We start from the raw sequence: 56938 nt of genomic DNA on the forward strand, positions 1-56938 counted from the left end.
GGCGGCGCGTGCGGGTCTGCGCGAGGGCGATGTCATCCTCTCGGTGGACAACAACGATGTCAGCAGCGTCAAGCAGGTTCAGGCGATATTGACCAAGCTCGAAAAGGCCAAGGTCATCAATTTGTTGGTGCGCCGCGGTGACTTGACCAGTTTCGTCTTGCTGCGCCCGGCGCGTTGAAGCCCGGCTGCTGAAGCCAAGAGTGACCCGGTATGCCATAGCTGGCGGCCGGGTCTTTTCACATCATGGAAGGTTGCTGATCGCGGCGGGACAGGGCGGCCGTCGCCTGAAAATCGATTCCTTGCCCTGTCGGCTAGAATGGCGACCGCTCAAGGGCAGTTTGTATTGGGCGATGAGCTCAATGTCAGGCCGCTGCAGACAGTTGGCCGGCTTGTTCTGGTTTTTCAAACCTCCGAATAAGCCTGTTGATAAGTTGTGGATAAAATCCATGTTGGCGAGCCGCAACGACGGGCAGTCCGGTCGCGCCGCGGTTTCCAGTGAAGGCCTTTTGGCTACAATGGAAGCCCAACAAGCAGTTGCCATACCTTTTGTTGGAAGGCGCGTCACCGTTTCGACGTGCCTTTTTTTTAGCTTCAGCACGGCGCTTCGCGCCCCGATATCGCTACGCGATTGAGAGCTTGCGCTGCAACGGCCTCGCCGTTGTGTCCTAGGGCACGGCGCATTTAAGAACAGCATGAATCACATCCGCAATTTCTCCATCATCGCCCACATCGACCACGGCAAAAGCACCTTGGCAGACCGCATCATCCAGCGCTGTGGTGGTCTGTCGGATCGCGAAATGGAAGCGCAGGTGCTGGACTCGATGGACATCGAGCGCGAGCGCGGCATCACCATCAAGGCGCAGACGGCCTCCCTGCAATACACGGCCAAGGACGGCAAGACCTACAACCTCAACCTGATCGACACGCCCGGGCATGTGGACTTCTCTTATGAAGTCAGCCGCTCGTTGTCGGCCTGTGAGGGCGCGCTGCTGGTGGTGGACGCCAGCCAGGGCGTGGAAGCACAGACCGTGGCCAACTGCTACACCGCGCTGGACCTGGGCGTGGAAGTGGTGCCGGTACTGAACAAGATGGACCTGCCGAGCGCCGACCCGGACAACGCCAAGGCCGAGATCGAAGACGTGATCGGCATCGACGCCACCGACGCGATTCCTTGCAGTGCCAAGACCGGCATGGGCATCGACGAAATCATCGAGGCCGTGATCGCCCGCATGCCGCCGCCCAAGGGCGTGGTCGAGGCGCCGCTGCGCGCCATGATCATCGACAGCTGGTACGACGCTTATGTGGGCGTGGTCATGTTGGTGCGCGTGGTCGACGGCACCTTGAAACGCGGCGAACGCATCCGCATGATGGCCTCCAATGCCATTTACCCAGCCGAGCATCTGGGCGTGTTTGCGCCCAAGTCCGAGAAGCGTGAGCAGCTCAATGCCGGCGAAGTGGGTTTCGTCATCGCCGGCATCAAGGAGCTGCAGGCGGCCAAGGTCGGCGACACCATCACCCTGGAAAAGAAGCTGCCCAACAATCTGGGCCCGGCCGAAGAAGCGCTTCCCGGTTTCAAGGAAATTCAACCCCAGGTGTTTGCGGGCCTGTACCCGACCGAGGCCAGCGAATACGACCAGCTGCGCGATGCGCTCGAGAAGCTCAAGCTCAACGACTCCTCGCTGCGTTATGAGCCCGAAGTCTCGCAGGCGCTGGGCTTCGGCTTCCGCTGCGGCTTCCTGGGCCTGCTGCATATGGAGATCGTGCAGGAGCGCCTGGAGCGTGAGTTCGATCAGGACCTGATCACCACAGCGCCCAGCGTGGTCTACGAGGTGCTGCTCAACGACGGCAAGGTGATCGAGGTCGAGAACCCGTCCAAGATGCCGGAGCTGGGCCTGCTGCAAGAAATTCGCGAGCCCATCGTCACGGTCCACCTCTACATGCCGCAGGACTATGTCGGCCCGGTGATGACGCTGGCCAACCAGAAGCGCGGCAACCAGATCAATATGGCCTACCACGGCCGTCAGGTCATGCTGACCTATGAGATGCCGCTGGCCGAGATCGTGCTGGACTTCTTCGACAAGCTGAAATCCGTCTCGCGCGGCTACGCGTCCATGGACTACGAGTTCAAGGAGTACCGCGCCTCCGATGTGGTCAAGGTCGACATCCTGATCAACGGCGACAAGGTCGATGCGCTGTCCATCATCGTCCACCGCGTGCAGAGCCAGTTCCGCGGCCGCGGTGTGGCGGCCAAGATGCGTGAGCACATCCCGCGTCAGATGTATGACGTGGTGATTCAGGCCGCCATCGGGTCCAACATCATTGCCCGCGAGAACATCAAGGCGATGCGCAAAAACGTGCTGGCAAAATGCTATGGCGGTGACATTTCCCGCAAGCGCAAGCTGCTGGAAAAGCAGAAGGCCGGCAAGAAGCGCATGAAGCAGATCGGCTCGGTTGAAGTGCCTCAGGAAGCCTTCCTGGCGATTCTGCAAGTTGACGACTAACCCCTCTCCAAACCCAAGTGATCGATTGATGAGTGCACTGACCGGAATTCTCTATGCGGCTCTCGTCGCTTACCTGGGTGGCTGGTACACCGGCTATTGGACTGGCAATTTTTCGCTGCTGCTGTTCGTCCTGACCTTGTTCACGCTGGCCTACTGGCTGGCTGAGCGCTTTCATTTCCAGCCGGCCCGTGCCCGCGCGGCGCAGGCCTTGCTGGAAGCCGACGCTCAGCGTCGTCAGTCCTTGGCCGCACAGGGCATCAGCCGCGTTGACGGGGATGTCGAGTCGGCGCGTCAGCAGATCCTGCAGCAGCCGTGGTGGCTCGATTGGACCGCCGGCCTGTTCCCGGTCATCCTGGCCGTGTTCGTGCTGCGTTCCTTCCTGTTCGAGCCGTTCAAGATTCCCTCGGGTTCGATGGTGCCGACCCTGCTCGTGGGCGACCTCATCCTGGTGAACAAGTTCCACTACGGCGTGCGCCTGCCGGTCATCAACAAGAAAATCATTTCCAACAACGAGGTCAAGCGTGGTGACGTGATGGTGTTCCGCTGGCCGGTGGACACCAGCATCGACTTCATCAAGCGCGTGGCGGCTGTGCCCGGTGATGAGGTCGCTTATTTGAACCAGAAGCTCTACGTCAACGGCAAGCCGACTGAAGTTCAGCCCCAGGGTGATTTCTACGACGAAAGCTCGATGACCTACCGTCCGCGCTTCCTGGAAAAGCTCGGCGAAAAGCAGCATCAGATGCTGGTCAATCCGCAGGCTCAGCCGGTGTTCCAGCCCAACCGTCCGGACGGCCCGTTCCCGTATCAGGATCAGTGCAAGTACACCATCGAAGGCGTGCGCTGCACCGTGCCGGCGGGCTACTACTACATGATCGGCGACAACCGCGACAACTCGGGCGACTCGCGTTTCTGGGGTTTTGTGCCCGATGAAAACATCGTCGGCCGGGCCTTCTTTGTTTGGATGAATTTCGGTAATCTCAAGCGCATCGGCCCCTTCAATTGAGGCCGATCCGGCCTGCGGGCACCGCCATCTTGGCTCAGCGTTTTGAAAATCAGGGAGAGGGTTTCTCGATGCGTCGTCCTCAGTCAATTCGTGGCCTGGCCCATGGGCGAGATCAGCGCCTCCAGCGCGGCCAACGCGGCCAACGTGGGGTCAGTCTGTTCGGGCTGCTGTTCTGGGCCGTCTTGCTGGCCTTCGGCGGCGTGGTGGTCGCGCGGGTGATTCCTACCGTGCTGGAGTTTTACACCATCCAGCGCGTCGTCGACCGGATCGCAGCGTCCAACCCGAGCACGGTGCCCGCCGTGCGCGCGGCATTCGAAACCGCGCAGCAGGTCGAGTACTCCATGGTCAGCATCCGCAGCCAGGACCTGGTGGTCAGCAAAGAGAACGACAAGCTGCAGATCAGCTTTGCCTACGACAAGCAGGTCGACCTGGCCGGCCCGGTTTACTTGCTGATCAAGTACGAAGGCAAGTCGCGTTGAAGTCGGCTCCGGCCCGGCTGATTCCTGCGACCCAAGCCTTTCCAACACGCACCGGCCACAGCTTCGCATGAACGCGCCACTTCAAGCCCTGCAGCAGCGCCTGGGGCATCGCTTCGCTCGCCCCGAATTGCTGAGCCGCGCCATCACACATCGCAGCTTCAGCAGCGACCATTACGAGCGCCTGGAGTTTCTCGGCGACGCGGTGCTCAGCTTGGCCGTGTCCAGCCTTTTATACGAGCGCTATGCCGGTTCGGATGAGGGCGACCTGACCCGCATCCGCGCCCATCTGGTGCGCGAGGACAGCCTGCATCGCCTGGCCCTGGATTTGGGCTTGCCTGCCGTGCTGCGTCTTTCCGACGGTGAGGCCAAGGGTGGCGGCGCACAGCGCCCGTCGATCTTGGCTGATGCGCTCGAAGCCATCATCGGCGCGACCTTTGTCGACGCAGGGTATCCGGCCGCGCTTGAGGTGGTCCGCAAGATGCTCGGCGATTTGCTGGCTGGCGCAGCCACCGACCGCTGGGCCAAGGACGCCAAGACGGCGCTGCAGGAAATGCTGCAGGCGCGCCGTTTGCCGGTGCCCAATTACCGCATCACCGACACGCGCGGCCAGGCCCATGCCCAAACCTTCGAGGTCGAGTGCGCCGTGCCTGCGCTGAAGCTGGCCACGCGCGGCGAGGGTCGTTCCCGCCGCATCGCCGAACAAGAAGCCGCCCGTCGCCTGCTCGACGAACTGATTGCCCTCGACAAGCCAAGTTCTGGCTTGCGCGAAAAGGAGCGGCCGCGCGCCGACACCCCATGACCCACACTCCCACCACGCCGGACGACGCTTCGCCCGAAGGCTCCGCTGCTGCTTCTGGCTCTGCTTCTGCTCCCGTGCCGGCCCCTGTCGTGACCTATGCGCTGCCGCCCATTCCGGCAGCCGGCTCGGGCGCGACCTCCTTGTCGCCCGAAGCCGCTGCTGCCAGTGCCAACAACGGCAAGATGGCCGATGGCACGCCGCAGCGCTGCGGCCTGATCGCCATCGTCGGCCGGCCCAATGTTGGTAAATCGACCCTGCTCAACGCCCTGGTTGGCCAGAAGGTCAGCATCACCTCGGACAAGGCGCAGACCACGCGCCACCGCATCACCGGCATGCGCACCGTGGATGAAGCGCAGTTCGTGTTCGTGGACACGCCCGGCTTCCAGATGAAGTACAACGCGGCGCTCAACCGCAACCTGAATCGCACCGTGCACGGCGTGCTCGGCGACGTGGATCTGGTGCTCTATGTGCTGGAAGCCGGCCGTTTCGGCCTGGACGATGCCAAGGTGCTGTCACTGCTGCCGCAGGACAAGCCGGTGGTGATGATCGCCAACAAGCTCGATGCTGTGCAGCGCCGCGCCGACCTGGCCCCCTGGCTCAAGAGCATGCAGGAGCGTCGCAACTTCAGCGAGTTCGTGCCCCTCTCGGCCAAGAAGGACGCCGATGTCCAGCGCCTCTTCAAGATCCTCAAGCCCTACCTGCCCGAGCAGGGCTGGTTCTACGACGGCGACGCGCTGACCGACCGCAGCGAGAAGTTCCTGGCCAGCGAAATCATCCGCGAGAAGCTGTTTCGCCTGACCGGTGACGAGTTGCCCTACACCTCGACCGTGATCATCGACAAATGGGAAGACGAGGGCGAACTGCGCCGCATCTCGGCCTCCATCGTCGTCGAGCGCGATGCCCACAAGGGCATGATCATCGGCCAGGGCGGCGAGCGCCTCAAGCGCATCGGCTCCGAGGCACGCCAGGAGCTGGAACATCTGATGGATGGCCGCGTCTTCCTGGAACTCTGGGTCAAGGTGCGTTCGGGCTGGGCCGACAGCGAAGAACACTTGCGCACCTACGGTTACGAGTGAATGCCCGCTGCCGTCGCCTTCGCTGATGGCTCGTAGCACTCGCACGCCTGCGGTTCAACAGGCCTTTGTCCTGCACCAGTACGACTGGAGCGAGTCCAGCCTCATCCTGGACCTGTTCACTCGCGAGCAAGGGCGCCTCGCTGTCGTGGCCAAGGGCGCCAAGCGGCCGTACTCGCAGCTGCGCGCGGTGCTGCTGCCGTTTCAGCGCATCCAGGTGACCCTGTCCAAGCCGGCCAAGTCCACGGATGGCAACCCGGCCGAAGTTGTCACCCTGCGTGCGGCCGAATGGGCCGGAGGCAGCACCTTGCCCGCCGGAGCCGCACTGTTTTCGGGTTATTACCTAAACGAGCTGCTGCTCAAGCTGCTGGCCCGGCAGGATGCGCACCCCCATCTGTTTGATGCTTATGCCCAGACCCTGCCGCAGCTGCATGCCAACGAGGATGCGCAGTCGCAGGCGGCGCTGCGGGCCTTTGAGCTGCGTCTGCTGGTGGAAACGGGCCTGCTGCCCGACCTCAGCGTGGTGACGCTGACGCAAGCGCCGCTCCAGCTGGAGCGCAGCTATGGTCTGACTGCCGAAGCTGGCGTGCAGCCAGCGCTGGCCGAGGCGGGCGGCCTCGACGGCGCCACCCTGATCCATTTGCAGGCCGCGCTGTTGCACGGCAGCATGGCTGCGCTGCAGCAGGCCTGCGCCCCGGTCTTGCCCCAGCTCAAGTCAGCGCTGCGCGGCCTGCTTCACTATCATCTGGGCGGCAAGCCCTTGCGCACGCGCCAGGTGATGCTGGATGTGCAGAAATTGCTGGACTGAACGGCGCACCGCCTGTCTTACCGGACTGTAGAAACGAAGAACGCCATGAACCCTTTGCTTGCTCCCGAAGCCTCTGCTGCCTTTGCGCATGGCCAGCGCTGTGCCCTGTCGGTCAATGTCAACAAGGTGGCCTTGTTGCGCAACACTCGCCATCTGGGCATCCCCAGCGTGCTGCGCGCGGCCGAGGCTTGCCTGCTGGCCGGCGCTCAGGGCATCACCGTGCATCCGCGCCCCGACGAGCGCCACGTCCGCCCGGCCGATGTTCGCGAGCTGGCGACGCTGATGAAGCAATGGCCGCATGCTGAGTACAACATCGAGGGCAACCCGACCCAGAACCTGATGGACTATGTGCGCGAGTTGCGTCCGCATCAGGTGACTTTTGTGCCCGACAGCGAGGACCAGTTCACCTCCGACCACGGCTGGAACCTGCCGGCCGATCGCGAGCGCCTGGCGCCGCTGATTGCGGAATGCCAAAGCCTGGGCGTGCGCGTCAGCCTCTTCATGGACCCGCTGCCTGAGGCCATGGCCCAGGTGGCCGCGCTGGGCGCCGAGCGCATCGAGCTCTACACCGAAACCTTCGCCAGCGCCTTCGGCACCGCCTGCGAGGCCGAGGTGCTGGCTGGCTTCACCCGCACGGCCGAGGCCGCTTTGGCCGTCGGCCTGGGCATCAACGCCGGCCATGACCTCAACCGCGACAACCTGAGCCTGTTCTTGCGCGCCGTGCCCGGCGTGCAGGAGGTGTCCATCGGCCACGCCCTGATCGCCGATGCCTTGGAGCTGGGTTACACCGAAACTGTTCGCGAGTACCAGCGCTGCATCCAGCGCGCTTACTCGCCTTGATTTACTCGCCCTGATTTACGCGCCCTGAACACCGACATGAGCAAGAAGCCCGCTTTTCTCGACCTGCGCACGGCCCAGCCCGACGACGCCTTGCGCATCGCAGCTCTGGCGCGCTGGGTCTGGCTGGACCGTTATGCCGCCGAGGGCGGCGTCAACAGCACGGTGGCCGAGTACTTGAAGCGCGACTTCGACGAACAACTGCTGCGCCAGTCCGTCGATCTGAACCGTCACTGGGTGATCGAGCGCGGCGACACCTTGCTGGCCTGGGCCCACCTCGACGACAGTGCGGTCTGCCCGGTGGCCGTGTCGGGCCCCGCGGTGGAGCTCAAGCGCCTCTACGTGGCGCCACACAGCCAGGGCCAAGGCCTGGGCCTCAAACTGCTGCACCAGGCGCGCCAGTCCTGGCCTGAGCGTTCGCTGTGGCTGAGTGCCTGGGTCGGCAATGAAGGCGCTTTGCGCTTCTACCGCCGCGAGGGCGCCAGCCTCTGGGGCGAGGCCTGGTTCGAACTGGGCGGCCAGCAGCATCGCAACGAGCTGCTGGGCTGGGCGCCGCTGGAGCCCGAGGCATGATTTACGGCATTGGCACCGATGTCTGCGACATCCGCCGCATGCGCGAGACCCTGGCGCGGCGCGGCGAGCGCTTCGCCGAAAAGGTGCTGGGGCCGCAAGAGCTGGAAGTCTTTCGCGCACGCCGTGCCCGCGCCGAGAGCCGGGGCCTGAGCTTTCTGGCCACCCGCTTCTCCGCCAAGGAGGCTTTCTCCAAGGCGATCGGCCTGGGCATGCGCATGCCCATGAACTGGCGCGATTGCGAGATCCTCAACGCACCCAGCGGCAAGCCCGAGATCCGCCTGCATGGCGAGTTGGGCCGCTGGTTTGAAGCCCAGGGCCTGCGCGCCCTGGTCAGCGTCAGCGACGAAACCGATTACGCGACCAGCTTTGTGGTGGTCGAAACCCTGGCCTGAAAGCCCTAGAGAGACGGACAAAGACGATGGAAGACCTGCAACACGCCCCTGTGGTGCTTGATGTCGCCGGCCTGAGCCTGAGCGATGCCGAGCGTGTGCGCCTGCGCCACCCGCTGGTCGGCGGCCTGATCCTGTTTGCTCGTAACTTTGAGAGCCGCGCCCAGTTGCTGGCGCTGACGGCCGAGATCAAGTCGATTCGGCCTGATGTGCTGATCTGCGTGGACCACGAGGGAGGCCGCGTGCAGCGTTTCCAGACCGATGGCTTCACCCACCTGCCAGCCATGCGTAGTCTCGGCGAGCTTTGGATGGTGGATGCGCTGCAGGCCACTTCGGCAGCCACTGCCGCCGGTTTTGTGTTGGCCGCCGAGCTGCGCGCCTGTGGCGTGGATTTCAGCTTCGCTCCAGTGTTGGATCTCGACTATGGCGAGAGTTCTGTGATCGGCACCCGCAGCTTCCACCGCGACCCACGCGTGGTGGCCTTGCTGGCCAAGAGCTTGCAGCATGGCTTGTTGCTGGCCGGCATGGCCAGTTGCGCCAAGCATTTTCCCGGCCATGGCTACGTCAAGGCCGACTCGCACACCGAGGTGCCGGTGGACCGGCGCAGCCTCAAGGCCATCCTGGCCGAGGATGCGAAACCGTTTGAATGGCTGGTCATGAGCACCGGCGCGGTGATGCCGGCCCATGTGATCTACCCCAAGGTCGATGCCCGCCCGGCCGGATTCAGTGCGCGCTGGTTGCAGGAGATTCTGCGCGAGCGCCTGGGCTTTGGCGGCGCCATCTTCAGCGACGACCTGGGCATGGCCGGCGCCCGCGTGCTGGAAGGCCGTGCGATTGGCTACGTGGACGCGGCGCTGGCGGCGCTGCAGGCCGGTTGCGATCTGGTGCTCTTGTGCAATCAGTCGAACGTCGACGGCGGCCGTGCGCTGGACGAGTTCCTCGATGGCCTGCTCGCCGCCCAGGCCCGCGGCGACTGGCAGCCCAGCGCCGAGAGCGAGGCCCGCCGTGCCGGCCTGCTGCCGCAGTCAGCGCCGCTGACCTGGGACGAGCTGATGCACGACCCGGCCTACCACCAGGCTTTGCAAAGCCTGCCGTGAATTTCAGAGGCCTGCCTTGCCATGACTGAGCTTGTCTCGCCCGATCCCAGGCCTGAGCCGCCCCTGGCACCTGATCTGGATGCCTGTTGCGGCAATGGCTGTGATCCCTGCATCTTCGATCTGCATGACCTGGCCATGGACCAGTACCGCCAGGCTTTACGCGCCTGGGAGGCGCGACAGCCCCAGGCACTCTGACCCGCGGCTGCCAGAAGCATCCGTTCGAACTCAGCGCTTGAGGTTCTTGCCGCTGGCTTCCATCTGCATGTCCATGCTCATATTCATGGCGGGCTTGCCGGCAGCCTCGATGCGCATGCTCATGGTCATTTCCATTTGCTGCGTCAGCATCAGGCGGTCGGCCAGGCGCAAGCTCATGCGGCCCTTGCCCTGGCCGGAGGCTTTCATCGAGGGCATGGGCTGGTTCTTGGGATCCGCGGCAGCCGGGGCACTGCTGGCGGTGTCCGCTGCCGAGGCGTCTGGGCTTGATGACGCCGGTGCAGCACTCGATGCGGCATCGGGGGTGCTGCCATCCATGTCCATGCTGATGCTCACGCCGACGTCAAAGTCGGCCACGCCTTGCTCGAGCTTGAGCAGGGTGTAGCGGCCGACCATCTTCAGGTTCATGCCAGGACCCTTGGGGATCGGCAAGGCCATGTCCAGCGGCATCTCGGCCGACTCGCCGACCTTGAGGCGACGGCCTTCCAGGCCACGCATGCTCATCAACAGCTGTTTCAGCAGCCCTTCGGACATGCCGCTGGCTGCGGCGTCCAGGCCCGCCACTTTCATGGACTCGAAACTGCCGGTCTTCTGATTCAGCTTGGCATCGATCTTGATGTCCATCGTGGCCTTGGGCGGGCCGACGCGCTCACCGGCGGCATTCGTCATCTCCATGGGCAGGCTCTTGCCGCGCAGTTGCAGCTGGAAGTTGCCTTGCTTGTCGGCGGCCGTGGTCGTCATCTGCTGATCGAACTCGCTACGCATGGTCATGGGCATCTTGGCGGCCTGCATGGCCTGCTCCATCTTGGCGCGCTCGTCTTCGCTCATGCCCTCAAGCGGCTCCATGCGCATGTCCATCTTCATGGCCATCACGGAACGGATCTGGTGGCGTTGCTGGGGCAGGGGGAAGAAGCGCAGCTCGACTTCATTCGTGGCCGCCGCCGCGGCGGCGACCTTGGCCTTGGGCGTTGCCGCCTGGCTGGCTGGCAGCAGGCCGGCGCTGAGCAGAAGCAGGGCGGCCAGGCCGCGGGTCAGGCCTGTGGATTTGAGGTGCTGGGACATGATGAACAAGGACTCCCTCGAGTGCGTGTGATGTGCGTGTGATTGGGACGGTGGCTCGCCGGCCGCTAACGCACTGAACAAGCAGCGAGTTGAGCGTGCGGACGAAAAAATGCCGCCTGGCTGGAGTGCAGCGAGGCGGCATTGTCGGTGGGGCTGGGGCATCTGCCCAGCCCTCCAAAGGGCGAGAGCACGCGACCGGGGCTAGCGGCCCCGGCTTGGCTTCTTACTGCTCGAAAGGCAGCTTGAACTGCGAGAGGTCCTTGCGGGTCTCGACCAGCACCAGCGGGCCTTCGTCGATGCTGACCACGGGCGCGCGTTCACGCGGCACATGGACCGGCTTCGGCTCGGCGGCGATGGCTTCCTGGACGGCACGGATCTTGTCGGCATCCGAGTTCACCCATTGCAGACCGCTGGAGGCGGCAAGCGCCTGCAGGTCGTCCATGGGCAGCTCGAAGGCGGGCAAGGCGGCAACCGGTGCCGGTGCGGCCACTGCAACAGCAGGCGCTGCGGCGGGTGCTGCCGCCGGAACCGGCGCGCTGGCCACGGCCTCGGCGGCCAGATCCAGTTGCACAGGCGCTGCCGGAGCCTCCGACGCCACAGCGGCGGGCGCTGCAGTGGCTTCGGTCACGCCTTCAGTTGCGGCGCCTTCGGCATTGGCTTCGTTGGCACTGCTGCTTCCTGCCTCGCCAGCGTCATCACGGCGTTCACGGCGGACGCGGTCACGGCCACCACGGCGACGGCGGCTTTCGCCACCTTCGCTGGGCTCGGCGCCCTCGGCCGGTGCGGCGCCTGCTGCTTCGGCTGCGTTGTCGCCGGCTGCTGCTTGCTCGCTCGCGCTGTCCTTGGCTTCGCTGCTGCCTTCGGCCGCGCCGGCGTTGTCACCGGCTTCGACGCTGCGACCGTCTTCACGGTCACGGCCACCGCGGCGGCGGCGGCGGCCGCGACCTTGGCGCTCTTCGCTGCCTTGACCTTGTTCGCCATCGGCCGAAGCTTCGCCTTGCACCTGGCCGCTCGCTGCCACGCCTTCCGGCTGGGTGTCGACGAAGTCTTGTTGCTGCTGCTCGTTCAGGCTGGCTGGCAGAGCGGCTGCGGCTTGTTCGCCGTTGCGCTCGCTGCGTTCGTTGCGCTCGCCACGATCGGCACGCGGCTCACCACGTTCACCGCGCGGGCGACGGCCACCTTCAGGGCGCTCGGCACTGCGCTCGGGGCGATCGGCGCGTTCCGGACGCTCGCTGCGCTCTGCGCGGACTTCGCCACCTTCGGCGCGTTCCGGGCGACGGGCGCGTTCCGGGCGCTCGGCACGCTCTGGGCGACCTTCGGTGCGGGCTTCGTTACGGCCCTCGCCACGTGCTTCTCCACGTGCTTCCCCGCGGCCGGCGCCTTCGCGCTTGCTGCCATTGCGTTCAGAGCCGCGTTCGGCGCGTTCGCCACCACGCTCTCCACCACGCTCGGCACGGCCACCACGGCCACCGCGAGCGCCGTCACGGCCACCTTCACGGCCGCCTTCGCGTCCACCTTCACGCTTGCGTTCACCGCCGGCCGCGGCCGGTTTGACGGCTGCCGGTGCGGGTGCCGGGGCTTCCACAGGGCCACCGAACAGGCTCTTGATCCAGCCGAAGAAGCCACCGCCAGCGGCCGGGGCTGCTGCCACCGGTGCGGCAGCGGCCGAGGCCGTGCGTGCAGCCGGTTCGGCTTTGGGGGCCGGTGCCGTGGGCATGGGCGCGGGTTGCTCGGGCAGGATGCCCTTGATCACCGGCTCTTGCTTGCTGCGGCCCTTGTCACTGTCGCCACGACGGGTGATGCCCACTTCGTCGGTCGGCTCCTCGATCATGGTGTAGCTGGCTTGCAGGTTTTCCAGACGCGGGTCGTCGTGGCGCAGGCGTTCCAGCTTGTAGTTGGGCGTGTCGAGGTGCTTGTTGGGCACCAGCAGCACGGTGACGCGCTGCTTCAGTTCGATCTTGGTGATCTCGGTGCGCTTCTCGTTCAGCAGGAAGGAGGTCACTTCCACCGGCACTTGCACGTGCACGGCGGCGGTGTTGTCCTTCATCGCCTCTTCCTGGACCATGCGCAGGATCTGCAGCGCCGAAGACTCGGTGTCACGGATGTGGCCGGTGCCATTGCAGCGCGGGCAGGTGATGTGGTTGCCTTCGCTGAGGGCCGGGCGCAGGCGCTGGCGGCTCATTTCCAGCAGGCCGAACTTGCTGATCGAGGCGAACTGCACGCGGGCGCGGTCATTGCGCAGGGCGTCACGCAGACGCTGCTCGACTTCGCGGCGGTTCTTCGACTCTTCCATGTCGATGAAGTCGACCACGATCAGGCCGCCCAGGTCGCGCAGACGCATCTGGCGCGCGATTTCATCGGCGGCTTCGAGGTTGGTGCGGGTGGCGGTCTCTTCGATGTCGCCGCCGCGGGTCGAGCGGGCCGAGTTGACGTCCACCGACACCAGCGCTTCGGTGTGGTCGATCACGATGGCGCCGCCCGAGGGCAGGTTGACCGTGCGGCTGTGGGCGGTTTCGATCTGGTGCTCGATCTGGAAACGGCTGAACAGCGGCGCGTCGTCGCGGTAGCGCTTCACGCGATGGCCCTGGTCGGGCATCACGTGGTTCATGAACTGGTGCGCCTGTTCGAACAGGTCGTCGGTGTCGATCAGGATTTCACCGACATCGGCGGTAAAGTAATCGCGGATCGCGCGGATCACCAGGCTGGATTCCTGGTAGATCAGGTAGGCGCCCTTGCCACCCTTGGCCGCATCGTCGATGGCGGTCCAGAGCTTGAGCATGTAGTTCAGGTCCCACTGCAGCTCGGCGGCGGAACGGCCGATGCCGGCGGTGCGGGCGATCAGGCTCATGCCCTTGGGGTACTCGAGCTGGTCGAGGTTTTCCTTCAGCTCTTCGCGGTCTTCGCCCTCGATGCGACGGCTCACGCCACCACCGCGCGGGTTGTTGGGCATCAGCACCAGGTAGCGGCCGGCCAGCGAGACGAAGGTGGTCAGGGCTGCGCCCTTGTTGCCGCGCTCTTCCTTTTCGACCTGGACCAGCAGTTCCTGGCCTTCCTTGATGCAGTCCTGGATGCGTGCGGTGCGCACGTCCACGCCTTCACGGAAGTATTGGCGGGCGATTTCCTTGAAGGGCAGGAAACCGTGGCGGTCTTCGCCGTAGTCGACAAAGCAGGCTTCTAGCGAAGGCTCGACGCGGGTCACGACCGCTTTGTAGATATTGCCCTTGCGCTGTTCGCGGCCTTCGATCTCGGTCTCGAAGTCGAGCAGCTTCTGGCCGTCGACGATGGCGAGGCGCCGTTCTTCCGGCTGCGTCGCATTGATCAGCATGCGTTTCATTGACATCACTCCTCGCGCGCGGTCGTCGGGTTTCTGGCCCGAGCGGCCCGTGCGCACACACATCACGTCGCTGCGACAGCCAGGGTCTTGAAGACCCTGGCCGGGCGGCGACTCATCGATGCACGGGCAATGCGGAGGAACCGAGGAAGGAATCGCCCTGGACTGTCAGTGTTTGCGCCACCTGGAGGGGTGGGCGCTCAGCTGGCCAGCGTTGGCGCGTGCGGCGCAACAGGCGGCGCGGAGGCCCGCTCCCATGAACGCGCAGCGCGGGCGGCAAAGGCCCGAGGGTGCTGCGCGGCCCGGCCACGGCGGCGCGCCAACCTCACCGGCGCGGGGCCGGGGCTGCATGCAAAGCGGTGGGGGGTGGGGGGAGTGTGGGAAATCATCCGCGAGGACTGTTGGACGCGGGCAGCAGGCGGTCAAACCATGGGTCGACCGGCCTGCTGCCGTGGAATACCTTGTCTGCTACCCAATGCGACTCCTTGCACAAGGCATGGATGGCGCGCATTCGGCGTGGTTCGTTCTACATCGCTCTGCCACACACACACAGTGGCCGCCGTGTCACTTGGGGACAGGGCCCGCCGCCGGGCGTTTGTGTTGCATCACCGTTTGTTGATGGGGTTCAAGGCTTCGCGCTTGACGGGCATCAAGCCCCATCGCCACCTTGCTGCCGCCGGCATGACCTTTGTCTGGCCTTGATTCCTGCCCGATCCTGCGTGGGCCTGAGCCCAGGTAAAATCAGAAAAATCAAATACTTACGGCAGTAACGTGGTGAGCAACATTATAAGGGCTAAAGCCAGAGCACCGGCCGCCACAGAAACCCGGAAGTCAGGCCCCAAATCGGGCGCCCATTCGCCTGTCAAGGCGGCAGGGCGACCGGGGGCCAAGACCAGCGGCCACCCGGCCCGGCCCGGGCGCCACAAAGGGCCCTTGCTGGGCGAGCGGGTGCCTGTTGCGCCGGCCAAGAGTCGCCCGGTGGCGCGAGCCGCCCAAGCGCCGGTTGTGCCTTCGGCCCCCGCAGAGGCAGCAACAGCCCAGGTTCGTCGCGTCCTGGTGGACGAAGGCTCCGAAGGGCAGCGCTTGGACAACTTCTTGCTGCGCGAACTCAAAGGCGTGCCCAAGACCCATGTCTACCGCGTCATTCGTGCCGGCGAGGTGCGGGTCAACAAGGGCAGGGCGCAGGCCGACACGCGCCTGGAACTGGGCGATGAGGTGCGCATTCCGCCGGTGCGCCTGCCCGAGCGGGCCGCAGAGGGCGCGGGCGAGTACGTGCCGCCGCGCGAGTTCCCGGTGGTTTACGAAGACGACCACCTCCTGGCCATCAACAAGCCGGCCGGTGTGGCCGTGCATGGCGGCTCCGGCGTCAGCTTCGGTGTAATCGAGCAGCTGCGCCAGGCTCGGCCGCAGGCGAAGTTCCTGGAGCTGGTGCATCGCCTGGACCGGGAAACCTCGGGCCTGCTGCTGATCGCCAAGAAGCGCAGCGCCCTGGTCGCGCTGCAGGACCAGTTCCGCGAACGCGAGACCGGCAAGACCTACGCTGCCCTGGTGGCCGGGGTCTGGCCGGCCAATTTGAAGGTGATCGATGTGCCGCTGCTCAAGTTCGTCGGCAGCGACGGCGAGCGTTGGGTGAGGGTTGTGACGAATTCGCATGATCCCCAGGCGGAGCAGGCCAAGCGCTCGATCAGCCTGGTCAAGGTGGCGCAGGCCTTGAATGGCTACAGCCTGCTGGACGTGACCATTAAGACCGGGCGCACGCACCAGATTAGGGTGCACCTGGCTCATGGCGGCCATGCCATCGTGGGCGACCCCAAGTACGGCGATTTCGAAGCCAACCGGGCCTTGGCGCGTGGCGAGCACCGCTTCGAGCGCATGTTCCTTCATGCCCAGCGCCTGCGCTTTGTGCACCCGGCGCGCGAGGGCGAGGAGATCGAACTGCTGGCGCCGCTGCCCGAGGAATGCCAGCGCCTGGTCGCGGCCCTTCAGCCAAGCAAGGGCTCCAAATGACTCGGCCGCAGCGATTCGACCTGATTGCCTTCGATTGGGACGGCACCCTGTTCGATTCCACAGCGCTGATCACGCGAAGCATCCAGAACGCAGCAGTGGACTTGGGCCTGCCGCGGCCCAGCGAGGCGCAGGCCAGCTATGTGATCGGCATGGGCTTGCAAGCCGCCATGGCCCACGCCGTGCCGGCGCTGCCCGAGGCGCGCTTTGCCGAGATGGGCGAGCGCTTTCGTCACCATTACCTGGCAGCCCAGCATGAGGTGATTCTGTTTGCCGGCGTGGTCGAGATGCTGGCTGCCCTCAAGGCCCGCCATCACTGGCTGACGGTCGCCACCGGCAAGAGCCGGCGTGGCTTGGACGAAGCTTTGCAAGCAGTAGGCCTGGACCGGGTGTTTGACGGCAGCCGCACGGCCGACCAGACCCAAGGCAAGCCGCACCCGCAAATGCTGCTGGAGTTGATGCGTGAGTTTGGGGCTGAGCCCGAGCGCACGCTGATGATCGGCGACACCAGCCATGACCTGCAGCTGGCGCTGAATGCCGGCTGTGCCAGTGTGGGCGTCAGCTACGGCGCGCATGATCACCACAGTTTTGCCGAGTTCAAGCCCCTGCATATCGCTCACGACGTGGCCGATTTGCAGCAGTGGCTGCTGGCGAATGCCTGAACCTTGTTGAGCCTGAGCCCGCCATGACCGAATCGCCTAAATCCCCGCCTGCGCAAGCGCTGTGCAGCTCCGACGAGCTGCAGGAGCGCGGCCGCGCTCACACCTTTGATGTGTTGCAGTACCGCCAGCCGGCGCGCGCCTTCGCCCTGCGTTTCGAGGGTCAGGTGGTGGCCTACCTGAACCGCTGCGCCCATGTGCCGACAGAGATGGATTGGCAGGAGGGCGAGTTCTTGGACGGCGACAAGCAATACATCATGTGCTCCATTCACGGCGCTGTGTATGACCCCTTGAGTGGCCGTTGCGTGACCGGCATGTGCGGCCGCAGCGGCCTGACCAAGATTGAGGTCAAGGAGCGCGAGGGTCAGGTGTATTGGTATCCTTCCCGGGACACCCGACCCGTGTTTGATGACACCCAGCCCGACTGAACACGAGCGGCCCGGCCCCCGAGCTTTGAGAACGAACGACCCTGTTTGCGAGATCCCATGAGTAGCCACGATGAACTGCCGCAGCCGATTGCGGACCCGCTGATCGAAGGCGTGCAGCCTGTGTCTGCAGCGCCCTCGTCGGCACCTGCTGCCGCTGCAAACTCGGCCACGGCAGGCGCAGCCGCCGTGCCCGGGGCCTCTGCCTACGAGCCGGTGCTGCTTGAATTCGCTCGCGAATACCTGCGCGACCGGCGTAGCGAACGTCGCTGGCGCATGTTTTTTCGCATGCTGTGGTTGGTCTTGCTGGTTTTTGCGGCTTGGCTGTTCTTTTATCCAACGCATCTGCACCGGCCCAGCAACAATGCCCCGCACACCGCCTTGGTCGAGGTGCGCGGCGAGATCGCGGCCGATACCGAGGCCAGTGCGGAGCTGATTCTTTCGGCTTTGAAGGAAGCCTTCGAGGATCCGGGTTCGCAAGCCGTGGTGCTGCGCATCAACTCGCCCGGTGGCAGCCCGGTTCAGGCCGGCATCATCTATGACGAGATCCAGCGCCTGAAGGTCCTGCACGACAAAAAGGTGTTTGCCGTGGTCGAGGAAATGTGCGCTTCGGGCGCTTACTACATTGCCGCGGCGGCCGATGAAATCTATGTCGACAAGGCCTCGATGGTTGGCTCCATCGGCGTGCTGATGGATGGCTTCGGCTTCACCGGCCTGATGGGCAAGCTGGGCGTTGAGCGCCGCTTGCTGACCGCGGGCGAGAACAAGGGCATGTTGGACCCCTACAGCCCGGTCTCGCCCAAGCAGCAGGCTTACGCCCAGACCATGCTGAACCAGATCCACCAGCAGTTCATTGCCGTGGTGCGCGAAGGCCGAGGCAAGCGCTTGAAGGAAACGCCGGAGATGTTCTCGGGCTTGTTCTGGAACGGTGAGCAGGCGGTCAAGATGGGCCTGGCCGATGAATTCGGCAATCTTGACTATGTCGCCCGCGAGGTGGTCAAGGCCGAGGAAGTGATCGACTACACGCCACGCGAGAACGTGGCCGAACGCTTGGCCAAGCGCTTCGGTGCGGCCATGGGCGAGGGCGTGGTCAAGGCGGCCCGCGGCGGATTGAGCATGCGCTGATTCGCGGCAGTAGCTCTGGGTTTATGAAGGGGAGCCGGTCCGGGAGGATCGTCTCCCCTTCTTACTGCTAGACCCGTCCTGGCCTTTGCTTTCGCAAGGCCGGCGAACACGCAAAGAAAAGCCGGCTCCAAGGGAGCCGGCTTTTCTTGGGCTAGAGCTGGAATCAGTAACGACCGCCGCCAAAACCACCGGTGCCATAGCCGACATCGGCGCGTTTGCTTGCCTTGTACCCGGCCGCGCTGTAGTCGCCGGCCTTGTCCTTGTCTTCGCGCGGACGCGCCAGCGTCACCACAATCGAGCGGCCATCGACGCTCATGCCGTGCAAGGCCGAAATCGCGGCCTGGGCAAGCTCTGGAGAGGCCATCTCCACGAAGCCGAAGCCCTTGGAGGTGCCCGTTTCCCGGTCCATCATGACTCGGGCGGAGGATACGGTGCCGAACTCGGAAAAGTTGCTTTTCAGGCTCGCATCGGTGACGGAATAGGGCAAGTTGCCGACGTAGATTTTGCTGCTCATGGTGGAGCCTTTCTGAATGGATCGTGACGTGATGTCAGGATGTGCTGGCTGGGAACAAATGGCGTCCACAGCGGCTGTGGCATGTGGATAGATCTGTGGGAGACAGATCTCAGCAATCAGGGGGGTGACTCATGCTGGCCTGCAGCCAGCCCTGGGTGACCGCAAAAAGCCGTGCGCCTGCGCGCGAGGCAAAGGTCTTGTCGACTCGGTACACAGGGCTGGATTTGCCCTGGTCTTGAGTGCGCTGAACCGAAAACGAGGCTCGGAAACGGCCGCAATCGGTTCGGTGTGTCGTGGGCGAGACGACGAACTGGCCCATGGGTATGGCGTGATTTGTAATCTGGTTCAATCAAAAACTGCAGGCTGGAGTGGCCCGCGTGACCATCGTGTCGCTCACGGGAATGCGGTGTCATTGCATCCAACGCAAGCTTGTCAAGGTCGCTCCATGCGACCGCTGTGGCTGCTTCCCGGCGCCCGAGACAGGCGTCAGGACGAATGTCCCACATCGCTTTATACCATTCGAATACAGAATCGCCGATCTTTATTATTTTTGGTATTAAAAGTGAGGTGCCAGGCGAGCTGTCAAGTACAAAGCTCAGCCTCCATCGCGGGCCCGCGCCGCCGCAAGCCGCCGCACGGTGAGTGCCGATCTTTACACCTTCTTGATACCCATCCCCCCAGCTTCTACGCCGGCCTGAGGCGTCCGTTTTTAAGCTTGCTGCATCGCAACATTCCAGTGAGTTGAATGCAATGGACGGGATTTTTCTGGGTTTGAGCCTGGCCTTGTTTGGCCTGGCCGTGGGTCTTGCCTTGGCCAGCCACAAGCTGGCAGGTGACAAGTCATGAGCGCCTTGTACTGGCTGAGTGGCTTGGCTGCGGCCGGCCTGTTCGCCTACCTGCTGTACGCCTTGCTGCGTGCCGAGGAGTTCTGACATGGACGCCTTGGCTTGGATCAATCTGGCCCTGTTCATGGGCTTGCTGCTGCTCGCGGCCTGGCCGCTGTCGCGCTGGCTGACGGCGGTGGCTGGCGGTCAACTGCCGCGCTGGATGCAGCTCTGCGAGCGCCCGTTCTATCGCCTGGCCGGTGTCGACGCGCAAAGCGGCATGCACTGGAAGCAGTACGCGCTGGCCCTGCTGCTGTTCAACTTCATCGGTGTGCTGGCCGTCTATGGCCTGCAGCGTTTCCAGGACCTGCTGCCGCTAAACCCGCAAGCCTTCGGCGCCATCACGCCGGACTCGGCCTTCAACACCGCGATCAGCTTCGTCACCAACACCAACTGGCAGGGCTATGGCGGCGAGTCCACCATGAGCTATCTGACCCAGATGCTGGCGCTGACGGTGCAGAACTTCGTCTCGGCCGCCACCGGCATTGCCGTGGTGTTCGCGCTGATCCGCGGTTTCGCGGGCCAGCTCGCCGGCACGGTCGGCAATTTCTGGGCCGACCTGACCCGCATCACCTTGTGGGTGCTGCTGCCGCTGGCCCTGCTGCTGGCCGTCTTCATGGTTGGCCAGGGCGTGATCCAGAACTTTGATGCCTACCAGGACGCCAAGACCGTGGAAGCGCAGAGTTACTCGGTGCCCAAGCTGGGCAGCGAGGGTCAGCCTCTGCTCGACGCCGAAGGCAAGCCGCTGAGCGAGACCGTCAGCAGCCAGAGCCAGACCCTGGCCATGGGCCCGGTTGCCTCGCAGCTGGCCATCAAGATGCTGGGCACCAATGGCGGTGGCTTCTTCAACGCCAACTCGGCCCACCCCTTCGAGAACCCGACGCCGCTGTCCAATTTGCTGCAGATGCTGGCGATCTTCCTGATCCCAGCCGCCCTGTGCTTCAGCTTCGGCCGAATGGTCGGCGATTCGCGCCAAGGTGTCGCGATCCTGGCGGCCATGAGCGTGCTCTTCATCGCCGGCGTCATCGTTGCCACCGGCGCTGAACAGTCCGGCAACCCGGCGCTGACTTCCCTTGGCGTGGACCAGAGCGCCAGCGCCCTGCAGTCCGGCGGCAATATGGAAGGCAAGGAGGCTCGCTTCGGCATCAATGCCAGCAGCCTGTTTGCCGTCATCACCACAGCGGCCTCCTGCGGCGCCGTCAACAGCATGCACGACTCGATGACGCCGATCGGCGGCCTCGTGCCCCTGGTGATGATGCAGCTGGGCGAGGTGGTGTTCGGCGGCGTGGGCACGGGCCTGTACGGCATGCTGGTGTTTGCCATCCTGGCCGTCTTCATCGCCGGCCTGATGATCGGCCGCACGCCCGAGTACCTGGGCAAGAAGATCGAGGCCTATGAGATGAAGATGGTGTCCATCGCCATCCTCGTCACACCGATGGTGGTGCTGGTCGGTACGGCGGTGGCCGTGCTGGCCGATGCCGGCCGGGCCGGTATTGCCAACCCGGGCGCCCATGGCTTCTCCGAAATCCTGTATGCCCTGACCTCGGCCGGCAACAACAACGGCAGCGCTTTCGCCGGCCTGTCCGCCAACACGCCGTTCTACAACACCTTGCTCGGTGTCGTGATGTGGCTGGGCCGTTTCGGCGTGATCGTGCCAGTGCTGGCCCTGGCCGGCAGCCTGGCCGCCAAAAAGCGCATCCCCGTCAGCGGCGGCACCCTGGTCACCCACGGCCCTCTGTTTGTCGGCCTGCTGATCGGCACCGTGCTCCTGGTGGGCTTGCTCAACTACGTTCCATCCCTGGCCCTCGGCCCCATCGTCGAGCACCTGGTGCTCTGGAAGCTGTGAGGGAAAGAAAGCAATGACTACCCAAAGCAATCAACAAAGCAGTTCGTTTTCGCTGCTCGAACCCAAGCTGGTCAAGCCGGCCCTCGCGCAGTCCTTCGTCAAGCTGGACCCACGCGTGCAATGGCGCAATCCGGTCATGTTCGTGGTGTACATCGGCTCGCTGCTGACCACGGCGCTGTGGCTGATGAGCCTTGGCGATGCCACGATCGCCGGCACCGAAGGCTCGGGCTTCATCCTGGCCGTTTCGCTGTGGCTGTGGTTCACCGTCATCTTCGCCAACTTCGCCGAGGCCATGGCCGAAGGCCGCTCCAAGGCTCAGGCGGCTTCGCTGCGCGGGCTCAAGAGCAAGACCTGGGCGAAGAAGCTCGCTCAGCCTGTTCATGGCTCCAGCTGGCACCCCGTGCAATCGGATGAACTGCGCCGTGACCATGTGGTGCTGGTCGAAGCCGGCGACTTGATCCCGCTGGACGGCGAGGTGATCGAAGGCGTGGCCTCGGTGGACGAGAGCGCCATCACCGGCGAATCGGCACCGGTGATCCGTGAGTCGGGCGGCGACTTCTCCTCCGTCACCGGCGGCACCCGCGTGCTGTCCGACTGGCTGGTGGTGCGCATCTCGGTCAACCCGGGCGAGTCCTTCCTGGACCGCATGATCTCCATGGTCGAAGGCGCGCGCCGCCAGAAGACCCCCAACGAGATCGCGCTGACGATTCTGCTGGTGGCCCTGACCCTGGTCTTCCTGGTGGTCACGGTGACCTTGCTGCCCTTCTCGATGTTCAGCGTCTCGGCGGCAGGCACGGGCACCGTGGTGTCCATCACCGCCCTGGTGGCCCTGTTGGTCTGCCTGATCCCGACCACCATCGGCGGCTTGCTCTCGGCCATCGGCGTGGCCGGCATGAGCCGCATGATGCAGGCCAATGTGATCGCCACCTCGGGCCGCGCGGTCGAAGCCGCCGGTGACGTCGATGTGCTGATGCTGGACAAGACCGGCACGATCACCCTGGGGAATCGGCAGGCAGCAAGCATGCTGCCAGCGCCAGGCGTGACGGAGTTGCAGCTGGCCGACGCCGCCCAGCTGTCCTCGCTGGCCGATGAAACACCCGAAGGCCGCAGCATCGTCGTGCTGGCCAGGACCCGCTTCAATCTGCGTGAGCGCGAGATGGGCACGCTGGACGCCCAGTTCGTGCCTTTCACGGCCCAGACCCGCATGAGCGGTGTCGACCTGGCCGGTGGCCGGGAGATCCGTAAGGGGGCCGGCGATGCGATTCGCCGTTATGTCGAGAGCCTGGGCGGCAGCTTCCCCAAGGAGCTTAGCGCTGCGATCGACGACATCGCCCGTCGCGGCAGCACGCCGCTGGTGGTGGCGGAATGGAGCCCCCCGGCGCCGGGTACGTCGCCGACCCCCCACGGGGATGCGTCATCGGCTTGGGGCGGCCCGGCGCCGATGACAGGCGCTCGCGCCCTGGGCGCCGTGGAGCTCAAGGACATCGTCAAAGGCGGCATCAAGGAACGCTTTGCCGAGCTGCGCCGCATGGGCATCAAGACGGTGATGATCACCGGCGACAACAAGCTGACCGCGGCGGCCATCGCGGCCGAGGCCGGCGTCGATGACTTCCTGGCCGAGGCCACGCCCGAAGCCAAACTGCAGCTGATCCGCGACTACCAGGGCGAAGGCCGCCTGGTGGCCATGACCGGCGACGGCACCAACGACGCGCCAGCCCTGGCCCAGGCCGATGTGGCCGTGGCCATGAACACCGGCACGCAGGCGGCCAAGGAAGCCGGCAATATGGTGGACCTGGATTCCAACCCCACCAAGCTGCTGGAGATCGTCGAGACCGGCAAGCAGCTCTTGATGACGCGTGGCTCGCTCACGACCTTCTCCATCGCCAACGATGTGGCCAAGTACTTCGCCATCATCCCGGCCATGTTTGTGGGCGTCTATCCGCAGCTGACGGCGCTCAATGTGATGGGCTTGCACAGCCCGTCCTCGGCCATCTTGTCGGCGGTGATCTTCAACGCGCTGATCATCATCGCGCTGATCCCCCTGGCCCTGCGCGGCGTGCCCTACCGCGCCATCGGTGCGGCCGCGCTGCTGCGCCGCAATCTCGCGATCTACGGCCTTGGCGGCCTGATCGTGCCCTTCATCGGCATCAAGGCCATCGACCTGATTCTGGTCGGCCTGCGCCTGGTCTGATTCGAAGAAACGCGAAGGACTCCCATCATGATGCTCAAGCAACTTCGTCCCGCCCTGGTCAGCTTTGTGCTGCTCAGCGCCGTCACCGGTCTGATCTACCCCCTGGTCGTCACCGGCCTCAGCAAGCCGCTGTTTCCGGACCAGGCGGCCGGTTCCCTGCTCCGCAACAAGGCCGGTGAAGTCATCGGCTCCGAGCTGATCGGCCAGAACTTCAGCTCGCCCCAGTACTTCTGGGGTCGGCCCTCGGCCACCGCGCCCATGGCCAACAATGCCGGCGGTTCCTCGGGCTCCAACCAGGGCCCGCTGAACCCGGCCCTGACCGAGGCTGTGGCTGCCCGCGTGGCTGCCCTGCGCGCGGCCGACCCGGGCAACACGCAGGCCGTGCCGGCCGATCTTGTCACCGCCTCGGCCAGCGGCCTGGACCCGCACATCAGCATGGCCGCCGCTCGCTACCAGGCGCCGCGCATCGCGCGTGAGCGCCAGCTGCCGATGAAAGAAGTGCTGCGCCTGATCGAGGCCAACACCACGGCGCGCGACCTGCAGGTGCTCGGCGAGCCGCGCGTCCATGTGCTCAAGCTCAATCTGGCGCTGGATGCGCATGGAGTCTGAGCTGATGTTCATGAGCGCCTGCACTGTTGCTCTCGTCCTGCGTTTGTTCGGCCTGGCCTGAGAATCTCGACCATGAGCATTGAAAAGCGCCCCGACCCCGACGAGCTGCTGGCCCAGATCCGCGAGCAGGAGACTGCGGAGCAGCGGGGCCGGCTGCGTATCTACTTCGGCTCTTCGGCCGGCGTCGGCAAGACCTTTGCCATGCTGCAGGCGGCGCGCAAGCTGCAGGCGGACGGCCTCGATGTGCTGGCCGGTGTGGTCGTCACCCATGGCCGCAGCGAGACCCAGGCCTTGCTCGACGGCCTGCCCGTGCTGCCGCTGCGCGAGCTCGAGTACCGCGGCCGCAAGCTGCCGGAGTTCGACCTCGACGGCGTGCTGGAACGCCGCCCGGCCCTGGTGCTGGTCGACGAGCTGGCCCATGCCAATGCGCCCGGCTCGCGCCACCCCAAGCGCTGGCAGGATGTCGAGGAGCTGCTGTCGCGCGGCATCAATGTCTACTCGACGCTGAACGTCCAGCACCTGGAGAGCCTCAACGATGTGGTCGGTGGCATCACCGGCGTGCGGGTGCAGGAGACCCTGCCCGACACCTTCTTCGACCGCGCCGACGAGGTGGTGATGGTGGACACCCCGGCCGACGAATTGCTCGCGCGGCTCGCAGCGGGCAAGGTCTATGTCGAGCCCCCAGGGCGAGCAGGCTCGCCCACCCCCCGAGGGGGCGTCGCCGGCTTGGGGCGGCCCGGCGCCGACGGGGTCCCGCATGCCCAGCGCGCCGCTCAGAACTTCTTCCGCAAGGGCAACTTGATGGCCTTGCGCGAGCTGGCCCTGCGCCGCACCGCCGACCGGGTGGAGGACGATGTGCAGGCCTGGCGCAGCAATCAGCGCGTCGCCCAGGTCTGGAAGACCGAGGCCGCCATTCTTTGCGCTATAGGCCCCAGCCCGGCGGCCGAAAGCGTGCTGCGCAGCGCGACGCAGCTGGCCCAGCAGCTCAATGTCTCCTGGCATGCGGTCTATGTGGAAACGCCGGCGCTGCGCCGCCTGCCCGATGCGCAGCGCGATCGCATCCTGCGTGTGGTGCGCCTGGCCCATGAGTTGGGCGCGCAGACCGCAGTGCTTAACGCGCAAGATCTGACCCCGGCTTTGCTGGCCTATGCGCGCGAACACAATCTGTCCAAGCTGGTGCTGGGCCGCAGCCAGCCTGCACCCGCTTGGCGCCGCTGGCTGGGTTCTCTGCCCTGGCAACAGCGCCTGGCCGAAGAGGGCCCTGAGCTGGACCTGACCACCGTCGCCGCAGCGCCGCTGCAGCCGGCACGCCGGACCCAGGCGTCCGAGCAACTGGCTCAGGAACACGAGGAACGCGAGCTGCAGTGGCAGCGTCTGGCCGGCCGCTATGGGCTGGCGGCGCTGGCCTGTGCCGCAACCGCCTTGCTCAGCTGGCCGCTGCAGCTGGCGTTTGACCAGTCCAATATCGTCATGCTGTTCTTGCTGACGGTGGTCGGGGTGGCCCTGCGCCTAGGTCGCGGTCCGGCGGTGCTGGCCAGCTTTGTGAGCGTTGGCCTGTTCGACTTCTTCTTTGTCCAGCCCCGGCTCAGCTTTGCCGTCTCCGATGTGCAGTACCTGCTGACCTTTGCCGTCATGCTGGCCGTGGGCCTCATCATCGGCCAGCTGACGGCCGGCCTGCGCTACCAGGCCCAGCTGTCGACGGAGCGCGAGGCGCGCTCGCGTTCGCTGTTCGAGTTGACCAGCGATCTGGCCGGTGCACTGCAGACCGAGGCCGTGCTGCAGGTGGCCGAGGCTGCCTTGGCCGAAGAGGTTCATGGCGAGGCCTTGCTCTATGTGCTGGATCTCAAGGACGCGCTGCAGCCCTCACCCAGTCAGGACAGCTTGGCCGCCGGTGAGCAGCCCGATGCCGGCACCGCCCGCTGGGCCCTGGACCATGGCCAGGCCGCCGGTCTGAGCACCGACACCCTGGCCGGCAGCGCCTGGTTTTACTTGCCCCTGCAAGCGCCCATGCGCACCCGCGGCGTGCTGGCCCTCAAGCCCAAGAGCAGCCGCAGCCTGATGCTGCCCGAGCTGCGTGCCCAGCTGGAGACCTATGCCCGCATCATTGGCCAGGCCCTGGAGCGTGTGCATTATGTGGAGGTGGCGCAGGAGGCCTTGGTGCACATCGAGGGCGAGCGCTTGCGCAACTCCCTGCTCTCGGCCCTGTCGCATGATCTGCGAACGCCGCTGGCCGGTCTCTACGGCCTGGCCCAGACCCTGGACCGCACGCCCGAGCTGCCGTCCCAGGCGCGCGAGCTCAGCGCCGCCCTGCAGCAGCAGGCCCAGCGCATCAGCGCCATGGTCAACAACCTGCTCGATATGGCGCGCCTGCAAAGCGGTGCGGTGCGCCTGAACCGGCAATGGCAGCCGATCGAGGAAGTGGTCGGCACGGCGCTGCAGTCCTTGCAGCCGGCTCTGTCCAGCCATCAGCTGCATCTGCAGATTCCGCCGGGGCTGCCATTGCTGCATCTGGATGCCGCGCTGATGGAGCGGGTGCTGGGCAATTTGCTCGAGAACGCGCTCAAGTACACGCCCTGCGGCAGCACCTTGAGCATTTCGGCCGAACCGGCGCCGGCGGGGGGCCAGCTGAAGCTGCGTGTCTCGGACAACGGCCCGGGTTTGCCGCCCGGTCGCGAGGAGCAGTTGTTCGCCAAATTCAGCCGTGGCGAGCGCGAGAGCAGCACGCCGGGCGTGGGCCTGGGTCTGGCGATCTGCCGCGCCATCGTGCAAGCCCATGGCGGCGAGATCCATGCCGAGAATCTGCCCGGCGGCGGCGCCAGCTTTGTCATCAGCCTGCCGCTGGGTGAGCCGCCGACCTTGCCGGAGCTTGAGGGCGAAGGCGGTGAACGGGTGAGTGGGTGAATGGTGATGTCCAAGTTCTTGGGTTTGAGGTTTGGAGTTGAACGGCATGAATGATCCGCATCCGGTGGCCCTGATCGTCGAGGACGAAGCCAGCATCCGGCGCTTTGTGCGCCTGGCCCTGGAGGCCGAGGGTTGGCAGGTGCATGAAACCAGCACGGTGCGCCAGGGCCTAGTCGACGCCGGCACGCGCCGGCCCGATCTGGTCATCCTTGATCTGGGCCTGCCCGATGACGACGGGCTCAACTACCTGCGTGATCTGCGCGCCTGGTCCGGCGTGCCGGTGATCGTGCTCTCGGCCCGAACGGCCGAGGCCGACAAGATTGCGGCACTCGATGCCGGCGCGGACGACTATCTGAGCAAGCCCTTTGGCGTCGGTGAGCTGATGGCACGCGTGCGGGTGGCCCAAAGGCGCAGCCAGGCGGCCGCGCGCGGCAGCGCCGACGAGCTGGCCCAGACCGTGTTTCGCTTCGGCGAGGTCGAGGTGGACCTGGCCCAGCGCCGCGTGCTGCGCTCCGGTGTGGCGGTGCACCTGACCCCGCTCGAATACCGCCTGCTGACGCATCTGATCGCGCATGCTGGCAAGGTGCTCACGCACCGCCAGATGCTCAAGGCGGTCTGGGGCCCGAGCCATGTCGAAGACAACCACTACCTGCGCGTCTATATGGGCAATCTGCGCCAGAAGCTGGAGGCCGTGCCGGCGGCGCCGCAGTATCTGCTGACCGAAACGGCCGTGGGCTACCGTCTCGTGGCCTGAGAGTTTGTGAATTTTCTACTGCGCGACTGCCATGCGTCGTTGGTCCGGTGCTCGGAATCCTCGCGTACAGGAAGTACGTTCCGGTTCCTGCGCTCCGTCCGCCTAGCCTGACAGCCGCTCGCTACGGAAATTCTCAAACTCTGAGCGCAAGGCTCAGCGACTGATGGCCATGGATAGTGAAGAAACTGCGAACTTGAAGGGAAACATTGAGCTATAGAGGGTTCTCCTTCTGAATCTCTCTCTTACCTCTGTGTCTCCGTGGCTCTGTGGTCGTCTTGGGTTCAGTCGTCCTAACCCAGCCTCACCAACCGCCGTGCAGATGCACTTGCTGCGGCCGGCGCAGGCCCTGCACCCAGTGGCGGTAGACGCCCCGCGCCAAGCGGTGCAGCTCGGCCGTGCGAGCCGGCAGTTCGCGCAGCATCTCGGCTTCGCTCTGCACGGTGCGGCCATGGCCCAGGGCCAGGCTGTGAGCGATCTCGTCACGTGACTCGCGGCACCAGGCGCGCACGCTGTCCTCGGTCACTTCCAGATGCGATTGCAGGCCCAGGTGCTTGCCCAGGGCGAAGCCCTTGTTCAGGCAGTGGCTGCCGAACAGGATGCGCTGCGCGCCGCTGGGTATTTCGAAGGTGTCGTGGTGCCAGTTGAACATCGTCGCCTGGCGCTGGCCGGCAAAGAGGTCGCGGCCAGCGGGCGTCACCCAGAGCCGGCTCCAGCCGATGTTCGGCCAGGCATTGCGGTGCACCCGAGCGCCCAGGGCGCGTGCCAGCAACTGGCCGCCGAAGCAGTGGCCCAGCACCGGCACGTCCAGCGCCACGGCCTGTCGCACCAGCTCCAGCTCGGCCGCGATCCAGGGCAGCTCCTCGTTGACGCTGTGGTTGCTACCCAGCACGACCAGACCACTGTAGTCGCTGATCCAGCGGGGCAGGGTCTGGCCCTGTGCAGCCTGGATGACTTCGCAGGCGATGCCCTGGCTGTGCAGATAACTGAGCAGATAGCCGGGGCCTTGGCTGGCTTCGTGCTGAAGGATGGCGACCGTGTCCATGGTCTGGGTCGGCAGCGGGCCGACCTTTGGTTGCGAGGCCTTCAATTTAGAAGGGCTGCCATCAAGAACATGCCCAGTTGGCGGGTGGCTCTGTCAAGAAGCCGTCAAGTTCATGAACGGGGCTGCGCCCTACAATTCGAGCACATTTCCAGCCACTGCCCGTGCCCGCCATGCCCGTCAATCTCACCGCCCCCGATCCCGCCAGCCTGCACCCCGTTCCCGGCGTCCGCCTGGGCGTGACCATGGCCGGCATCCGCAAGGCCGATCGGCGCGACCTCAGCGTCATCGCCCTCGACGAAGGTGCCAGCGTGGCCGGCGTGTTCACCAAGAACCGCTTCTGCGCCGCGCCGGTGCAGGTCTGCCGCGAGCATCTGGCCGGGCAGGTCGAGGGAGCCGGTATCCGTGCCATCCTGGTCAACACCGGCAATGCCAATGCCGGCACTGGCGAGGACGGCCTGGCCCGGGCGCGCCAGAGCTGTACGGCCCTGGCCGAGCTGATGGGCGTGCAAGCCAGCCAGATCCTGCCGTTTTCGACCGGTGTGATCATGGAAGTGCTGCCGGTGGAGCGCATCGTCGCCGGCCTGCCGAAGGCCATTGCCGCCTTGCGCGATGACGCGTGGGGTGAAGCCGCCCTGGGCATCATGACCACCGACACCTTGCCCAAGGCGGCCTCGCGCCAGATCCAGATCCAGGGCCAGACCGTCACCATCACCGGCATCAGCAAGGGCGCGGGCATGATCCGTCCGAATATGGCCACCATGCTCGGCTATGTCGCTACCGACGCGCACATCAACCCGGGCCTGTTGCAGACCTTGGTGACGGAAGCGGCTGATGCTTCCTTCAACCGCATCACCATCGACGGCGACACCTCGACCAACGATTCCTTTGTGCTGATCGCCACCCACAAGGCCCAGCACGAGCGCATCGAATCGCTGCACAGTGCCGAGGGTCAGGCCTTGCGGGATGCTGTGATTGCGGTGTCGCAGCAGCTGGCGCAGGCCATCGTGCGTGATGGTGAGGGCGCGACCAAGTTCATCAGCGTGCAGATCGAAGGCGGCCGCGACGAAGCCGAATGCAAGCTGGCGGCCTATGCCATTGCCCACTCACCGCTGGTCAAGACGGCCTTCTTCGCCAGCGACCCGAACCTGGGCCGCATCCTGGCGGCCGTGGGCTATGCCGGCATTGCCGACCTGGACCAGACCTTGATCGAGATGCATCTGGACGATGTCCATGTGGTCACCAAGGGTGGCCGCCACCCCGACTACCGCGAGGAAGACGGCCAGCGCGTGATGAAGCAAAGCGAGATCACCGTGCGCGTGAACCTGCACCGCGGCGCAGCCCACAGCACCGTTTGGACCTGCGATCTCAGTCACGACTACGTGACCATCAACGCCGATTACCGCTCCTGAGCATGGCGCGGCCCACCCCGCGCATAGAAGACACAAAAGCCCGGCATGCCGGGCTTTTTCCATTCAGAGCGCGTTGGTCAATCAGTGCTTGCAGCCGGGGGCGTGCACATGGGGCACCGGCGCGGCTTGGACGGGGATGCCAACCGGCTTGCCTGTGGCGTGTGAGGGATGGTTGCACGGGCCGTGGCCGTGATCATGGTGGTGATGCTCGTGCCCATGGTCGTGGCCATGGTCATGAGACCCGCAACTGGCATGGGCCGGCGCATCGACCACGCGCAGCGAGCCATCCTCGGCCACCAAAACGTCACCGGCATGAAGATGGGTGCCGGCTGGCAGCTGAATCTTCAGCGCCTGGCCCTGTTCATCTGCGACCTCCAACTCATGTTGGTGGCTCTGCGCTTCGTCCAGCTTGAGAACAGCGGCCCGCTTGAGCAGGGCCGGTGCCAGGCCTTGGCCGCCGGGCAGGCGTTTGGTGATGAGGAGGGGGGGCAGGGACATGTTGTGAGAGTTCATCTGGATAGGAGTGCGGGTGAATTGCTGCAAATAGATCGTGCCCTCCAATGTAGCGAACTTGCGCGAACGCCCCCAGCAAAACCCTGAGCGCCTCAGATCGTGAATTTGGTTACAGTTCGGCCGGAAAAAATAGGTTGGCTGGTGCGTTTCGTCTGGTTTTTCCAGATTTGAAAGTGGACGAGTCGCTGTGTACGGCAGCGACTTTCGCGCGGGCGGCTGGCTCAAACCAATACCAGTGAGGGAGTTTTCATGTTGAAGTGGCTGCCAGTGCGCCGTTGGGCGCCTTTGTTGCTGGTGTTTTCATTGGCCGCCTGTGGCGGCGGTGGTGGTGGCGGCTCTCCAACCGGTGCGGCGGTGGTCAGTCCCGCAGAGGCCCCCGTGGCTCGTATCAGCGCTGCGGGGGTCAATGCCGATGGCGATGGAAGCATGCGCGGCGGCGTCAACGGCTTGATCACGTTCGACGCTTCGTCCAGCACCGCCGCATCCGGCTCGATCCAGAGCTACGCCTGGGTGCTCAGTCAGATGCCTGCTGGCAGCAAAGCGAGTCTCAACGGCCTCAACCAGAAGGTTGCGGCCTTCACGCCCGATGTGCCCGGCAAGTATCAAGTCACTTTGACGGTCAGCAGCAGTGGTGGCCAAAGCGTCAACAAGACCTTGGATCTCTTGATTGCTGAGGCGCCGCCGGTAGCGAACATCGTGGTTTCGGCGGTCTACACCGGAGCGGCCGCCCCGGCACAGATTGCGCCCATCGACGCCACGGTCGGCAGCGTCTTTACCTTGGACAGCTCTCAGCTGAAAGCCGCTGACGGTAGTGCTGTCACGACCAACTGGTCTTTGGAGCAGCAGCCGGTTGGCAGCCTGGCCAAGCTGCAAGGCAGTGGCTCGCGCCAGCAGTTCAGCCCCGATCTGATGGGGCATTACATCCTGCGTGCACGGGTTCGGGATGCGTACGGCAATTTTTCGGACGCGCTCTACACCTTGCGGATGGTCTTTGCCCCGCCCTCGACTGCGACCATGGTCGTGGCGCCCAACTTCACCGCGAGTCCGGTGGAGCAAGCTACGATTGACACCACCCTCGGCACCAATTTCCTGCTCGACACCTCGAGCCTGCAGGCAAGTGACGGCAGTTCTGTGCGTACCACCTGGACGGTGGTGGAGCGCCCAGCAGGCAGTACGGCGGCTCTCTCCGGCACAGACCCCAGGATGCAATTCCGTCCGGATCAGCTGGGGCTCTACAAGCTCCTGGCCCACGTGGAAGATCGGCGCGGCGCGTATTCTGAATCCTTGGTGCCCATCCATGTTCGCTACATGGCGCCCGCCACGGCCAGCATCTTGGTCAACAGCAGTTTCAGTGGCAGCAGTGTCAACCAGCCTGCCATCGCGGCTTCACTGGGCTCCGTATTCACCTTGGACACCTCGACCGTGCGCGTCGCCGATGGCAGCCCGGTGACCACGGCCTGGGAAATCCTTGAACGGCCGGCCTCCAGCCGCGCTCAGCTCAGCGGTTCCGGGACGCGCCACCAGTACACACCCGATGTGCTCGGGACCTATCGCCTCAAAGTTCGCATGCAAGATGTCCGGGGCGCCTGGGGTGACTCGGTCTACACCCTGAGTGTGCTCAACCTGCCCCCTGAGGCCCATGCGAGTGTCAACACGACGCCGGTTTCGGCGATCTCCTATGGCAGCGCGCGAGTCCAAAGCGGCGCCACGATGACGCTGCGTGGCGGCGCCAGCTTTGATGCTGACAACGATGTGTTGACCTACAGCTGGACCCTGACCAGCGCACCGAGCGGCAGCGCTGCGCGACTGAGCACCAGCTCGGCCGTCGACACCTCCATCACCTTCGACCTTGACGGTGACTACGCGGTGCTTTTGCGTGTCACTGACACCCAAGGAGCCTATTCCGATCGGCAGGTGACGGTCCGCGTGGGCGATGCGCCACCGGTTGTCGTTTACGACCACAACAGTTGGACTGCGATGGTGGGTGACACGGTGACGGCCAACGCAGGTTTCAGCTACAGCCCACAGAACCGTAGCTTGACCTACCGTTGGACCCTGGATTCTCGCCCGGTCGGCTCCTCGGCCACCATCGCCGATGACAGCTTGGCTCAGTTGGCCTTCACACCTGACCTGCCCGGAAGCTATCTCGCCTCGGTCGTCGTCAGTGATGGCATCTTGAGGAGTTCGGCCAGTTTCACGGTGCGGGTGCTCTCTTCAGCGTCTCGGACCACGGAGCTGGGCTTCAAGCCGCTGGACATTCGCTACAGCAAAGGACTGGACCAGGTGGTCCTGATCAGCGCATCGCCGAACGTGCTGACCTTTGTCGATCCGTTCTCGGGCGTGATGCGTTCGGTTCCTCTGCTGGCCGCCCCCACCGGGCTGACCTTGAGCCCGGATGGACGGCTTGCGTTGGTGCTGTACGGCTCGGTGATCGATTTGTTTGATGTGGCCAGTGGCAGTCGAATTCGCTCTAGTAACACCCTCAGCGTGCGCAGCCAGGCAATGGTCATGAACAGCGGCGATGCGCTGCTGTTTGGTGGCGATCAATGGAGCGGTGTCCCAGGCCTGATCAACGCCCGCACGGGTGAAACGCGGCCCTTGTCGGTCGCCTACGCGGCAGGCACGTTCTGGGGCAGTACGCAGCAGGGGATTTTTGCCGACAAGCTCAGCACGGCATTCACGGTGTCGGGGGGGCTTTCGCCTTCCAAGCTCACGTATTTGAAGGTGTCGCCCGCCGACGCTTCGGTGGTGCTCGGTTCGGGGGATTGGCCTTATCACGGGGATTACAACGCGGACTACCCGATTGCCTTCAACAGCGCTCAGTCGCTGGTATTTGATCGCCAAGGTCTGGCTGCGCGCACCTCGGACCTGCGGTTTGCGGGTCGGATCGACATGGGGGGCCGCATCGGCGAGAGCAATTCGATGCGCAGTGTCTCGGCTTCCAGCGATGACACTGAGCTTTTGGCCTTGAAGGGCACTTGGTCGTCCTGGGACAGTGCTGGCTTGCAGAGCAGCTATGCCTTGATCGATCCTGTTCTCTTGCTGAGCAAGAGCAACCTGAGCCTGCCAACGATCAGTGGCCAGCAGTCCTACGGCCTGGCGCTGTTTCACAGCGCGGCAGATCGCCATGTCGGCATTGTTCAAACGGGTGGCGCCGATTTGTCGGCCACTGGTAAGCGCTTCTGGGTGTTCGCACGCTGAGTGCGGCATGGCGCACTGCTGAGAGAGCTCAAGTTCGGCGCGTCGAGTTTGACACGCCGACCTGCGGCTTGAACTCGTGTGGACCAGATCCCCGGGCAAGCGCTCGTTGATGGCCTTGGTGCTACGGGCCTGTCGGGCAGCTCGGCCCGGTTCATGGGCTTGAGCCTTGCGAGCGCCTCAGAAATCCACGGCCCGCGTCCGCAGCCCGCGTGCGATCAGGGTGGCGTTGATCAGCTGTGCTTCTTCGCGGCTGGCGAATGGCCAGACGGCCGGGCGCCAGCCTTCGGGGGTCTGGAAGACCTGGGCTTGAGTGGCGCCGCCCTTGTTGGCGGAAATCGCCACCTTCATGCGCTCCAGTGTCGCTTCGGCCTCGGCCTTGTTGGCGCTGACGGGGCCGACCAGGGCGACCACGGCGGCTTTGTTGTTGTTGCTGCTGCGGCCGCTGTTCGCGCGGCTACTGCTGCTGCTGCTGCTGTTGCTTGTTGGGTTGCCGCCCGCCACATCTTCACGAGCGCCGCCGCGTTTGTCGCTACCGCCGCTGGTGCCGGCCGGTGCCTCCACGGCGCTGTGCAAGCTGGGGCGCTCACCGTCGCGGCTGGTGATGCGGCCAGCCGTGACGGGCGAGGGTTTGGGGCCATTCATCAAATCGGCCACCGGGTCGGCCGGCTTGGCGGGGCTGGATTTGTCGTCGGCCTTGTCTGCGCTGGTTTCGCTGCCGGGCGCTGGCGCATCGGCCAACATGGGCCGGGCGTTCTTGCGCGGGATGGGCTTGACCAGTTGCGGCCGGATGTCGGGCTGCGGCTCGCTGGCAGCGCTGTCGCTGGTTTCGGGGCTGCCCTTGCCACCGTCCTTGCCGGCGGCTTTGTCCAGTGCGGCCTGCTGAGCGGCGGCGATGCTGGCGGCCGTGGCCGCGGCGGCCTCGCGCAGGTCCAGCGGCGTGGGCAGGGCGGGGTTGGCCGGTGTGGCTACGGCCTCGGTGCTGCTGTTCTCGGCTGTTTGCGAGGCGGCGGTAGCGGGCTCGGTCGCTGCCGAGGCGGCCGTGGCGCCGGTCTCGGGCGCGACCGATGTGGCAGCTTCAGCTGCAGCGCTCGCCGATGAGGACGCGGCGGACATCGCTGCGCTGGCTGCGGTGGCTGCCGCTTGCTCAGCGTCCTTGACCGCCTTGCGGCTGGGCAGCATCAGCAGGGCCACGCACATCAGCAGCACACCCAGGGGCAGCAGGGCAGCCAGGCCGACCTTGATCGGGCTCAGGCAGCGCCGGCCGATGATCTCGGGCTTGGGGTGGCCCTGGCCGATCAGCACGCGGCTGCGCGAGCGCCCGGCGTCGATGGCGGCGCTGACGAGATAGAGCTCAAACGGCCAGGCACCGCCGGCCGGGCTTTCGCCCATCATCTGCTCGTCGATGGGCACCACCCGTTGCGGCCAGCTGCCGTCGCCGGGCTGTTCGGAGTAGCCGAAGCGTTGGGCGAAGCGGGCGATGCGCTCGGGCGTCAGGCCGGCGATGAAGCGTTCGGTGAAGGCGGGCCAGGTGTCGGCGCCCGGCGGCGGGCCGCTGCGGGACTTGCGCTTGCCGGGGGCGCGCATGCCCCGCAAACCGCGCTTGATGCGCTCGGGCCAGGTGCTGCGGTGCCAGAGCTCCTGATCAGCCAGAGCGTCGAGCTCGGCGGCATTGCTGTTGGCGGCGATGGTCGATTCCTCGCCCCAGGCCGCCAGGCTTTCGGGCGAGATCTCGTCGGTCAAGACCGGTTCGATCGGCTCCTGCGGGCGCCCGCGAGCGCTCTTGCGTGCCGAACCCGGGCCGGAGTTGCCGGCCGACGCGGGCGCGGCTGCGCTGCCGCTGCGCATGAAGGGCAGGGCGACGACGCCGATGGTGTGGACGTCGTAGATATTGATGCGTTTCGCGAGCGGGTGGCTGTTGTGCCAGGCCACCAGTTGCTCGACCAATCGATCCATGGCGTGTCGGTCGGGTGTGTGCGGGATGAACGGCTATGCGGGCTGCGTGGGGTCAGGTCTTGCAGCGCTCACGCTGCTCCCCGGGAAGGCGGAGCGTGCGAAGCGCAGGGTCTCAAGTTGGACTGTGCCCCAGTGGCTGTCACCTGTGGCGCATTGAAAGCCCGGAAAAGCCCCGCAAACGACGCTCGCAGCCGCTCAGCCGAGTGTCTTCAGCAGCCAGGCGTTCAGGTCTCGCAGTTCCTCGGGGCTGACCGAGTGTTCCATGCGGTAGTCGCGCCATTCGACCGCCTGCCCCAGGGCGCGCAGCTGATCGCGTGCCGCTTCGCCGCGTGCCGGAACCACCACCGGGTCGAGCCGACCATGGGCCATGAAGACAGGTGCCAGGCGGTTGGCGTCCGAGCGCTCGGCCTCCAGGCTGTCGGCCAGGGGCTGGTAGCCGGACAGGGCGACGATGCCGCCCAGGCGCTCGGGGTAGCGCAGGCCGGTGAACAGCGCCATGGCGCAGCCCTGCGAGAAACCCATCAGCACGATGCGCCCGGCCGGCACGCCGCGGGCGCGCTCGGCATCGATCAAGGCGGCGATGGCCGCGCCCGAGGCGCGCACGCCGGCAGCGTCTTCCTGGCGCTGCAGATCGACCTGGCGGATGTCGTACCAGGCGCGCATCACATAGCCGCCATTGATGGTGACCGGCTGTTCGGGTGCATGGGGCAAGATGAAGCGCACGGCGCCCAGAGCGCGCAGGTCCAGCTCCTGGCAAACGGGTTCGAAATCATGGCCGTCGGCGCCCAGACCGTGCAGAACGATCACGGTGGTCTGCGGATCGGGGCCGGTGTCATGTTGCAGGGCGGGCAGGCTCATGGCGGGAGTAAGAGTCGCAAAGGCCTGCATTGTGGCGCCTGGAGGCTCCGGGCTTTCTTTTCAGTCGGCCTCGCGCAGCAGGCGGAAGCCAAGCAGGACATAGCGTGTGTCGGGCGCGTTCCAGTTGCGAAAAGCGCTGCGGGCATAGAGCGGCCAGGTGTGCCAGGATCCGCCCCGGCGCACCCGAACATCGCCGGTGGCCGGGCCTTGGGGGTCCACGCTCGGCGAGTTCGCGTAGTAGTCCTCGCCATGCCAGTCGGCCACCCATTCCCAGGCATTGCCGTGCATATCGTGCAGGCCCCAGGCATTCGGGGCGAAGCTGCCCACCGGGGCGGTGAAGGCATGGCCGTCACGACCGCGCAGGGCCTGCGCCTGCCATTGCGGCCACAGCGGCGCGCAATCGGCGTCAAACACGTTGGCGACCTTGAGCAGGGACTCGGGCGCATCCCCCGAGTGGTAGCGGCTGCTGCTGCCGGCGCGCGCCGCATACTCCCACTCAGCCTCGCTGGGCAGGCGGTAGCGCCGGCCCTCGGTCTTGCTGAGCCAGGCGGCCATGGCGACGGCGTCAAACCAAGTCACGTTGACCACGGGGTGCTCGTCACTCTGCTTGAAGCCGGGGTTCTGCCAGGAGTAGCGCGGCAGCCGGCCTTCGAAAGCGTCGCCACGCGTGCTGCTGGCCGGGTCGTAGTTCGGGTTGTAGCCGTAGGCGCCGGTGCCGTCGGCCAGCGATTCCGGCACATGGCCGGAGGCCTGCAAGAAACGCCGGAATTCGCCCACCGTCACCTCATGCTGGCCCAGCCAGAAGGCCTTGCTGATGCGCACGCGGTGGGCCGGCGTTTCGTCCTGCAGCTTGTCAAAGCGCCCGCGCTCAAGCGTGGGGTAAGCCTCGGCCAAGGCCTCAGCGCTTTCCTGGCGGCCCATGACGAACTCGCCGGCGGGGATCAGGACGTAGGGCTGGCCCAGGCTGTTGCGCAAGACGGGCGCCGTGTCCGCGGCGAACGCCGGGGCGCTGGCCAGCAGGGCCAAAGCAGCGAGAAAGCGGGGCAATGTCAGCGGAAGTCCCATGGGCGGATCTTAGTGAGGCGCGCGATGGGGGAAAATCGGCATTTGCCCAAAGCTGCGCCATGTTCACCCACTTGATCCCCGATGCCGCTCCGCCGGCCGCCCAGGCCGATGCCAGCGTCCGTTTCCAGCGCCTGCTGGCGACGGCTCTGGCCAATGGCAGCTTCGTCAAGCTGCTGCTGAGCAAGTATGTCGGCGAGGAGGCGCAGCTGGAGCGCCTGATGGTGCGCGAAGTGCTGCTGCGTGGCGAGCGCCAGCTCAGCCTCTTGTGGCGCTATCAGACCCGCGACATCACCAAGAACCTGCCCCTGGCCGAGGGCCTGGAACTGCTGGCCACGCTGATGGGTGCGCAGTTCCACAGCGCCCATCTGCAGACCCAGGGCGAGGAGGTGCAGCTGGTGTTCAGCCGCAAAGGCCGGCCCAGCTTGCGCATGGGGCGGGCCACGCCGGCCGCGGTGCCGGTGGCGGCCGAAGCCGGCCATGACAAGGAAAAGCAGCGTTATCTGGAGCTGGGCCGCCCGTTTTGGCTGGACCTGGGACTGAGCCACCTGGTGCGAGGCGAGGCGCAGCTGGTGCCGGCCATGTCGCGCAAATGGAAGCAGATCAACAAATTCATCGAGATCTTCGCTGCCGCGCTCAAGAACTCAGGCCTAGCCGAGAGCGCCGACGTCCATGTCGCTGATTTCGGCTCGGGCAAGGGCTATCTGACCTTCGCCATGCACGACTGGCTGCACAGCCAGGGCAAGCAGGCCCATGTCACCGGCGTCGAGCTGCGCGAGGACATGGTGCGTCTGTGCAATGAAGCGGCGCAGCGCCATGCCATGGCCGGCCTGCGTTTCGACCATGGTGATGTGCGCAGCTACACACCGCTGCGTCTGGACGTCATGATCGCCTTGCATGCCTGTGACATCGCCACCGATCACGCCATCCATTTCGGCCTGCGCACCGGTGCCCGCGTCATCATGTGCTCGCCTTGCTGCCACAAGCAGATCCGCCCGCAGATGCAGATGCCAGCTCAGCTGCGCCCGCTGCTGCAGCACGGCATCCATCTGGGCCAGGAAGCCGAGATGGTCACCGACGGTCTGCGTGCGCTCTTGCTGGAGGCCGAGGGCTACGACACCCAGGTCTTCGAGTTCGTGGCCCTGGAGCACACCAGCAAGAACAAGATGATCCTGGCCGTCAAACGCAGCCAGCCCCTGAGTGCAGCCCGCCGCGCCGAGCTGCAGGCCCAGATCGCCGAGATCAAGCGCTTCTACGGCCTGCGCGAGCAGTGCCTGGAGACCTTGCTGGCGGCTTGAGGTCGGTGGCTTCGGAGGTCAGGAATCGGCGCATAGCGGAAGTTCGGTGTCCGGGTTTCCGCGCTGCGGTGACTCGGCCCGCCGCCGTGCTCATGGTACGCGGGTCGGCTCTGCGAGCCGACTCCCCTCGGTGCTCACTGCGCGGCTCAGCGGCGCCAAACTCCCTCCGTTCGCTGCGCTCACTGTGGTCAAACAGTGGCGCCGAGTCAGTGCTTGAAGCGCGCTTGAAGCAAGCTTCGGCGCGCGCCTGAGCCGCTCCGCTGCGCTCTCGGCCGCGCACAAATCGCCCGCTGTCGGGCCGAGCCACCTCCGAGTGTGGCGTGTTCCACCGTCGAGGGGCACATCGATCGCGATGCAAGCGCCCTGCAGTTCGGGCCGCCGCTGGGCGATTTGTGAAGGGCTGAGCAGCGCAGCGGCTCGGGGCGCGCGCGTAACCGCGCGCTTCAAGCTCTGACTTGGCGCGTCTGTTTGAACGGAACGAACGCAGTGAGTGAAGAGAGTTATGCGCCAGCCCCGAGGCGCGAGCAGCGCAAGGCAGTCGGCCCGCCAGGGCCGACCCCGGAACCATGAGCCCGGCGGCGGCCCGAACTGCAGGGCCTCACGAGGGAGAACATGGAGGCTGCTTTGTGCCGAAATCAGCCCAGCAAAAAAGGCCCCGGCGTTGCCGCCGGGGCCTGTCAAAAGCGCAAGTCACCGCCCGGGACAGCGCCCTCTTGCGAAGGCGGCGTGGGGCTGCGATGACCGGGAATGCGCGCGCAGCGCGGCCTTGGTGCGAGCGCGGGCGCTGGAGCGAACTCCAGCGGGGCGCACGCGGCCAACTCGCTGTATGAACGCTTAGAAGGTGTCCCAGCCGCCGTCGTCGGCCGGCGCGGGTGCTGCAGCCGCTGGTCGGGGGGCTACGGGTGAGGGGGCCGGCGCCTTTCGTGCGGCCGGCGCTGGCCTGGCGGCCGGCGGCTTGGGGGCGCTGGCCGGCTTGTGTTGGTGGGTGGATTTGATCGGGCTGCGCTGGGGCGACAGCGCTGTTTTGTGGGCGCCATGGTGCGCGAGCTTGAAGCTCGCCACGGCGCCGAGCAGGACCTGGGCCTGGTTGCGCAAGCTCTCGCTGGCCGCCGCGCTTTCTTCCACCAGGGCCGCGTTCTGCTGGGTGGCGCGGTCCAACTGGGTGACGGCCTCGCCGACCTGGCTGATGCCCGAACTTTGCTCGCGGCTGGCGCTGCTGATCTCGCCGACGATGTCGGCCAGGCGCTGCACCGAACCGACGATGTCCTGGATGGTCTGGCCGGCGCGGTCCACCAGCTGGGTGCCGGTCTGCACGCGCTCGACCGAGTCATTGATCAGGCTCTTGATTTCCTTGGCGGCGTCGGCGCTGCGCTGGGCGAGGTTGCGCACTTCGCTGGCGACGACCGCAAAGCCGCGCCCTTGCTCGCCCGCACGGGCGGCTTCCACGGCAGCGTTCAGGGCCAGGATATTGGTCTGGAAAGCAATGCCGTCGATGACGCTGATGATGTCCGAGATGCGCTTGGAGCTGCCTTCAATGCCGCGCATGGTCTCCACCACCTCGCCCACCACCTGGCCGCCATCGCGGGCCACCTGGGCGGCGCTTTGCGCCAGCTGGTTGGCCTGGGCGGCGTTGTCGGCGTTCTGGCGAACGGTGGCGTTCAGCTCCTCCATGGTGGCCGAGGTTTCTTCCAGCGACGAAGCCTGTTCCTCGGTGCGCGAGGACAGATCGGCATTGCCTTGGGCGATCTGGGCGCTGGCGGTGGCCACCGATTCGGCGCCGTCGCGCACATCGCTGACGGTGCCCATCAGACTGGTTTGCATGCGGGACAGGGCGCTGAGCAACTGGCCGGTTTCGTCCTGCGAATCGCTGTGGATGGCCTGACTCAGGTCACCGCTGGCGACGCGGTCGGCGGCCTGCACGGCCAGGCTCAGCGGGGCGGTGATGCCACGGATCAGGGCCGTGGCCATCATGGCGGCCGCCACCAGGGCCAGCACCGAGACGATGGCCAAACCGGTCAACGCTGATTTGTAAACTTCGTCGGCGTCCAAAGCCGCGTCGTCGGCGCCCTTGACATTGAGCGCCACGATTTTTTCAGCGCTGCTGCGGGCGCCCTCAAAGGCCTGGCGAGCACCGCCGCCCAGCTGCTTGCGCGCCTCATCGGCATTGCCGGCAGCGGCCGTGGCCAGTGCTTCTTTCGCCAGGGCTTGGTAGCTGCTCCATTGCGCCGTGAACTGCTCGTAGAGCTTGCGCTCTTCTGCACTGCTGATCAGCTTCTCGTACTGGGATGCGTCTTTCTTGAGCTCGTCCTGCGCATGGCTCATGGCACTCTCGGCGGCGCTGATCTGTTCCGGGGTGCTGGCGTTCACGCGCAGCAGCACGCCGATGCGGAACTCACTCAAGTCCCCGTTCAAAGCCGAGGCATAGCGCACCGAGGGCAACCAGTTGTGGCTGATCTCGGAAGAGTCCATTTGGACCTGGTGCACTTGCCGGTAGCCGAACAAGGCCAGCAGGACAAGCAAGCCGGCCAGCAGGCCGAAGGCAGCGCGCAGCTTGCCGGCAATGGTCAGGTTCTTCAGAAGCTGCATGGAGACATCCCCCGGACGGCTCGAGGCCGCAGAGTTGCGATGAAGGTGCGAGCCTGTTCGGGCTCAGCACGCATCATCGGGGGAAGCGCCTTGCAGGAAAGGCGAATCAGACCGGGCGTAGGGCGCTTGTTCTCAGGACGTTCACTGGCCCGGCCTGGATCGGGCCCAGGCGGCCAGGTCCTCGGCCTGCGGTGGGCCCAGCACCCATTGCACCGGCCGCCCGGGGCGCAGCAGCGCGATATAGGGGGTGATGCCACGCCAGCCGGGGTCGACGCTGTAGCGCAGGGCGGCAGCCTGGCCCTGAAAGGCGAAGACCCGGTCGGCGCGCTTGTAATGCGGGTTGGCCAGCAGCCCGCTGTCATCCTCGCCAGGGGCCTGGTCCATGACGACGGCGATCAGCGGGGCGCGCTGGCGCTTGCGCTCTGGCGCGGCTGCCAGCTGGGCCAGCACGGCGGGGCAGTGGCCGCAGTCGGTGGTGGAGAAGACCACCAGGGCCGGCGTCTTCAGGCTCGCCTGCAGCTGCGCCCAGGCCTGGCTGTCGAAGGCTTCCACCTGGCGCTTGGCCTGGGCCGGCGCCGCGGCCAGCAGCAGCCAGGCCGCCAGGCCGAGGGCCTGAGTCCGCCATCTCGCTTCAGGGCGAGTTCTTGAGGGCAATGACATGGATCTGCTCCTGGGTGCGCCAGAGCGCGTAGAGCCGCTGGCCGTGGCGCAGCAGGCGGGGGTGGTCGTTGTTCAGGCCGGTGGCGGCCAGTTCGCGCAGCTGGAAGCTGCGGCCGCCGTCGCTGGACAGCCAGGCGCGCAGGCGCTGGCTCTGCGTCGCGCCGTCGAAGCTGCGCCAGACGATGGCCAGCTCCGGGCCGGCCGCGATCACATCGGCATGCTCGGCCCCGGCATCGGGCAAGGCCTGGACGGCGCCAAGCGGGCGGCCCTGGGCGTCCAGCCGGCCATAGCGCACGGCCGCCTCGCCGCCGCGCAGGCCGAACCAGACGGCGTGGTAGCCACCGCCCTCGGCCGGCGTGAGGCCTGGGCCGTGGTGCGGGCAGGCATCCACGGCCCAGCGGTCCAGGCTGGCCCGCACCGGCGCGGCAGGCGGCTCCGAGGCCGCGCCCTGCAGCAGTGCAAAGCCATGGTCACGCTCATTCGGCTCGAAGACATGGCGCCAGAGCGCCGCCATGCCGCCCTCGGGCGTGGGGCTCAGGGCGATGCGGCAGCATTCGCAGCTGTGATCGGCCACCTTCAGATCAGGCCCGAAGCTCGCGCCGCCATCCGTCGATTCATTGCGGTAGATGGCGGCGCCGCGGTAGGGCTTGCCGGTCGGCTTGCCCTGGGCCGCGGCGGTCTTGCTCAGCTCCAGATCGCGCTTGTCGATCCAGACCGTGTGCAGCACGCCGCGCGCATCGAAGGCGATCGATTCGAAGCGGTGGGTGATGACTTGCCGGTCCGCGTGCACGGTGAAGGGCGGGCCGAAGCTGGCGCCGCCGTCTGTTGAGCGCAGCATGCGGATCTCGCCGGTGTAGGGCTTGGCCAGCGGCCGCGTGTAGCTGATCACCACGGTGGCTTGCGGGCCGAAGGCGATCTTGGGCCGGTTCTCGCCGTCGGCGACCGGCTTCTCGCCGGCGATGTCCAGCAGGCGCGGCGCTGTCCAGCTGCGCCCCTCATCGGCGCTGCGCTGCACAAACAGCCGGCCTTGCTCGTCCAGGCCGCTGAGCCAGAGTTCGCCCGCGGGCGAGAAGGCCGCGCCCACGGCCAAGGCGGGCTTGCCGGTCTTGGCCGGCCGGGCTGCCGCCGCGGCATGGTCTCCGCCATGCTGCGCCCAGGCGGCCGGCAGCAGCGTGGCCGCCAGGCTGAAAGCGGCGCATAGTCTGTGCAATCGTGTCGTCATGTGGATCCCTTCTTCACTCAGTAGCGGGCCCGGATTTCGGTGAACAGGGTGCGGCCGGGGTAGGGGTGGGCCTGGTAGCCACGGCGGTCCGTGGCATTGTCCAGACCCAGGGCCAGCTCGAACTTGGGGCTCAGCTGGACGCTGCCGCGCAGGTCCACAAAGGTGAAGGACGAGACGCCGCCGTAGACATTCGGATTGCTGTCGAGGTTGTAGCTGTCGTTGTAGGCGCGGCCCGAGTGGCGCAGGCCGAGGCTGGCCATCCAGCGGCTGTTCGGCCGGTAGGCAGCCAGCACATTGGCGCGGACCTTGGGCACACGCAGCCACCATTTGCCCACGCTTTGCGGGTCACGTGCATTGGCCAGCACTTTGGAATGGGCAAAGGCCGCGTTGACATCAAGGCTCAGGCCCTGGATGAACAGATCCTGGGTCTGCCAGACCAGCTCCAGGCCGTAGGTGCGCACCCGGTCCACATTGGAGACCCGGGTCACGCTGGGCAGCACGCTGGTGTCGCTCTGGCGCAGGATGGCGTCGCGCACATCGTCATGGAACAGCGAGACGCGCAGGCGCTGCAGCTCCCAGTCCTTTTCGGCGCTGAACTCCAGTGCGTTTGAGCGCTCGGCCTTCAGGTTCGGGTCGCTCTGGGTTTGCGAGGTGGCGGTGAAGGTGCCGTTGTACAGCTCTTCCACATTGGGGAAGCGCACGCCGCGGCCGAAGCTCGCCTTCAGGCTCAGATCGGACTGGGCGTTCCAGGCCAGGGAGGCCTTGGGCGAGCTGCCGCTGAGCTTGCGCTCGGCGTAGGCCAGTCGGCGCAGGAAGCTGCCATCGCTCTGGTCCTCGCATTGCACGCCGGCATCCGTCTTGCAACTGCTCACGCGCAGCAGCTGCAGGCCGTCCCTGGTGCGGAACTGCTCCTGGCGCAGACCCAGGGTCAGGGTCAGGTCGGGCTGCAGCTTCCAGGCGTCCTGGGCGTAGGCGGCAATCACCTCGCTGCGGCCACTGTAGCTTTGCGTCAGCACCGTCTCGCCGCTCAGCCAGTTCGGCGCCTTGCGGCTGGGGCTGTTGAGCAGGTAGGCATTGCGATGCAGACCCAGGGTCAGGGCATGGCGGCCATCACCCCAGTCGCCGGCCACCGGGCTGTAAGCGGCCTGCAGCTCCAGGGTGTTCCAGCCGGTGCCGTCGCGGCGCGTCCACAGGCCTTCGCCGCCCGCTTGGGCCAACGGCTCGGGCAGGTTCGCCTGGGCCGCGATATCGCGCAGGATGCGGTAGTTGGAATAGACCAGGGAGGCATTCCAGCCGCTGGCGTAGCGGGTCTTCAGGGTCAGGCCGCCGTGGCGGTGCAGTTCGTCGCGGCTGGACGGCGCGAAGGCGCTGTCGGGGATGACGAAGCGATTCACGCCGTCGCTGACCGCGCCCGACCAGACGGTGTTGCCGGCCGCGTCGCGCAAGAACGGCCGGTTGCTGTTCTGCGTGTCATTGGTCCACAGGCCCAGCATGGCGCTGGCCATCAGCTCGGGTGTGAAGGCATAGCCCGCCTTCAGCTTGAGCATGTCCTGCACCGTGTGGTCGATGGCGCCGCCGCTGGCGCCGAAGACGGCGCGTGCCGCGCCCTTGGGGTCACGGTCGTAGACGATGCCGGTGACGATCTTGTCGCCCGGTTTGGCCGGGTCGAAGGCGCCGGTCTTGGCGTTCACGCCGGCGCTGTAGTAGTTCATCGGCTGCGAGGTCGAGTTCTGATGGTTCAAGCTGGCCGTGTACCAGAGGCCCGAATCCAGGCGGTTGCCGACATAGGCCGAGAGCTGGTGGCCGCCGTAGCTGTCGGCCTGGCCGTACTGCGAGAAGCGTTGGCTGTAGCCGGTCAGCCTTGCTGAGGCTTCCAAGCCGCGCGGCTCGCGCTCGGTCGTCACCACCGTGGTGCCGATCGAGTTGCCGGGGTAAATGGCCGAGAAGGGGCCATAGAGCATGTCGACGCGAGCGATCGCCTCGGGCGTGATCATGTTCCAGCGCGGGCCGTCAAAGCGACCGAGGAAGTTGCTGATCAGGTAGCCGTCCACATAGGCCAGGCCGCGGCCCGGTTGCAGGGTGCCGAAGCTGCGGCCGCCGATCATCGAATTGCGGTCACCGATATAGCGCTTGCGGATGCTGGTGTTGGGCAGGTATTTCAGCGCGTCCTCAGGGTTGAAGAGGTTCTGATCGCGCAGGTCCTCGGCGGTCTTGCTGACGCTGTTGCTGGGCAGATGGGCGGCCAGGCCGGAGCGCAGCGCAGCGCCCGTGACCCGCACCGGGGCGAGCTGCTGGTCGGTGGCCACGCCTTGGGCCTGGGCGACGGCCAGCGGGAAGAGGGCGGACAGCGCGAGCACGAGGGCGCGGCGGCGGGGCAGGGCGGCGCAGCGGCCGGCAGAAACAGGGGTCGACATGGAGCGGAATCCGGGTGGCAGTGCGCACAGCGCGGCGGCTGTGGCAGATCGATCAATCAAGGGCTGGCTGGGCCGGTGCGAGAGCGGCGGTCCGGCTCAGAGCCAGGGCGGCGGCCAAAGGCCGGCCGCATGCGGTGGATCAGGCCGCGGTGGGTGGCGCGCGCGACTGCGGCGGCGCCCAGGCATGCATGCTTTGCGGCGCGCTGAGGAAGCGCACCGGCATGGCCTGGCGGAGTGAGCTGAGCAGGGGCAGGGCCTGCAAGCTAGGTGGCGGGGCAGCCGCCTGCTGTGCCTGCAGATCGCAGGCCGGGCAATGGTGGAACAGGCCGTGCAGCGAATCCTTGTCCGCCGCCTGGCGCGCGGCCAGCACCGACTGCTGTGCGCGTGGCGAGACCACGCTGCTGCGGCAGATCTGGCTCCAGCTGCTGGGCTCACCGCGCAGGGCGCCCAGCACCTGGCTCAAGGCCGGCGCCAGTGCCATCAGCAGCACGCAGCAGGCCACCCAGCCGCTGAAGAAGCGGGCATGGCGGCGGAGCGGGGTCAGATGAAGCACGGGCGCGATTGTAGGCAAGTGGCCTGGGTCGGCCGCTTGCGCTGGATCATCAATGCTTGTGGGCGTGCTCGGCCGCGGCGGGCTTGCCCATGGCGCGGGCCTCGGCCTTGATCTCTTGTTCGACGCGCTTCTTGTCACGGCCTTCGAACACCAGGGTCAGGTCCACGGCTTCGCCGGCAGCCAGCGGCTTCTTCAGGTCCATCAGCATGATGTGGAAGCTGCCGGGTTTGAGCTCGACCAGCTGGCCAGCCGGCAGATCCAGGCCCTCAATGGCACGCATCTTCATGGTGCTGCCTTCCATCTTCATCTCGTGGATCTCGGCCACGCCGGCCACCGAGGAGCGCACCTCGACCAGGCGGCTGTCGCTCTTGGCCTTGAGTTGCACGAAAGCACCGGTGGCTTTTTGCGGGGCCACGGTGGCGCGCACCCAGGGCTGGCTGACCTCCACCTGGGCCCAGCTGCTGGCGCTGGCCAGCAGGCTGAAGGAAGCGGCGGCGAAAACACGAGTCAGGAAAGTCATGGTGAGGCGCTCAATCAGGTTGCTAGGAAAAATTGATTCTAGGTGGCACTGGGCGCCGGGCAGAGCAGATCCAGAAGCGTCCGTGCGATCACCTGGGTGGCGCGGCGCAGGTCTTCCAGCTGCAGGTGCTCGTCAGCCCGCTTGGCATTGCTCTCCAGCACCGTGCGCGGCCCGGCGCCGTAGATGGCGGCCGGAATGCCGTGTTCGCCGTAGAGCCGCACATCGGTGTAGAGCGGCGTGCCCGAGGTCGGGATGGGCTCGCCGAACACGGCTTCGCCATGTTTCTGCAGGGCCTCGACCAGAGGCTTGTTGCCGGCCTGGGGCTTGAGCGAGCGGGCCAGCAGCAGGCGTTTGATGTCCACCGTCACGCCGGCGGCGTTGCCGCCGCAGCGGGCCGCGGCGCCGCGGATCAGCTCACGCAGATTCGCTTCCACCGCCACCGGGTCTTCCTCGGGAATCATGCGTCGGTCGAGCTTGAATACCACACGGCCGGGCACGACATTGGTGTTGCTGCCGCCCTCGATGCGGCCGACGTTGAGGTAGGGGTGATTGATGCCAGGCACCTCGGAGCTGATCTTCTGGTACAGATCGTTCTGGGCGTAGAGCACTTGCAGAATCGCCACCGCGCCTTGCAGCGCGTCAATGCCGGTGCTGGGGTAGGCCGCGTGCGAGGCGCGGCCGTGGACGGTCACTTCGAGCTGTAAGCAGCCGTTGTGTGCCGTCACCACCTGGTAGCTGAAGCCGGCGGCCAGCAGCAGGTCGGGCTTGCTGAGGCCTTGCTTGAGCAGCCAGCCCGGGCCCAGCTCGCCGCCGAATTCTTCGTCGTAGGTGAAGTGCAGCTCCAGGCCGCCGCGCAGGGTCACGGCGCCCTCGGCCTGCAGGGCCTCCAGCGCGCGCAGGGCGAAGGTGTAGCTGGCGAAATCACTCTTGCTCACGGCGGCCGCGCGGCCATACAGGCGGCCATCGACGATCTCGCCGCTGTAGGGCCCATGGCTCCAGCCCTCGCCGGGCGGTACGACATCACCGTGGGCATTGAGCGCCACCACCGGGCCGCCCTCCGCATAGCGCCGGCGCACGATCAGGTTGGTGATGCTCTCCATGCCCTGGGCCTGCACCAGTTCGGCGGGCACGGCGTGCTTTTCGGCGCTCAGGCTCATTGCCGCCAGCAGCTCGGCGGTGCGCTCGGCATGGGGTGCGTTGTTGCCCGGCGGTGTGTCGGTGGGCACCTGCACCAGGGCTTGCAGATAGCGCACTTCCTCGTCGAAATGGGCGTCGACCCAAGCGTCGAGCTTGGCGTAATTCAGCGCAGCGTTTGTCATGGCGTGTGGCCCTCCGCGGCCAGGTGATCCAGCAGATGGGTGAAAGCCTGGGCGGCCAGCTCGATGTCATCGTTGTTCGTCGACTCCAGCGGGTTGTGGCTGATGCCCTCGTTCTGTCCGCGCACGAAGAGCATGGCCTGGGGCATGCGCTCATGCAGCTTCATCGCGTCATGGCCAGCGCCTGAGGGCAGCTGGAAGACCTGGCAGCCGGTGGCGGCCACGGCGCGCTCCCAGCGGGCTTGCCAGCTCGGGTCGCTGGGCGCGGCATTGGCGGCCAGAGTGGGCTGCAGCGTCCAGCTCAGGCCGCGCCGCTCGCAGATGCGGATCAGCGCCTCGCGCACCTCGGCGTCCAGCGCGTCGCGGGCGGCGTCGCTGGGCGCACGCAGGTCCAGGCTGAACTGGCAGCGGCCGGGGATCACATTGACGGAACCGGCCGGCACTTGCAGCTGACCCACGGTGCCAACAGTCTCGGCGCCAGCGGCCGCCAGCTGCTCAACAGATAGCAGCAGCTCGGCCACTGCGGCCGCCGCATCGCGCCGCTGGCCCATGGGCGTGGTGCCGGCGTGCGCCGCCTGACCGATCACCTCACCGAGGTAGCGCCGGCTGCCGTTGATGGACGTGACCACGCCCAGGGCCAGGTCTTGCCCGTGCAGCACGGGGCCTTGTTCGATGTGCACCTCGACGAAGCCGAGGTAGCTGCTCGGGTCGCGCGCCAGCGCCGCGATGGCCTCCATCGTGCCCGGCAGGCCGGCGGCCTGCATGGCTGCGCGCATGGAGATGCCCTCGCGGTCTTGCAGCTCCAGCCAGGCAGGGTCGAACTGTCCCGTCAGGGCGCTGGAGCCCAGGAAGGTGGCCGGGTAGCGCTGGCCTTCCTCCTCGGAAAACGCCACCACCTCGATGGCAAAGGGCAGGCGTCGCCCGGCAGCACGAAGCTCGCGCACGCAGGCCATGGGCAGCAGCACGCCGAGGCGGCCGTCGTGCGGGCCGGCATTGCGCACGGTGTCGTAGTGGCTGCCGGTCAGCAGGCGTGGTGCATCAGGTCGGGCACCGTGATAAGTGCCGACGACATTGCCGACCGCGTCGAGGTTCACTTCGTCGAAGCCGCATTCACGCATCCAGGTCTGCAGCTGCGCGGCCACGGCCTGGTGGGCCTCGGTCAGGTAGGTGACGGTCAACTGGCCCGCCTCGCGAAAGCCCGGCTCGGAATGCTGGGCCAGCGCCTGTGCCCAATCCCAGATGCGGTTGCCCAGGATGGGCTCGACGCCGATCTTGTCATTCAAGCGGATCTCGGCGATGCGGTGGATCTGGCGCAGGCACTCGGCCCGTTCCACATCGGCCGGCTGGGCCAGGCGGCGCGCAAACGTGGCGATGATCTCGGCCCGGCTCAGGCCCAGGCCACGCGGCCCGCGCACGGCCAGGATGAAGGGCCAGCCGAAGCGTGCGTTGTAGTCGGTGTTGAGCTGCTGGATGCGCGCGAACTCCTCGGGGCTGCAGTCGCTCAAGCCCGCGCGGCTTTGCTCTCCCGTGGATTCAGCCGTCAGGCTGCGCGCCAGCATGGCCTTGCCGGCCAGCTCGGGGTGGGCGCGGATCAGGCCCAGCTGCTCGGACTCGCTGGCCTCGCGCACCACCAGGGCCAAGGCTTGCTTCAGCGCCGTCAATGTCTTGAGAGGCTGTGCGGCGGCAGCCCGGCGGGCGATCCAGGGTGAGTGCTCGTAGACGCCGTCCAGCAGGGCGACGAAATCCTCGACGCTGGCCGCGTTCAGGGTGTTCAGGTTCAGGCTCATGGCTCAGCGTTCCCAGACAAAGGCGGTGTTGGCGTCGAAGGGGTGGGTGGCGCGCCAGTGGCGGGCGATGTCGATGCGGCGGCAGATCCAGACGCGATCGTGTTGCTGCACATGGTCCAGAAAGCGCTGCAGCGCTCGCATGCGGCCGGGTCGGCCGAGCAAACGGCAATGCATGCCCACGCTCATCATGCGAGGAGTCTCTGCGCCTTCGGCATACAGCACATCGAAGCTGTCGCGCAGGTATTCGAAGAACTCGTCGCCATGGCTGAAACCCTGGGGCAGGGCGAAGCGCATGTCATTGCAGTCGAGCGTGTAGGGCAGCACCAACTGCGGCGCCAGGCTGCCGTCGCTCTTGCGCACGTTCAGCCAGAAGGGCAGGTCGTCGCCGTAGTAGTCGCTGTCGTACTCGAAACCACCGAAGTCGGCCACCAGGCGGCGGGTGTTCGGGCTGTCGCGGCCGGTGTACCAGCCCAGCGGGCGCTCGCCCAGCAAGCGGGTCAGGATGTCCATGCCGCGCTGCAGGTGCTCGCGCTCGGTGGCCTCGTCCACGTTCTGGTAGCTGATCCAGCGCCAGCCGTGGCAGGCCACCTCATGGCCCAGGCTTTGCAAGGCGCTGCAGAGCTCGGGGTGGCGCTCCAGGGCCATGGACACGCCGAACACGGTCAGCGGCAGGCCGCGCCGCTCGAACTCGCGCAGCAATCGCCAGACGCCGACGCGCGAGCCGTACTCATAAATGCCTTCCATGCTCAGGTGCCGCGCCGGAAAGGCCGGCGGGCTGAACATCTCGGACAGGAACTGCTCGCTGCCGGCATCGCCGTGCAGCACCGAGTTTTCGCCGCCTTCCTCGTAGTTCAGGACGAACTGCAGGGCGATGCGGGCCTGGCCGGGCCATTGGGCCTGCGGCGGCTGGGCGCCGTAGCCGATCAGGTCGCGGGGGTAGCTCATGTCTTGGTGCTCCAGATGAGAGGTGCTCATGACTTCAGGGCCTGGGCCAGGTCGGCCACACGTGGCTGCAAGCGCAGGCTGGTTTCCACATGGCCCAGGTGATCGCGCAGCAGCTTTTGCACCGCGCGCTTGTCGCGTGCCTCCAGCGCGTCGACCAGGGCCACATGCTCGGCATGCGACTCGGCCGCCGAGTGGTCGCTCTGGTACATCAGCGAGATCAGCGAGCTGCGCGAGAGCAAGTCACCCAGCAGCTGGGCCAGCACCTCATTGCCCTGCATGCGCGCCAGCAGACGGTGGAAATCGGCCAGCAGCCGGGTGCGGCCGGGCACATCGGTGCGGGCGATGGCCTGGGCCTCGGCCTGGAGGTGCTGGCGAAGCTCGGCCAGCTGGGCCGGCGTGATGCGCTCGACCAGCTGGGCCAGCAGGCTGGATTCGAGCATGCGCCGCACCTCGAAGACCTGGCGCGCTTCCTCCACGCTGGGCTCGGCCACAAAGGCGCCGCGTGCCGGCGTCAGCGTCACCAGGCGGTCACGGCTGAGTTGGTTCAGGGCCTGGCGCACCAGGGTGCGCGAGACGGAAAAAATGTCCGCCAGCTTCTGTTCGGCCAGCTTGGTGCCCGGCATCAAGCGGCGCTCGACGATGGCTGCGGTGATGGCTGCCGTGATGCGCTCGGTGCTCGAAGCCGGTTCCACATCGGGGGCTGGGCTTGAAAGGGCAGGGGGCGGGGCTTTGGCTCGCATTGTGTGCTGAAGTGTATACACTTTGGGTTTGTTGCGGTCATGCTTGGCCGACGGAGATTTCGATGGGCAAGCTCACCACCCATGTGCTGGACACCATGCACGGCAGCCCGGCCGCCGGCATGGCTGTGCGCCTCTACCGCCTGGACGCCAGCGGCAGCCCGCAGCTGCTGCAAAGCCTGACGCTGAATGCCGACGGTCGCGCCCCAGCGCCGCTGCTGGAAGGCGAGGCCTTTCAGCCCGGCCGCTACCGCCTGGTCTTCGCGGCGGCGGCCTACTTCAAGTCGCGCGCCGTGGCCTTGCCGGAGCCGGCCTTTCTGGATGAAGTGCCGCTGGATTTCGGCATTGCCGATGCGGGCTCGCACTACCACGTGCCGCTCTTGCTCAGCCCCTGGAGCTATTCCACCTACCGTGGCAGCTGAGCGGCTCGGGATTCCATCGACATGAGTGCATTGAGCCGCGAGATCGCCGCGCTGGAATTGCTGTTGACGCGGCAGCCCGCGGTGCTGGTGCGCGTGGCCGGCGTGCAGGGCAGCGGGCCGCGCGAGCTGGGGGCCTGGATGGCGCTCAGTGCCGGGGAGCAGATCGGCAGCATTGGCGGCGGCCGGCTGGAGTTCGACGCCAGTGCTGAAGCGAGGGCTTTGCTGGCTGCGAATGGACCGGAACCGGGCGGCGTTCTGCGCCGCTATGCCCTGGGCCCCAGTCTGGGCCAATGCTGCGGCGGCGTGGTGCAGCTGCGCTTCGAGCGCCTGGGGCCGGCAGACATTGCTGGCCTGCGCGCCCGATTGCTGGCGCCGGAGTCGCGCCAGCCGGTGGCCTTGTTCGGCGGCGGCCATGTCGGGCGGGCCATCGTCAAGCTCTTGATCGATCTGCCGTTTGAGCTGCAATGGCTGGACAGCCGCGACGGGGTCTTTCCGCCCGAGCTGGCGGCGCAAGTCCATTTGGCCGAGCACTCGCAGCCGGTGCAGGCCGCGGTGCCAGGTCTTGCCTCGGGCTCGCAGGTGCTGATCATGAGCTTCAGCCATGCCGAAGATCTGGACATCGTCGCCGCCTGCCTGGCGCGCCAGCGCGAGCGCGGCGATCTGCCCTTCATCGGCCTGATCGGCAGTGCCAGCAAATGGGCGAGCTTCCGCCAGCGCCTGCTGGCGCGTGGCTTCAGCGAGGCCGAACTGGCCCAGGTGCGCTGCCCGATCGGCTTGCCCGGCATCTCTGGCAAGCAGCCCGAGGTGATTGCGGTGGCGGTGGTGGCGCAGTTGCTTCAGCTGAGCGGCGGCTGACGGCGCATAGCGGAAGTTCGGTATCCGGGTTTCCGTGCTGCGGTGGCTCGGCCCGCCGCCGTGCTCATGGTGCCCGGGTCGGCTCTACGAGCCGACTCCCCTCGGTGCTCACTGCGCGGCTCAGCGGCGCCAAACTCCCTCCGTTCGCTGCGCTCACTGTGGTCAAACAGTGGCACCGAGTCAGTGCTTGAAGCGCGCTTGAAGCATGCTTCGGCGCGCGCCTGAGCCGCTCCGCTGCGCTCTCGGCCGCGCACAAATCGCCCGTCGTCGTGCCGAGCCACCTCCGAAGGTGGCGTGTTCCACCGTCGAGGGGCAGATCGACCGCTATGCAAGCGCCCTGCAGTTCGGGCCGCCGCTGGGCGATTTGTGAAGGGCTGAGCAGCGCAGCGGCTCGGGGCGCGCGCGTACCCGCGCGCTTCAAGCTCTGACTTGGCGCGTCTGTCTGAACGAAACGAACGCAGTGAGTGAAGAGAGTTATGCGCCAGCCCCGAGGCGCGAGCAGCGCAAGGCAGTCGGCCCGCCAGGGCCGACCCCGGAACCATGAGCCCGGCGGCGGCCCGGACTGCAGGGCCTCACGAGGGAGAACAAGAAGGCTGCAATGTGCCGCATCCCGTCGCCGATCCTGTCGCGAGCGATGTCGGGCTTGGGTGATTCGAAATAGTCCGAACGGCTCATAAGACTTCGCCGCTGCGGTAAGAAGTTTCACGCGAAATCGGGAATATGGCGCCCATCCTGATGCTGTTGACCGGAGAGATTCCCATGCCTACGAAATTCAATCAAACCGCCCTGGCCGCTGTGGCAGCCTTGGTCGGCCTGGCCGCTGCACCGGCCCAGGCCTGGAACACCTTGGACGGCAACGCCCCCTTGGTGATTGCCCACCGCGGCGCTTCGGGCTATCTGCCGGAGCACACGCTGGAAGGCTATGCCAAGGCGATTCAGCTGGGTGCCAACTACATCGAGCCCGATCTGGTGATGACCCGCGACGGCATCCTGGTCGCCCGTCATGAGCCGGTGATCGGTGACTCGACCAATGTGCGCTCGCTGGCCCAGTTCGCCGACCGCATGACCACCAAGACCATCGACGGCGTCAAGTACACGAACCAGTTCTTCGTCGAGGACTTCACCCTGGCCGAGCTCAAGACCCTGGGCGCCATGCAAACCCGCGCCGGCCGCCCGACCGAGTTCGATGGCCAGTTCAAGGTGCCGACTCTGGACGAGGTGATCGCCCTGGCCAAGGCTAAGAGCATCGAGACCGGCCGCACCATCGGCATCTATCCCGAACTCAAGCACTCGACGTACATGCAAGGCGTGTCGCAGAGCCTGGGTTTCGGCAAGACTTACTTCGAAGACAAGCTGGTCTCGACCCTGCATGCCGCCTACGGCAACACGGGCTCGGCTCCGGTCTTCATCCAGAGCTTTGAAGTCAGCAATCTGCAGTACCTGAACACCAAGACGGACATCAAGCTGGTGCAGTTGGTCGATGCCGATGACGTCAATGCCGACGGTTCGATGTCTCTGGTGGCACCTTACGACCGCCCCTTCGATGTGGCCGTGCGCAATGGCAAGCTGACCTTTGCCGATCTGGTCAGCAATGTCGGCCTGTCCTTCGTCGCGACCTATGCCGACGGCGTCGGCCCCTGGAAGCCCTATCTGCTCAAGACCGTGGCTGACGGCGTGGACCGCACCGGCGATGGCGTGATCAACGGCCAGGACCGCCGCGTCGACGGCAGCACCGGCGTGATCGAAGCGGCCCATGCCAACGGCCTGTTCGTGCACACCTGGACCTTCCGCAACGACGCCTCCATGCTGGGCTTCAACGATCCGCAGAAGGAAATGGAAGCCTATCTGAAGCTGGGCGTGGACGGCATCTTCACCGACTTCACCGACACCGGTGTCGCCGCCCTTGCCGCGGTGCCCGAGCCGCAGACCTATGTGCTGCTGCTCAGCGGCCTGGGTGTGATCGGCTGGCTGGGTCGCCGCCGCAAGGTCTGACCCCGGCGCTGCAGCTGCAGCCGCTCCCGAACAAACCGCCCCGCTGATCCCTGGGCGGTTTTTTTATGGCCGCAGGATGCCGCATCGCTTCACCATCCTGAACCTAGGGGTTTCGTCCGCTGCGCATGTCGCCCAAGATGGCCGCCGGCTCCGCGTCGGCCCTCCTGGGCGGGACTGCTGGCCAACCCTCAGCACTCTTTTTCAGGAGACAAAAACCATGGCCAGCAAAACCCGCGCCGCGTCCAAGACTCCGGCCGCCGCCGCCAAGCCCCTTCCGGTGCCCATGCCCAAGCCCAAGGCGGCGTCCTTGCATATCGGGCTCAATGCCGTCAGCCCGGCGGCTTATGGCGGCTGGAGCGGCCCTCTGGCCGCTTGCGAATTCGATGCCAATGACATGGCAGCGATCGCCAAGTCCAAGGGCATTGCCAAGCCTTCGGTGCTGCTGACCAAGAAGGCCACCCGCGCCGCTGTGCTGGCGCAGATGCGCGCGGCCGCCAAGACGCTGAAGTCAGGTGATTTTTACCTGCTCAGCTATTCGGGTCATGGCGGCCAGGTTGGAGACGCCAACGGCGACGAGCCCGACAAGAAGGACGAGACCTGGTGTCTCTACGACGGTCAGCTGATCGACGACGAGCTCTATTTCGAGCTCAGCCGCTTCGCCGCCGGCGTGCGCATCCTGGTGCTGTCCGACAGCTGCCACAGCGGCAGCGTCACCCGTGCCTTCCCCGCGCCGCCGCCGCCGGTGGATCAGCGCCCCAAGCTCATGCCCGAAGAAGTGGCCAACCGCGTCTACCGCGAGCACAAGGCCTTTTACGACGATTTGCAGAACGAGGTGCTGGCGGCTGCGACCAAGGTCGCGGTGGACCCCGATGCTGCGCTGGCCCTGGTCGGCGCCGCAGCCCATGCCACCAACTTGGTCGGTGCCTTCCGCCCGGCCGTGGTCTTGATTTCTGGCTGCCAGGACAACCAGACCTCCATGGACGGCGCACACAATGGCGCCTTCACCGGCCAGCTGCTCAAGATCTGGAACAACGGCGCCTTCACTGGCAACTATTCATCCTTCCATGCCCGCATCCGTGCCGGCTTGCCGCCCAGCCAGTCGCCCAATTTGTTCGTGCTCGGTGCCGCCGCCAGCTTTCTGGCGCAGAAGCCTTTCACTGTTTGAGCCGAGTCGGAGCCCGCCATGCCTGCTGCCAAGATTTCCCTCCACCTCAGTGCGCGCGCCGCCGCCCAGGCGAAGCTGCCGCAGCTGCTGAACCCGGCCACGCGTGCGGCCGGCACCGCACAGGAGCAGGCCGATGTGTTCTTGCCCGATGGCTATCTGCAGCCTCTGGCCAGCTACGAGCTGAGCCCGGCGGCGCGCAGCAGTGCGGCCGCTGCCGCGCCGCAGCGCAGCGATCTGGCGCCCGAAACCTTGCTGCTGATCGAGCTGGCCGATGGCAGCAGCTTGATCACCAGCGTCGCGCGTCTGCAGCAGAGCCTGCAGCTCAGCCACCCCGAGTTGCTGGACCCCGAG

The 56938-nt window shown here is 66.2% G+C and carries 49 protein-coding genes (2 of these 49 running past the window's edge); 30 read left to right on the forward strand and 19 right to left on the reverse strand.

The window, feature by feature from the left end:
• From ACQY39_RS09405 to ACQY39_RS09460, 12 genes are all read left to right on the forward strand, one after another.
• A protein-coding gene (locus ACQY39_RS09405) for a DegQ family serine endoprotease (RefSeq protein WP_428505555.1) crosses the window boundary here: on the forward strand, positions 1-178 show its 3' end. It extends 1307 nt beyond the left edge of the window; the window shows 178 of its 1485 coding nt (coding positions 1308-1485); its start codon lies off the left edge, out of view; it ends in the stop codon at positions 176-178.
• A 514-nt stretch (positions 179-692) separates the two neighbouring features.
• Positions 693-2501, forward strand: a complete 1809-nt coding sequence (gene lepA, locus ACQY39_RS09410) for a translation elongation factor 4 (RefSeq protein ID WP_263520309.1) — start codon at positions 693-695, stop codon at positions 2499-2501.
• A gap of 28 nt (positions 2502-2529) precedes the next feature.
• On the forward strand, positions 2530-3504 hold the full coding sequence (gene lepB, locus ACQY39_RS09415) for a signal peptidase I (RefSeq protein ID WP_428505557.1): 975 nt from the start codon (positions 2530-2532) through the stop codon (positions 3502-3504).
• Between the two features lie 68 nt (positions 3505-3572).
• Positions 3573-3983 (forward strand): DUF4845 domain-containing protein, encoded by a 411-nt coding sequence (locus ACQY39_RS09420; RefSeq protein WP_428505559.1) that lies wholly within the window; start codon positions 3573-3575, stop codon positions 3981-3983.
• 67 nt (positions 3984-4050) lie between these two features.
• Positions 4051-4782, forward strand: a complete 732-nt coding sequence (rnc, locus tag ACQY39_RS09425; RefSeq protein ID WP_428505561.1) for a ribonuclease III — start codon at positions 4051-4053, stop codon at positions 4780-4782.
• Positions 4779-5858, forward strand: a complete 1080-nt coding sequence (gene era, locus ACQY39_RS09430; protein ID WP_411970012.1) for a GTPase Era — start codon at positions 4779-4781, stop codon at positions 5856-5858. Before rnc ends, era begins: the two co-directional genes overlap by 4 nt.
• Positions 5859-5883: 25 nt before the next feature.
• Complete coding sequence (recO, locus tag ACQY39_RS09435; RefSeq protein ID WP_428505564.1) at positions 5884-6663, forward strand: DNA repair protein RecO; 780 nt, start codon at positions 5884-5886, stop codon at positions 6661-6663.
• Positions 6664-6708: 45 nt separating this feature from the next.
• Positions 6709-7503: a pyridoxine 5'-phosphate synthase gene (locus ACQY39_RS09440; RefSeq protein WP_428505566.1), complete on the forward strand. Its 795-nt coding sequence runs from the start codon at positions 6709-6711 to the stop codon at positions 7501-7503.
• A gap of 36 nt (positions 7504-7539) precedes the next feature.
• Positions 7540-8073, forward strand: a complete 534-nt coding sequence (locus ACQY39_RS09445; RefSeq protein ID WP_428505568.1) for an N-acetyltransferase family protein — start codon at positions 7540-7542, stop codon at positions 8071-8073.
• Positions 8070-8465 (forward strand): holo-ACP synthase, encoded by a 396-nt coding sequence (gene acpS / locus ACQY39_RS09450; RefSeq protein WP_428505570.1) that lies wholly within the window; start codon positions 8070-8072, stop codon positions 8463-8465. Before ACQY39_RS09445 ends, acpS begins: the two co-directional genes overlap by 4 nt.
• Before the next feature lie 26 nt (positions 8466-8491).
• A complete protein-coding gene (nagZ, locus tag ACQY39_RS09455) occupies positions 8492-9559 on the forward strand; it encodes a beta-N-acetylhexosaminidase (RefSeq protein WP_428505572.1) in 1068 nt (355 codons plus the stop codon).
• Between the two features lie 21 nt (positions 9560-9580).
• Positions 9581-9754 (forward strand): oxidoreductase-like domain-containing protein, encoded by a 174-nt coding sequence (locus ACQY39_RS09460; protein WP_428505574.1) that lies wholly within the window; start codon positions 9581-9583, stop codon positions 9752-9754.
• 30 nt (positions 9755-9784) lie between these two features.
• Here ACQY39_RS09460 and ACQY39_RS09465 read toward each other — a convergent pair whose 3' ends face one another.
• On the reverse strand, positions 9785-10834 hold the full coding sequence (locus ACQY39_RS09465) for a hypothetical protein (protein ID WP_428505576.1): 1050 nt from the start codon (positions 10832-10834) through the stop codon (positions 9785-9787).
• A 223-nt stretch (positions 10835-11057) separates the two neighbouring features.
• Complete coding sequence (locus tag ACQY39_RS09470) at positions 11058-14168, reverse strand: Rne/Rng family ribonuclease (protein WP_428505578.1); 3111 nt, start codon at positions 14166-14168, stop codon at positions 11058-11060.
• Between the two features lie 1002 nt (positions 14169-15170).
• Between ACQY39_RS09470 and ACQY39_RS09475 the strand changes: the two genes are divergently transcribed.
• From ACQY39_RS09475 to ACQY39_RS09490, 4 genes are read left to right on the forward strand one after another with little or no spacing between them, the layout of a single operon-like run.
• The gene (locus ACQY39_RS09475) at positions 15171-16172 is read left to right on the forward strand and encodes an RluA family pseudouridine synthase (protein WP_428505580.1); all 1002 of its coding nucleotides are present in this window, start codon (positions 15171-15173) and stop codon (positions 16170-16172) included.
• Positions 16169-16831 (forward strand): HAD family hydrolase, encoded by a 663-nt coding sequence (locus ACQY39_RS09480; RefSeq protein ID WP_428505582.1) that lies wholly within the window; start codon positions 16169-16171, stop codon positions 16829-16831. Before ACQY39_RS09475 ends, ACQY39_RS09480 begins: the two co-directional genes overlap by 4 nt.
• Positions 16832-16854: 23 nt before the next feature.
• Positions 16855-17256, forward strand: coding sequence for a Rieske (2Fe-2S) protein (locus ACQY39_RS09485; protein WP_428505584.1), 402 nt, complete (start codon positions 16855-16857; stop codon positions 17254-17256).
• A 57-nt stretch (positions 17257-17313) separates the two neighbouring features.
• Positions 17314-18378, forward strand: coding sequence for a S49 family peptidase (locus ACQY39_RS09490; protein ID WP_428505586.1), 1065 nt, complete (start codon positions 17314-17316; stop codon positions 18376-18378).
• A 163-nt stretch (positions 18379-18541) separates the two neighbouring features.
• Here the strand turns inward: ACQY39_RS09490 and ACQY39_RS09495 are convergent, their stop codons facing one another.
• Both ACQY39_RS09495 and ACQY39_RS09500 read right to left on the reverse strand, forming a co-directional pair.
• Entirely contained in the window at positions 18542-18892 is a 351-nt protein-coding gene (locus tag ACQY39_RS09495) for an RNA recognition motif domain-containing protein (RefSeq protein WP_428505588.1), read from the reverse strand.
• Positions 18893-19001: 109 nt separating this feature from the next.
• Complete coding sequence (locus tag ACQY39_RS09500) at positions 19002-19211, reverse strand: hypothetical protein (protein ID WP_263520294.1); 210 nt, start codon at positions 19209-19211, stop codon at positions 19002-19004.
• A 523-nt stretch (positions 19212-19734) separates the two neighbouring features.
• Here ACQY39_RS09500 and kdpF point away from each other — a divergent pair.
• The 6 genes from kdpF to kdpE all read left to right on the forward strand — a co-directional run bounded on the left by kdpF (position 19735) and on the right by kdpE (position 28077).
• On the forward strand, positions 19735-19824 hold the full coding sequence (gene kdpF, locus ACQY39_RS09505; protein WP_263520293.1) for a K(+)-transporting ATPase subunit F: 90 nt from the start codon (positions 19735-19737) through the stop codon (positions 19822-19824).
• A gap of 1 nt (position 19825) precedes the next feature.
• Entirely contained in the window at positions 19826-21622 is a 1797-nt protein-coding gene (gene kdpA, locus ACQY39_RS09510; protein WP_428505591.1) for a potassium-transporting ATPase subunit KdpA, read from the forward strand.
• 13 nt (positions 21623-21635) lie between these two features.
• On the forward strand, positions 21636-23813 hold the full coding sequence (gene kdpB / locus ACQY39_RS09515; RefSeq protein WP_428505593.1) for a potassium-transporting ATPase subunit KdpB: 2178 nt from the start codon (positions 21636-21638) through the stop codon (positions 23811-23813).
• A gap of 30 nt (positions 23814-23843) precedes the next feature.
• Positions 23844-24422: a potassium-transporting ATPase subunit KdpC gene (kdpC, locus tag ACQY39_RS09520; RefSeq protein WP_428510773.1), complete on the forward strand. Its 579-nt coding sequence runs from the start codon at positions 23844-23846 to the stop codon at positions 24420-24422.
• Between the two features lie 72 nt (positions 24423-24494).
• The gene (locus tag ACQY39_RS09525; protein ID WP_428505595.1) at positions 24495-27323 is read left to right on the forward strand and encodes a DUF4118 domain-containing protein; all 2829 of its coding nucleotides are present in this window, start codon (positions 24495-24497) and stop codon (positions 27321-27323) included.
• Positions 27324-27369: 46 nt separating this feature from the next.
• Positions 27370-28077, forward strand: coding sequence for a two-component system response regulator KdpE (kdpE, locus tag ACQY39_RS09530; RefSeq protein ID WP_428505597.1), 708 nt, complete (start codon positions 27370-27372; stop codon positions 28075-28077).
• Positions 28078-28378: 301 nt separating this feature from the next.
• Here kdpE and ACQY39_RS09535 read toward each other — a convergent pair whose 3' ends face one another.
• Positions 28379-29119, reverse strand: coding sequence for a type 1 glutamine amidotransferase (locus ACQY39_RS09535; protein WP_428505599.1), 741 nt, complete (start codon positions 29117-29119; stop codon positions 28379-28381).
• A gap of 170 nt (positions 29120-29289) precedes the next feature.
• Between ACQY39_RS09535 and argJ the strand changes: the two genes are divergently transcribed.
• Positions 29290-30528, forward strand: a complete 1239-nt coding sequence (argJ, locus tag ACQY39_RS09540) for a bifunctional glutamate N-acetyltransferase/amino-acid acetyltransferase ArgJ (RefSeq protein ID WP_263563684.1) — start codon at positions 29290-29292, stop codon at positions 30526-30528.
• A gap of 81 nt (positions 30529-30609) precedes the next feature.
• Here the strand turns inward: argJ and ACQY39_RS09545 are convergent, their stop codons facing one another.
• A complete protein-coding gene (locus tag ACQY39_RS09545) occupies positions 30610-31026 on the reverse strand; it encodes a hypothetical protein (RefSeq protein WP_428505602.1) in 417 nt (138 codons plus the stop codon).
• Positions 31027-31290: 264 nt separating this feature from the next.
• Here ACQY39_RS09545 and ACQY39_RS09550 point away from each other — a divergent pair, with 264 nt between their 5' ends.
• Positions 31291-34242 carry a PKD domain-containing protein gene (locus tag ACQY39_RS09550; RefSeq protein ID WP_428505604.1) on the forward strand — a complete coding sequence of 984 codons (2952 nt, stop codon included), beginning with the start codon at positions 31291-31293 and terminating at the stop codon, positions 34240-34242.
• A gap of 177 nt (positions 34243-34419) precedes the next feature.
• On the opposite strand, the gene ACQY39_RS09555 is transcribed toward ACQY39_RS09550, so the two are convergent.
• The 3 genes from ACQY39_RS09555 to ACQY39_RS09565 form a co-directional block, all read right to left on the reverse strand.
• Positions 34420-36195 carry a hypothetical protein gene (locus tag ACQY39_RS09555; protein ID WP_428505606.1) on the reverse strand — a complete coding sequence of 592 codons (1776 nt, stop codon included), beginning with the start codon at positions 36193-36195 and terminating at the stop codon, positions 34420-34422.
• A 195-nt stretch (positions 36196-36390) separates the two neighbouring features.
• On the reverse strand, positions 36391-37053 hold the full coding sequence (locus tag ACQY39_RS09560) for an alpha/beta hydrolase (RefSeq protein WP_428505608.1): 663 nt from the start codon (positions 37051-37053) through the stop codon (positions 36391-36393).
• Between the two features lie 60 nt (positions 37054-37113).
• Positions 37114-38118, reverse strand: a complete 1005-nt coding sequence (locus ACQY39_RS09565; protein WP_428505610.1) for a formylglycine-generating enzyme family protein — start codon at positions 38116-38118, stop codon at positions 37114-37116.
• A gap of 59 nt (positions 38119-38177) precedes the next feature.
• Between ACQY39_RS09565 and ACQY39_RS09570 the strand changes: the two genes are divergently transcribed.
• Positions 38178-39413 (forward strand): class I SAM-dependent methyltransferase, encoded by a 1236-nt coding sequence (locus ACQY39_RS09570; RefSeq protein WP_428505612.1) that lies wholly within the window; start codon positions 38178-38180, stop codon positions 39411-39413.
• Between the two features lie 834 nt (positions 39414-40247).
• Here ACQY39_RS09570 and ACQY39_RS09575 read toward each other — a convergent pair.
• The 10 genes from ACQY39_RS09575 to ACQY39_RS09620 form a co-directional block, all read right to left on the reverse strand.
• Complete coding sequence (locus ACQY39_RS09575; protein WP_428505614.1) at positions 40248-41999, reverse strand: methyl-accepting chemotaxis protein; 1752 nt, start codon at positions 41997-41999, stop codon at positions 40248-40250.
• A gap of 141 nt (positions 42000-42140) precedes the next feature.
• Positions 42141-42659, reverse strand: coding sequence for a hypothetical protein (locus tag ACQY39_RS09580; RefSeq protein WP_428505616.1), 519 nt, complete (start codon positions 42657-42659; stop codon positions 42141-42143).
• Entirely contained in the window at positions 42631-43881 is a 1251-nt protein-coding gene (locus ACQY39_RS09585; protein ID WP_428505618.1) for a hypothetical protein, read from the reverse strand. The genes ACQY39_RS09580 and ACQY39_RS09585 overlap by 29 nt, the downstream gene beginning before the upstream one ends.
• Before the next feature lie 17 nt (positions 43882-43898).
• Positions 43899-46295, reverse strand: coding sequence for a TonB-dependent receptor (locus ACQY39_RS09590; protein ID WP_428505620.1), 2397 nt, complete (start codon positions 46293-46295; stop codon positions 43899-43901).
• 139 nt (positions 46296-46434) lie between these two features.
• Positions 46435-46848: a DUF2946 family protein gene (locus ACQY39_RS09595; RefSeq protein WP_428505622.1), complete on the reverse strand. Its 414-nt coding sequence runs from the start codon at positions 46846-46848 to the stop codon at positions 46435-46437.
• A 49-nt stretch (positions 46849-46897) separates the two neighbouring features.
• Positions 46898-47368: a copper chaperone PCu(A)C gene (locus ACQY39_RS09600; protein WP_428505624.1), complete on the reverse strand. Its 471-nt coding sequence runs from the start codon at positions 47366-47368 to the stop codon at positions 46898-46900.
• 38 nt (positions 47369-47406) lie between these two features.
• Positions 47407-48687: a M20/M25/M40 family metallo-hydrolase gene (locus ACQY39_RS09605; protein WP_428505626.1), complete on the reverse strand. Its 1281-nt coding sequence runs from the start codon at positions 48685-48687 to the stop codon at positions 47407-47409.
• Positions 48684-50471: a 2-oxo-4-hydroxy-4-carboxy-5-ureidoimidazoline decarboxylase gene (gene uraD / locus ACQY39_RS09610; protein WP_428505628.1), complete on the reverse strand. Its 1788-nt coding sequence runs from the start codon at positions 50469-50471 to the stop codon at positions 48684-48686. Before uraD ends, ACQY39_RS09605 begins: the two co-directional genes overlap by 4 nt.
• Positions 50472-50474: 3 nt before the next feature.
• Complete coding sequence (puuE, locus tag ACQY39_RS09615; protein ID WP_428505630.1) at positions 50475-51446, reverse strand: allantoinase PuuE; 972 nt, start codon at positions 51444-51446, stop codon at positions 50475-50477.
• Positions 51443-52156 (reverse strand): GntR family transcriptional regulator, encoded by a 714-nt coding sequence (locus tag ACQY39_RS09620; protein ID WP_428505632.1) that lies wholly within the window; start codon positions 52154-52156, stop codon positions 51443-51445. The genes puuE and ACQY39_RS09620 overlap by 4 nt, the downstream gene beginning before the upstream one ends.
• A 62-nt stretch (positions 52157-52218) precedes the next feature.
• On the opposite strand from ACQY39_RS09620, the gene uraH reads away from it, so the two are divergent.
• From uraH to ACQY39_RS09645, 5 genes are all read left to right on the forward strand, one after another.
• Positions 52219-52575 carry a hydroxyisourate hydrolase gene (gene uraH, locus ACQY39_RS09625; protein ID WP_428505634.1) on the forward strand — a complete coding sequence of 119 codons (357 nt, stop codon included), beginning with the start codon at positions 52219-52221 and terminating at the stop codon, positions 52573-52575.
• Between the two features lie 21 nt (positions 52576-52596).
• Positions 52597-53430 (forward strand): xanthine dehydrogenase accessory protein XdhC, encoded by an 834-nt coding sequence (xdhC, locus tag ACQY39_RS09630; protein ID WP_428505636.1) that lies wholly within the window; start codon positions 52597-52599, stop codon positions 53428-53430.
• Between the two features lie 759 nt (positions 53431-54189).
• Positions 54190-55422, forward strand: coding sequence for a glycerophosphodiester phosphodiesterase family protein (locus ACQY39_RS09635; protein ID WP_428505638.1), 1233 nt, complete (start codon positions 54190-54192; stop codon positions 55420-55422).
• Between the two features lie 217 nt (positions 55423-55639).
• Entirely contained in the window at positions 55640-56587 is a 948-nt protein-coding gene (locus ACQY39_RS09640) for a caspase family protein (protein ID WP_428505640.1), read from the forward strand.
• 18 nt (positions 56588-56605) lie between these two features.
• Positions 56606-56938, forward strand: partial view of a CHAT domain-containing protein gene (locus ACQY39_RS09645; protein WP_428505642.1) — the beginning only. Its footprint extends 5751 nt past the window's final position; only the first 333 of its 6084 coding nucleotides appear in the window; its start codon is at positions 56606-56608; its stop codon lies off the right edge, out of view.

Source organism: Roseateles sp., from assembly GCF_965262435.1.
Taxonomy (GTDB): domain Bacteria; phylum Pseudomonadota; class Gammaproteobacteria; order Burkholderiales; family Burkholderiaceae_C; genus Paucibacter_A.

Bases quoted from the DNA above. Each gene is read 5' to 3' on its own strand.
- ACQY39_RS09490 (WP_428505586.1), top strand. From the start codon at position 17,314: ATGAGTAGCCACGATGAACTGCCGCAGCCGATTGCGGACCCGCTGATC.
- kdpF (WP_263520293.1), top strand. From the start codon at position 19,735: ATGAGCGCCTTGTACTGGCTGAGTGGCTTGGCTGCGGCCGGCCTGTTC.
- ACQY39_RS09525 (WP_428505595.1), top strand. From the start codon at position 24,495: ATGAGCATTGAAAAGCGCCCCGACCCCGACGAGCTGCTGGCCCAGATC.
- ACQY39_RS09550 (WP_428505604.1), top strand. From the start codon at position 31,291: ATGTTGAAGTGGCTGCCAGTGCGCCGTTGGGCGCCTTTGTTGCTGGTG.
- kdpC (WP_428510773.1), top strand. From the start codon at position 23,844: ATGCTCAAGCAACTTCGTCCCGCCCTGGTCAGCTTTGTGCTGCTCAGC.
- ACQY39_RS09590 (WP_428505620.1), bottom strand. From the start codon at position 46,295: ATGTCGACCCCTGTTTCTGCCGGCCGCTGCGCCGCCCTGCCCCGCCGC.
- ACQY39_RS09500 (WP_263520294.1), bottom strand. From the start codon at position 19,211: ATGGGCCAGTTCGTCGTCTCGCCCACGACACACCGAACCGATTGCGGC.
- ACQY39_RS09465 (WP_428505576.1), bottom strand. From the start codon at position 10,834: ATGTCCCAGCACCTCAAATCCACAGGCCTGACCCGCGGCCTGGCCGCC.
- ACQY39_RS09535 (WP_428505599.1), bottom strand. From the start codon at position 29,119: ATGGACACGGTCGCCATCCTTCAGCACGAAGCCAGCCAAGGCCCCGGC.
- ACQY39_RS09420 (WP_428505559.1), top strand. From the start codon at position 3,573: ATGCGTCGTCCTCAGTCAATTCGTGGCCTGGCCCATGGGCGAGATCAG.
- era (WP_411970012.1), top strand. From the start codon at position 4,779: ATGACCCACACTCCCACCACGCCGGACGACGCTTCGCCCGAAGGCTCC.
- ACQY39_RS09545 (WP_428505602.1), bottom strand. From the start codon at position 31,026: ATGTCCCTGCCCCCCCTCCTCATCACCAAACGCCTGCCCGGCGGCCAA.
- ACQY39_RS09565 (WP_428505610.1), bottom strand. From the start codon at position 38,118: ATGGGACTTCCGCTGACATTGCCCCGCTTTCTCGCTGCTTTGGCCCTG.
- ACQY39_RS09480 (WP_428505582.1), top strand. From the start codon at position 16,169: ATGACTCGGCCGCAGCGATTCGACCTGATTGCCTTCGATTGGGACGGC.
- ACQY39_RS09495 (WP_428505588.1), bottom strand. From the start codon at position 18,892: ATGAGCAGCAAAATCTACGTCGGCAACTTGCCCTATTCCGTCACCGAT.
- ACQY39_RS09570 (WP_428505612.1), top strand. From the start codon at position 38,178: ATGTTCACCCACTTGATCCCCGATGCCGCTCCGCCGGCCGCCCAGGCC.
- ACQY39_RS09555 (WP_428505606.1), bottom strand. From the start codon at position 36,195: ATGGATCGATTGGTCGAGCAACTGGTGGCCTGGCACAACAGCCACCCG.
- ACQY39_RS09585 (WP_428505618.1), bottom strand. From the start codon at position 43,881: ATGACGACACGATTGCACAGACTATGCGCCGCTTTCAGCCTGGCGGCC.
- uraD (WP_428505628.1), bottom strand. From the start codon at position 50,471: ATGAGCCTGAACCTGAACACCCTGAACGCGGCCAGCGTCGAGGATTTC.
- ACQY39_RS09575 (WP_428505614.1), bottom strand. From the start codon at position 41,999: ATGCAGCTTCTGAAGAACCTGACCATTGCCGGCAAGCTGCGCGCTGCC.
- kdpB (WP_428505593.1), top strand. From the start codon at position 21,636: ATGACTACCCAAAGCAATCAACAAAGCAGTTCGTTTTCGCTGCTCGAA.
- ACQY39_RS09605 (WP_428505626.1), bottom strand. From the start codon at position 48,687: ATGACAAACGCTGCGCTGAATTACGCCAAGCTCGACGCTTGGGTCGAC.
- kdpE (WP_428505597.1), top strand. From the start codon at position 27,370: ATGAATGATCCGCATCCGGTGGCCCTGATCGTCGAGGACGAAGCCAGC.
- ACQY39_RS09485 (WP_428505584.1), top strand. From the start codon at position 16,855: ATGACCGAATCGCCTAAATCCCCGCCTGCGCAAGCGCTGTGCAGCTCC.
- ACQY39_RS09600 (WP_428505624.1), bottom strand. From the start codon at position 47,368: ATGACTTTCCTGACTCGTGTTTTCGCCGCCGCTTCCTTCAGCCTGCTG.
- recO (WP_428505564.1), top strand. From the start codon at position 5,884: ATGGCTCGTAGCACTCGCACGCCTGCGGTTCAACAGGCCTTTGTCCTG.
- ACQY39_RS09635 (WP_428505638.1), top strand. From the start codon at position 54,190: ATGCCTACGAAATTCAATCAAACCGCCCTGGCCGCTGTGGCAGCCTTG.
- argJ (WP_263563684.1), top strand. From the start codon at position 29,290: ATGCCCGTCAATCTCACCGCCCCCGATCCCGCCAGCCTGCACCCCGTT.
- lepA (WP_263520309.1), top strand. From the start codon at position 693: ATGAATCACATCCGCAATTTCTCCATCATCGCCCACATCGACCACGGC.
- ACQY39_RS09460 (WP_428505574.1), top strand. From the start codon at position 9,581: ATGACTGAGCTTGTCTCGCCCGATCCCAGGCCTGAGCCGCCCCTGGCA.
- ACQY39_RS09620 (WP_428505632.1), bottom strand. From the start codon at position 52,156: ATGCGAGCCAAAGCCCCGCCCCCTGCCCTTTCAAGCCCAGCCCCCGAT.
- lepB (WP_428505557.1), top strand. From the start codon at position 2,530: ATGAGTGCACTGACCGGAATTCTCTATGCGGCTCTCGTCGCTTACCTG.
- nagZ (WP_428505572.1), top strand. From the start codon at position 8,492: ATGGAAGACCTGCAACACGCCCCTGTGGTGCTTGATGTCGCCGGCCTG.
- xdhC (WP_428505636.1), top strand. From the start codon at position 52,597: ATGAGTGCATTGAGCCGCGAGATCGCCGCGCTGGAATTGCTGTTGACG.
- ACQY39_RS09560 (WP_428505608.1), bottom strand. From the start codon at position 37,053: ATGAGCCTGCCCGCCCTGCAACATGACACCGGCCCCGATCCGCAGACC.
- ACQY39_RS09445 (WP_428505568.1), top strand. From the start codon at position 7,540: ATGAGCAAGAAGCCCGCTTTTCTCGACCTGCGCACGGCCCAGCCCGAC.
- ACQY39_RS09580 (WP_428505616.1), bottom strand. From the start codon at position 42,659: ATGTCATTGCCCTCAAGAACTCGCCCTGAAGCGAGATGGCGGACTCAG.
- rnc (WP_428505561.1), top strand. From the start codon at position 4,051: ATGAACGCGCCACTTCAAGCCCTGCAGCAGCGCCTGGGGCATCGCTTC.
- puuE (WP_428505630.1), bottom strand. From the start codon at position 51,446: ATGAGCACCTCTCATCTGGAGCACCAAGACATGAGCTACCCCCGCGAC.
- ACQY39_RS09470 (WP_428505578.1), bottom strand. From the start codon at position 14,168: ATGAAACGCATGCTGATCAATGCGACGCAGCCGGAAGAACGGCGCCTC.
- ACQY39_RS09640 (WP_428505640.1), top strand. From the start codon at position 55,640: ATGGCCAGCAAAACCCGCGCCGCGTCCAAGACTCCGGCCGCCGCCGCC.
- uraH (WP_428505634.1), top strand. From the start codon at position 52,219: ATGGGCAAGCTCACCACCCATGTGCTGGACACCATGCACGGCAGCCCG.
- ACQY39_RS09440 (WP_428505566.1), top strand. From the start codon at position 6,709: ATGAACCCTTTGCTTGCTCCCGAAGCCTCTGCTGCCTTTGCGCATGGC.
- kdpA (WP_428505591.1), top strand. From the start codon at position 19,826: ATGGACGCCTTGGCTTGGATCAATCTGGCCCTGTTCATGGGCTTGCTG.
- acpS (WP_428505570.1), top strand. From the start codon at position 8,070: ATGATTTACGGCATTGGCACCGATGTCTGCGACATCCGCCGCATGCGC.